Here is a 57,671-nt window from a genome sequence, read left to right as displayed (position 1 = left end):
ACTTTAACAATAACGGGATATCTGAACTGCCCGGAGTTTACCGTGAATTTCCAACAACTAAAGATAATCCGCGAGGCTGCACGTCAGGATTACAACCTGACAGAGGTTGCGAATATGCTTTTTACCTCACAGTCAGGCGTTAGCCGTCATATTCGGGAACTGGAGGATGAACTTGGCATCGAAATATTTGTTCGACGAGGTAAGCGACTGCTGGGCATGACTGAACCGGGCAAAGCATTACTGGTCATTGCAGAACGCATTCTGAATGAAGCCAGTAATGTTCGTCGGCTCGCAGACCTGTTTACCAACGATACGTCTGGCGTTCTCACTATTGCAACGACGCATACTCAGGCACGTTATAGCTTGCCTGAGGTCATTAAAGCTTTTCGCGAACTTTTCCCGGAGGTTCGGCTGGAGCTAATCCAGGGTACACCACAGGAAATTGCGACGTTGTTGCAAAATGGCGAAGCTGATATTGGTATCGCCAGCGAGCGTTTGAGTAATGACCCGCAGCTCGTCGCCTTCCCGTGGTTTCGTTGGCACCATAGTTTGCTTGTTCCACTCGATCATCCCTTGACGCAAATTACACCGTTGACGCTGGAATCAATAGCGAAGTGGCCGTTAATTACTTACCGACAGGGGATTACGGGGCGCTCACGCATTGATGACGCATTTGCCCGCAAAGGTTTGCCGGCAGATATTGTATTAAGTGCACAGGATTCTGATGTCATTAAAACCTATGTTGCTCTTGGGCTTGGGATCGGATTAGTTGCCGAACAATCCAGCGGCGAACAAGAGGAAAAGAATTTAATCCGCCTGGATACGCGGCATCTTTTCGATGCTAATACTGTCTGGTTGGGACTGAAGCGAGGGCAACTTCAGCGTAACTATGTCTGGCGCTTTCTGGAACTTTGTAATGCAGGACTGTCAGTTGAGGATATCAAGCGCCAGGTGATGGAAAACAGTGAAGAGGAAATTGATTATCAGATATAGCAAAAAGCCCGCTATAAAAGCGGGCTTTTCAGAAATTTGGCTCCTCTGACTGGACTCGAACCAGTGACATACGGATTAACAGTCCGCCGTTCTACCGACTGAACTACAGAGGAATCGCTGTTGAGGCACATCTTAACGGCGAAAAATATTTTGTCAAACCCGATTTTTAAATTTCCCAACTGTTTGCCGTTTCTATCAACAGTTTGTTGCATTTGCAGACAATTTGTTGGCGAAAATCTTTGCAGCTTTGCTGATTCTCCCTCATCATTTGAAATGTGGTTTCACTTTCTGCAATTAAGGTCGGCTTTGAATATCTCCTCTGCTTTACGCCAGGTTGTTCACGGCACTCGCTGGCACTCTAAACGCAAGAGCTACAAAGTGTTGTTCTGGCGCGAGATAACCCCGCTTGCTGTTCCTATCTTCATGGAGAACGCCTGTGTCCTGTTGATGGGGGTCCTGAGCACTTTTCTGGTCAGCTGGCTGGGAAAAGATGCGATGGCCGGCGTGGGGTTGGCGGACAGCTTCAATATGGTCATTATGGCTTTTTTTGCAGCTATCGATCTTGGTACTACTGTCGTTGTAGCATTTAGTCTCGGTAAGCGAGATCGACGACGAGCGAGGGTGGCGACGCGGCAGTCATTGGTGATCATGACGTTGTTTGCCGTACTGTTGGCAACGCTAATTCATCATTTTGGCGAACAAATTATTGATTTCGTCGCGGGTGATGCCACGACAGACGTTAAAGCACTGGCGTTGACTTATCTGGAGCTGACCGTATTCAGTTATCCAGCAGCTGCCATCACTCTTATTGGTAGCGGGGCACTTCGTGGTGCAGGGAATACGAAAATACCGCTACTGATTAACGGTAGCCTGAATATTCTTAATATTATTATTAGCGGCATATTGATTTACGGCCTTTTCTCCTGGGCGGGACTGGGATTTGTCGGGGCTGGGTTGGGTTTAACCATTTCTCGTTATATTGGCGCAGTTGCAATTTTGTGGGTGCTGGCGATTGGTTTTAATCCTGCGCTAAGGATTTCGTTAAAGAGCTATTTTAAACCGCTGAATTTTAGCATTATCTGGGAAGTCATGGGGATTGGTATTCCAGCGAGTGTCGAATCAGTGTTATTTACCAGTGGTCGGTTATTAACCCAAATGTTCGTTGCCGGGATGGGGACCAGCGTTATTGCCGGAAATTTTATCGCGTTCTCAATTGCGGCTCTTATCAACTTACCCGGAAGTGCGCTCGGTTCTGCTTCTACGATCATTACAGGCCGAAGGTTGGGGGTAGGGCAGATAGCGCAAGCAGAGATTCAGTTGCGGCATGTGTTCTGGCTGTCCACTCTTGGATTAACGGCCATCGCCTGGCTAACGGCTCCCTTTGCCGGGGTTATGGCATCGTTTTACACCCAGGATCCACAGGTTAAACACGTCGTTGTGATTCTGATTTGGCTAAATGCTTTATTTATGCCTATTTGGTCCGCCTCATGGGTGCTACCCGCTGGATTTAAAGGTGCTCGTGATGCCCGTTACGCCATGTGGGTTTCGATGTTGAGCATGTGGGGTTGTCGGGTTGTAGTCGGTTATGTGCTGGGAATCATGCTTGGCTGGGGTGTGGTTGGTGTCTGGATGGGAATGTTTGCCGACTGGGCTGTGCGGGCCGTGCTGTTTTACTGGCGAATGGTTACTGGACGTTGGCTATGGAAATACCCTCGATCCGAGCCGCAAAAGTGTGAAAAAAAGCCAGTTGTGTCGGAATAAACGACAAAATGCAGATTATTTCAGCAAACGATTTCAAATTTAAAAAACAGGCTTTGACATTGTGGGTGGGCATCGCTAATATTCGCCTCGTTCTCACGATTCCTCTGTAGTTCAGTCGGTAGAACGGCGGACTGTTAATCCGTATGTCACTGGTTCGAGTCCAGTCAGAGGAGCCAAATTTTAGTTTTGAGACATCTCTATGAGTCTCAGGACAGTTAAAAAATAAAAATTATTTTTACCCGGTCACTTTGTAAAAAAGTGGCCGGGTTTTTGATTTCTGTGTTTCGTGCGCTTAATCGAGTCTCACGCTTCAGTGAGCAAATTGCCCCTCCCCAACAGACATCACGATTCACAAGGTCAAAAATTCTGTTCCATGAAGTACCGTACAAAGATAAAGAGAAAAATGCCTTATGCGGGATGTAGCTGTCGCGTCTTTATCGGGAAACTATACGTAATTGCCACTTTGTCTTCGGTAATCAGAAAAAGAAGACCTGCCATTTTAATAAATATTATTTCTCTGGGAACGGGGATTTTTTATAAGCAATATGACGAGTTAAACATTATATTTTTATAAGGATTATATGAGATTAAAGAAATCTGCCATAAAGACAGATTTCTTTAACATATAATTAGAGATTTGCGACGTTATGATAAACTTTTTGTACATCGTCGTCATCTTCAAGGGCATCAACAAGCCCTTCAAAGATTTCTAAATCTTCTGGGGAAAGCTCAACTTCAGATTGAGCAATCATTTCTAATTCTGTTGTTGAGAACTCAGTGATTCCAGCTGCTTTTAGCGCCGCGATTCCTTTATGAAGGTCAGTAGGTTCAGTATAAATAACAATATTACCTTCTTCTTCAGTTACATCACGAACATCAACTTCAGCTTCAAGCAAAATTTCAAAAATATGGTCAGGGTCTGTTCCTTTAAATACAATCACACCCGTATTGTCAAACATATAGCTGACAGAACCTGCCGCTCCGATATTGCCGCCTTTTTTATTGAAAATTGTGCGAACGTTAGCAATCGTACGGTTAACATTTGAAGTTAATGTCTCAGCGATAATCATTGAGCCATTAGGACCAAAGCCTTCATAACGTCCCTGCACGAACGTTTCATCTCCGCCGCCTTTGGCTTTATCAATTGCTTTATCAATAACGTGCTTTGGAACTTGTGCTTGTTTTGCACGTTCAATAACGAATTTTAAAGATGTGTTTAATTCTGGATCGGGTTCACCTTGTTTGGCAGCAGCATAGATTTCTACACCGAATTTTGCATAAATTTTAGACGTTGCACCGTCTTTAGCCGTTTTTTTAGCAACAATATTGGCCCATTTACGTCCCACTGGAATGATCTCCTCGAAAATTTATTTACATTACTGGTAAATCGTTAACATGTGTTAATTCGGCATATTATATCATAACAGGAAAAATCTCGTCTATTAGAAATAAAAATATTCTAAAGCCATAATCTTATATTTAATTTTATAAAAACTAATGTTGTTGGCGGGATTTTTTATAATTGTGTTTTGAAAGCATACTTGCTTTTAATATGTGGAAATCATTAAGACGATAATAAAACTCGCATCTGCCCAAGGAAGCAAACAGCCCGCGTTTATTGCAGGCTATTTGCCAGATGTCTTACTTAATCCTTCACATCTATTTCTGATAAGAAGGTTCATAACTTATTATCGGAACGGCGGCTCATTAAAGGTTCGTAATTTACGTGAATGCAGTCGGTCGCCTTCTGCGCGCAGCAAATCGATCGCCCGAATGCCAATTTGCAGGTGTTCGGAAATAGCGCCTTCATAAAAACGGTTAGCCTGGCCGGGAAGCTTAATCTCACCATGTAACGGTTTATCTGAAACACACAGTAGTGTCCCGTATGGCACGCGGAAACGATATCCTTGCGCGGCAATGGTTGCACTTTCCATATCAATTGCTACGGCCCGGCTTAAGTTAAAACGAAGTGCAGAAGCTGAGTAACGTAACTCCCAGTTCCTGTCATCTGTGGTTACCACCGTGCCAGTACGTAACCGCTGTTTGACTTCTTCACCAGGCCTGCCGCTGACTAACTTGGTAGCGTCATAAAGCGCACGTTGCACTTCAGCAATGCTCGGAATAGGAATATCGGGCGGCAGAACCGCATCAAGAACGTGGTCATCGCGTAAATAAGCGTGTGCAAGGACATAATCTCCAATGGCCTGGCTTTCACGTAATCCGCCACAGTGACCAATCATCAACCAGACATCCGGGCGTAGCACTGCCAGATGATCGCAGATGGTTTTAGCATTGGACGGTCCCACGCCAATATTCACCAGAGTAATACCCTGACCATCAGCGGTAATTAAATGCCATGCTGGCATCTGGTGTTTTTTCCATGCAAGGTCGGAAATGGCTTCTTCTGGCGCTTCGGTTTCGGCAGTGATCCAGTTCCCGCCAGCACAAGAAAGGGCAATGTAGGGACTATCAGGATCGAGGATCTGGCTGCATCCCCAACGAACGAATTCATCCACATAACGTGTGTAGTTGGTAAACAAGACGAACGGTTGAAAATGTTCTACTGGCGTACCGGTATAATGGCGCAACCGTGCGAGGGAAAAATCAACCCGGCGAGCATCAAAATGCGATAGCGGGGAGAATTCCGTTGGATGATAAATGCCGTCTGCAGTTTCATCGCCAATTTGCGCCAGTTCTGTTGTCGGGAAGTAGCGAGTTAACCCAGCGCTCATTGAGCGATCAAGTGTCAATTCAGAGCCATCGATGACATAAGGATAAGGGATTTCATGCTGCGAGGGTTGCACCGAGATATGCGCACCATAATCCTGATACAGCAACGTAAGTTGTTCATTGAGATACGAACGAAAGAGAGTAGGGCGAGTAATCGTGGTGGTGTAGCTGCCTGCGTGGGTAAAACGACCAAATGCGCGCGTTTTGGGGGGATTAGTTGTGCTACCGTCCCAGGTTACGGTCAGTGATGGATAGACAAAAAGACCTTGTTTGCGGGCGTTTTCATCAGGTAATTCGCCACTTGTAATATATTTGCCAATGGCGTTGCGTAAAGCAACTACAGATTGCTCATACAGCGCGTCGAGTTTATCCAGTGCCTGAGCTGGGGTCAGACCGGAGCCCTTATTATTCATGTGTGTCTCCTGTTCCATACAATTACCGCACATCCGATAGTATGTCACAGGAATGTGAAACAAAAGTATAAGGCGAAGATCGGATGATCTTCGCCAGGCTATCACGAGCGTTGATTGTCTTTCATCAATAAAGCGGTCATTGCAGAAATCAGGCATCCAGCCAGCAAATAAATGGCGACGCTATGCCAGTTCCCGGCAAAGTAAGTGATGAGTGCAGCGGCAATAAAAGGTGTAAATCCACCGCCAACCACACTGGCAACCTGATAACCGACTCCAGCACCACTGTAGCGATAACTGGCACCAAACATTTCGGTAAACATCGGTTGTTGCACACACACCACCATGTCATGCGCAATGTTTGCCAGCATTATGGAGAAGAAAACTATCCAGAAAATAGATTGTGCTTCAAGCGCCATAAAGAAAGGAAATGCGCTCAACGTTCCGATCAACGCGCCTGTAATATAAACCCTGCGCCGACCAAAACGATCGGCAAGCCAGGCAAAACAGGGAATTGTCAGGCAGCTTAATCCACCTACCAGCAAACCAATATTAAGGAAAAGTTCGCGCGGTAACCCCATATTCTGGGTTGAATAATTAAGTGCAAAGGCAGTAACAATGTACATCGTCAGCAACTCGCACAGTCGTAGTGCAATAATCTTCAGGAAAGCACCGGGATGTCGTAACAGAGCTTCGATAACCGGGATGCGTTTTTTCGCGGCCGCTTGATTATGTTGCTGTTGTTCAAATTCCGCGGACTCCTCCATGCCATTGCGCACCCACAATGCTCCCAGTACCAGTACGATGCTAAACAGGAAAGGAATGCGCCAGCCCCAGCTTAAAAACTGTTCGTCAGTCGTCATCATACTGATCAATGAAACCAGTCCGGTTGAAAGCAGTAAACCTACACCGTAGCCAACTTGTACACCGCTACTGTAAAAGGCTTTTTTATTTTTCGGCGCACTTTCAACGGAAAGCAACGCTGCGCCTCCCCATTCGCCGCCGACGGCAAATCCCTGAATGGCACGCAGTGTCACCAGCAAAATAGGTGCCCACCACCCAATGGTCGAGAATGAAGGAAGAATACCAATTAAGGCTGTCGCGATGCCCATCATCCAGACGGTCAGCATTAACATGCGCTTACGTCCCAGTCGGTCGCCAAAGTGACCGAAAATGACACCGCCGAGCGGTCGGAAAAGGAAGCCGACACCAAAGGTGGCAAATGCGGCGAGCGTTCCCATCGCCGGGCTTACTTGCGGGAAAAACTCGCGATTAAACACCAGTGCGGCGGTAATGCCATAGAGTAGAAAATCATACCAGTCGACGACGGCACCAGCGAAACTGCCTAACGCAGCTCGTCGGGCGCGACTTAACGAAAGCGTCCCTTCATCGGGACGAGTGGAGATGAGCGTGGAGTCCATAATGATCCTGTTTGTACTGTCTTTTTATAATTAGTATGGAAAAGGTAACTCACATTGCCGTCGATCTATAAACGAACCTTATGAGACTACCTCGACAGAGCGCATCTGCAAATGATTTTATGGCTGATTAGCGGCAACATGAAAAATTCGATGGAAGATGAAAGCGCAGGAGTTGCTGGTGTTGTTTAAGGATTAAGCAGAGGGCCCACAGGTTCGAGATATGAAACATAAAAGTCCGCATATGCACAAAATTGCACCCTGATGATTCTGATAGACTGCATTGCATTATAACCAGTAGGGAGGCGAGGTTAGTTATGTTTTTAGTATCATTGTTGAGACGTATTGCATTTAGTTACTACGATTATAAAACTTATAATTTTAATATTGAAAAAACAGACTTTGTTGTCATACATATTCCCGATCAGATTGGCGATGCTATGGCCATCTTTCCTGTTATTCGGGCGCTTGAATTGCATAAAATTAAGCATCTATTAATTGTTACGTCGACAATTAATTTAGAAGTCTTTAATGCGCTCAAACTTGAACAGACTAAATTAACATTAGTCACAATGACTATGCAGGATCACGCAACATTAAAAGAAATAAAAGATTTAGCGAAGAACATAACACTGCAATATGGTACGCCGGATCTTTGTATAGAGGCGATGCGTAAAAAGAACCTGAAAACGATGATATTTATCAGTCAGTTGAAAGCAAAAACGAATTTCCAGGTCGTCGGTTTAACCATGAAGTGCTATTCCCCTTTGTGTAAGAACGCGTCCCGGATGGATCAGAATCTCCGGGCTCCTGTACCCATGACATGGGCATTTATGATGCGTGAGGCGGGTTTTCCGGCAGTCAGGTCAATATATGAATTGCCATTAAGCGATGATGTACTCGATGAGGTACGCGAGGAAATGCGATCGTTAGGATCTTACATTGCGCTCAATTTAGAAGGTAGCTCGCAGGAACGTACATTTTCATTATCGATTGCAGAAAATCTAATAGCAAAAATTCAAAGTGAAACAGATATTCCAATAGTGATCGTTTATGGACCCAAAGGGGAAGATAAAGCCAGGGCATTAGTGGATTGTTATAATAATGTCTACCGTTTATCCTTATCACCCTCGATTAAACGTTCAGCAGGGCTTTGTTGAATAAATCAGATTTCGGGTAAGTCTCCCCCGTAGCGGGTTGTGTTTTCAGGCAATACGCACGCTTTCAGGCATACCTGCTTTCGTCATTTTGTTCAGCGCTCGTACCAGGGCCATAGCCTCTGCAACCTGACCATCGTAGTCACGCAGTGTCAGTGAACCTCCGAACAGCTGTTTTACCCGGTACATCGCCGTTTCCGCTATCGAGCGACGGTTATAATCTGTTGTCCATTTCCACCGCGCATTACTCCCGGTCAGCCGCTGATTCGCAACAGCACGGTTACGGTCTGCATATTCACCGGGCCAGTAACCCGCGCCTTTTCGGGGCGGGATAAGCGCGCTGATTTTCTTACGCCGCAGTTCATCGTGACAGAGCCGGGTGTCGTAAGCGCCGTCTGCCGATGCTGCCCTGATTTTTCTGTGAGTCTGCCGGATAAGACCCGGGAAGGCTTCTGAGTCCGTCACATTGTTCAGCGACAGGTCTGCACAGATGATTTCATGTGTTTTGCTGTCAACTGCCAGATGCAACTTTCGCCATATACGACGGCGTTCTTTGCCGTGTTTTTTGACTTTCCATTCGCCTTCACCAAAGACCTTCAGCCCGGTGGAATCAATCACCAGATGCGCGATTTCACCTCGGGTGAACGTTTTGAAACTGACATTAACCGACTTTGCGCGCTTGCTGACACTGGTGTAATCCGGGCAGCGCAACGGAACATTCATCAGTGTAAAAATGGAATCAATAAAACCCTGTGCAGCCCGCAGGGTCAACCTGAACACGCGTTTAATGACCAGAACGGTGGTGATGGCGAGATCAGAATAGCGCTGAGGTCTTCCCCGTGATGAAGGCGTTGCCGACTCATACCAGGCCTGAATAGCTTCATCATCCAGCCAGAAAGTTATGGAGCCACGGTTGATGAGGGCTTTATTGTAGGTGGGCCAGTTGGTGATTTTGAACTTTTGCTTTGCCACGGAACGGTCTGCGTTGTCGGGAAGATGCGTGATCTGATCCTTCAACTCAGCAAAAGTTCGATTTATTCAACAAAGCCGTTCAGCAGCAATCATAAAAGATGCTTATATTGCAATAACTCCTGACACCTCAATATTACATATGGCAAGTGCCTATAATACCCCTGTTGTTGCAATTTATGCTGATTACAAAACGCGATGGCCCGCAATGGCCGATGTTTCGGAGTCAGTCGTCGTTGGGCAAAAAATTGACAATATAAGTCTGGATGAATTCGCAAAGGCATTAAAAAGTGTTTTGGCGAGAATTTGAGGCAGTACTTATGCATAGTAATGCCGATCTGTTATGAACGGTGGTGTCATCAATACTCTGAGGCTGGTCAATCATCACAGAAAACCAGCCTTTGGATCAAAGCAATACTCACCGAAAATGATCATAGTCACACCGAACGCGATTCAGGAGGAACTGTTTGGTAAATAGCACCACCGGATCTTGGGGGCGCTGTGATTATTACAGTATTGCTATCACCGTCATTTTTGAATGTCACTTTACCAGTAGCATCAACGCCTACCCAGGAGGCCGAGCTTGAAAACGAATAATCAGCCGCCGTTTTTCCTGGTGCAAAGTTGTCATTATTCAACTGATAATACGCCCCGGTAAATCCCTGCGAAGGGAATGAAGCTGTCGGTAGGTTTGCACTATTCACTGACACTGTACCCGTCATTGGTCTGGTTTCCGCGCTAATGAATTCTATCGTGGTACTCAGACCCGCCTGATGAACACCATTCAATACGGGGATCAGCGTTGCGATACCCTCTCCGCCTCCTGTAACAGTAGCTTTGTAATCACCGTTGATATTTTGACTGTAATCAATTGCGCTAATTTTCATATAGGGCACGTTTGTACCTGATTGCACAAATTCTATCCCTTAAGAAACTTTGATCGGATTGCCTGATATATCGTGCAGAACAAGATGTAGCTCAGCACTATCGGTAAAGTCCCCTTTCAGTGATGACTGGTTGTTCTTAAGGATGGACTGCGAGGCGTCTGCTGGGCCTGCCACTAGCGATATATCTACTGTTTGCATTCCACCTGCGCTTATGACTGCGCTTACAGTGACGCTCCCTGTTATCGCTCATCTCACGTTTGTTGTCGCGATTCCGTTTTGATCGGTCACGGCTGTTAATGACGTTAATGTGGTGGAGCCGCTTTTTAAGGCGAAGTACACAGTGAGACCTTCGATCAGGTTACCACTGCCATCCTCAACCGTTGCCTTTAAGGTACTTAAATCACTGTTGGTGGCGGCGATAGTCGACGGATCAGCGATAAAGCTAGCAACATGTGCGGTGCTTGGGTTGCCAGTAACCTTCACGGTTGTCTGTGTCTGTATTGTGACGCCGTTATGGAACGATGCAGTCACCGTATATGTACCGACTTTATTGCTGGTCAGAACGACTGGAGCCTGATCTGAAGAGTTGGTTCTCACTTTTCCGCCACTTAACGTCGCACCTTCTAGCGTTACGCTAAAGTTGATGACCTGACCCTCCACTGGAGTGCCATTTGCAGAGGTTAGCGTTGCCGTCAGAGTAGCGCCTTTAGGAGCATTGACACCGATAAGCGGACTGGACGTGAGTGTCAGTTTTTCATCAATAGCCTCCAGTTGTTTCTCAAGTGAAGCTCCATTCGCTAGGGATGCTTTTACAGTATACGAGCCGTTTCTTTCAGACGTCATGGTGACCTCGGCTACTCCCTGCGTATTAGTAGAGACCGTGTTCTGGCTGATGATCATTTGCGAGGATGGCGCTGCACTGAATGTCGCGGGTTGATGCGTCACCGGGTTGCCAAACTGGTCGTTAACGTGAGCTTTAACTGCTATGTCTTGTGCGACCATGACCTGACCTTCAGGTATCTCCTGACTGGTAATCGTCGCAGAATTAACATCTACCTTGGCATTCAGTAATCGCGAGATGACTTCAGTAGGTTTATCTGCCAGAGAGGCTGAAACTGTTTTTAGTCCGACCTCGGTGCTTGTCACAAGAATTTCAGCAAAAACCTGATCATCCGTTTCAACGCTGGTGCTGCTTAGCGTGACGGAGGTTCCACGGAAATTAACTTTTATACCTTCTACTGGGTTGCCGTTTCCATCAGTCACTGTTGCTTGTAGCCTGGTCATTCCAATGTTATTGGCGATGAAATTGTCCTCGGTAACGTTAAGATTAACCTGCGCAGTGAGCGTATCCGCAGTAAAGTTCACCACCAACTGCTCACTCTTACCGCCAACCATCGATGCTGTCACGGTATGAGCGCCTGCTTTTGTACCTTTCAGCGTGACTTTCGCTTTGCCATCGGCATCAGTAACCGCTTTGTCGCCATCGCTCAGCGTGAAGTTCGCCTTCACATCTTCCGGTAGAGTAAATGTTACCTCAGTGTTGGCTATCGCATTGCCCTCTGTATCAGCGACGGTGCTGTTAGTGTCGTGAGATCGTTATTGTCGGCAATCACCGGATCCTTCGAGGCTGCCAGCGTGATTTCAGCATTCGTGACGTTCGGCACATAGTTCACTGTTTGTTGCATCGAATCGCCATTTTCGAGGGTTGCCGTCACGGGAGTTCTTCAGGCTGAAATCTTCATCCACGCCCAGCGTGATTCTTGCGGTACCGAAGCGGCTTAACCAGTCTGTCATTACCCCTGAAGCCTGAGAAGAGGCCCATCCACGTGCTATGTTTGCCGCTTGCTCGCTGTTCATATCTTCGGCGAGCAGAGATCCAATTAGCTGTGAAGTACTGGCTATCTGTTGCTCAAGGTTGCCACTGCTGTTACCCGGCGGCGGGGTTAAATTTTTTTCACTAACTTGTGCCTGGACATCCAGTTCATCACCCGGGCGGACATTACGAACAAACGTACGAAACTGGTTGAGTTTGCGTAACAGGGGGGTATCTATAATTTGTTGCACAGGACAAATATATCTGGCTTCTGTACAGAGTCTTAAATTTTGACCATAAATAAAACCGTCACTGTCAAGCATGCATAGTTTATCAAGTAGGTCTCCCACAAACTGCCTGAATTTTATTTTTCCATTAAAAGTTTGTATCTTCTTAAGTATCACAGGAGACTGGAAATAGATCGATAGTAGGATGTTGCCACTCAAGGCATGACGATAAATATCGCTAGGAGTAATTTTTTGTTTTATGGCTTTGGTAGTGATCTCAACTGCTTCCGTTATAGTGACCCATGTTGACATATAATGAGTTATAAGCAATGGCTGATATTTTTTTGACATAATATTATCTCCTTCTACACAACAATTCGTTCCGTTAAGGAAAAAGATTGGTGTCACAAGTATTTATTTATGATTAATCAGAGGGTTTATGACAGAGAAAAGGATGTATATTTCTGAGTAAACATGTACAGGCCTATGGGGTGACTATTTAATGAGTAAATGCCGAATGATTTTCGGGGTGATGATTATAACTTGAGGAAAAATCCCAGCGTGGTTTGAGTAGTGTACCTGAGTGATATTTGTGTTATGTATGCATTGATTGTAGCAGAATAAATATAGTTCAGGCTAGTATAGTTTATGGTAGCTATGAGAATATATAATCTATTTTACCTATAAAATAATTTATATGTATGGGGTTGTTTTTTTAGGTTGTTTGTCTGTGCTTTTATATTCTGGAGATGTGCCTTGTATATAGGATTGTTTGTTGGTTGTATTTTTTAATGTTGCACTGTTGTGAATTTTTATTTTGATATGATTATTTCTTTAGTATAAGGAGAGAAAGGAACGAGAAAGTTAAATCTATTTATCCTAATCGCAATTTCATTGTTTAAATAATCACTATGGATTAATATTTTTGCGACTCTGCTGAGTTACTGGTTTTAACTAGTGGTGTAAAAGGGATACCTTTTCGGTATCCCTTTTACAATAATCAGAAGAAATCAATTCGCGTATTGATACCGACGGTGCGACCCATATTGACCTGCGCGACGGCGCTGCTGCCGTTCATGTAGCCATAGGTACGGTAACGACGGTCGAACAGGTTATCGACATAGACGGAAATGTTCATCCGTTCAGTCGCCTGCCAGCCCAGGCTGCTGTCCAGGGTGGCATAGGTGCCTTGCCGCAACTGGTTGTCGCCATCGAAATAATGCGGCCCGACCAGATTAACCGCCAGTCGGGGCATCAGTGCGCCATAGCGCGTATCAATCACGCCGTTCACGCTGCTTCCCGCGCCATAACGTGGTACGAACGGCACCCGGTTACCGTGATACAACTCACTGTCATTGGTGAATTCGGAACGGATCACGTTGCCATTGATATCCCATGACCAGCCTGGCGCAAACCGCCACTTCGCTTCAAGCTCAACGCCGGTGGCGTCGGCTTTACCCGCATTGCTTAATGTCTGCATCCCGACCGGGCCAGAGTAAAGCTGCATGTCTTTGGTGTGGGTATAAAACGTCGCGGCTTGCAGCGTGACGTCAGCGGTTTCGTAGCGGGTGCCAAGTTCATAGTTGATGGATTTCTCGGCGACGAACGGTTTGGCATCAAGACCCGCAGTAGGCACGATGTTGTACCCGGAAGGTTTATATCCCTGGGCTACACGGGTATACACTCTCCAGTCATCGGTCAGCATATAGCCTGCGGATAGCTGCCCGAGCACCTGATCGTCATTGCTCTTACCCTGGTCGCCAAACGGGTTGCCGAGCATGCTGCCGTGATATTGTGTACTGGATTTATCATGCGAGAAGCGCACGCCGCCGCCGATATCAAAACGATCGGTTAAATGCCAGGTCAGGTCACTGTATGCGGCCAGCGTTTCAGCGGTGGTATAGCCGGTACTGCTTAAATAAGGCATTGTCGGCATGTCGTAGGCTGAATTTAACTTCTCGCGGGTGTTCTGCCGGTACAGCCCAAACACCATATCAACGGTACGCGCATCGCCCAGGGTTGCAGCGCGCAGCTCCTGCACATCCTGATTCCAGCGCTGAGGCATATTGACGATTAACGAACCGGAAGGGAAGGTGCGCGAATAATGCTGCTGCTGCCAGGCGCTGATCAGGTTGAAAACCCAGTCATCGGTGGTGTATTTCCCACTCAGGGTCTGGCTGTCAGTGCAGCGCCGCATGTACGGGTCTGGTGAACCATCGCTGATCGACAGCTTACGGCCCTTAATATCATTCCATCCCACATAGGCGTCCTGGGTGGCGCGGGTACATTCGCGTGAGGCGGCAAAGCCCATTTCCCAGGGCTGATCGTCCGGCGCCAGACGCAGTTTCACATTCCCTATGCTGGCGCGGGTGCCGCCTAAGTCATCGCTTCCCGTCGCGGGGTTAATCATGTCGCCGTCATCAACTTGGCGTAACAGGGTGACGCTGCCGTACAGCAGGCCATCCTGAATGGGGCCGCTCAGGTTGAACTTACTTCGATAACTGTCGCGGCTACTGACGCCGCCTTCAATATAGCCGCGCGGCGTGCTGTCCGGCTGCTGGGTGACGATGTTGATGATCCCGCCCTGAGCGCTTTTGCCATATAACGTTCCCTGTGGGCCTCGCAGCAACTCCACGCTTTGCACATCGGTAAGCGCCTGGATGGTGTTGGTGGAAAGCTGAGGGACGCCATCGACATACAGGGTGACGGCGGGGTTATAGAAGTCCTGCGCTGAAGAGACGCCGCGTAGCGAGATCGTCGAAAAAAGCATGTTGCCGCTATTTTCAATATTGAGCCCGGGCAAGACTCTGGGGAGTTTGTCGCTGGCGGTGACGCCGGCGTCGCTTAATTCCGGCGCGCTGACAACAGTAGATGAGACGTTGTTGGCTGATGCCGAGCGGGAAGATTGTTTACTGGCGGTAACCACCAGCGTGCTTTCGTCTTGCTGTGAAGTCTGGGCATTAGCAATGGCGGGGAGCAATAATCCCCCCAAGGCCAGAGGATAAAGCCGTGTCATTTTCATTGTTGTGAGTCCCTGTAAGACGGCGAAACGCCAAAAATACCGACAATGGTGAATTGAAAATGATAACTATTTCTAATAGTGGTGCTACCCGAAACGGGTTTATTTCAACCTGTTTCGGGTCGGTTTGCGCTTATTGGGCAGAATGGCGATAACGGTCGACGGCGAGAGCCGTCAGGCGTTTTTTGTCTATCTTGCCGACGGCGGTGAGCGGCCAGTGGTCCAGAAACTCGATTTGGTCAGGAATTTTCCACGCGCTGAGCCCCATACGGGTCAGTTGTTGACGCAACTGCTGATAGTCAGTTGGCACCTGCTGCGCGATGATAAACGCGCAAATCCGCTCGCCAAGCAGCGTGTCCGGCGCGGCGACCACCGCGCAATCTTGCACTTCCGCTAAACGCAGCAGTGCCGATTCCACTTCAGCCGCGGCTATTTTTTCTCCGGCGCGGTTGATCTGCTCTTTTATGCGTCCCTCAACGTGCAGGTTCCCCACCTCATCCAGCCTGACATTGTCGCCTGTGCGGTAAAACCCTTGCGCGGTAAAGGCCTGCGCGTTGTGGGCAGGGGCGCGGTAATAGCCCGAAATGGTATAAGGGCCGCGCGTTAACAATTGCCCGGTTTCGCCCGGCGCGACGTCGTTCTCGTCTTGATCAACGATGCGGATTTCATCCAGAGGGGACAACGGGCGCCCCTGGCTGTGGAGAATGGTGGCATGCGGATCGTCCAGCCGGGTAAAACAGAGCAGGCCTTCCGCCATACCGAAAACCTGTTGCAGGGTACAGTCAAAGGTGGCGATAACCTGCTCAGCAAGCGTCGGGTCGAGCCGGGCGCCGCCTGCCTGAATGACGCGCAGCGACGAAAGGTCGCTGTCTTCCCACTCCCTGGCCTGCACCCATAATTGCGCCAGCGCCGGAACCAGGGCGACGTGAGTCACTCTTTCCTGCGCGATTAAAGGCATCACCTCATCACAGCTGGCGCTGTCGGTCAGCACCACTTTTCCGCCGCAGGCAAGCGTTCCCAGAATACCGGGGCAGGCCAGCGGAAAGTTATGCGCCACCGGGAGGACGGCGAGATACACGCTCTGTTGGCTGATGCCGCACAGTTCAGCAGAAGCGCTGAAGTTATAGCTATAGTCGGCATGTCGGCGCGGGATGAGTTTGGGCGTGCCGGTTGTGCCGCCTGAGAGCAACAACAACGCGGTGGCGGAAACATCAGGCTGCGGCCATGCCTGTCGCTCACCGTGAAGGGAGAAGAGCGGCGTAAAATCGTCGCTCACGGTCTCTCCAGCGACCAGAACATGACGCAAGCAGGCGTGTTTGTGCGCCATCTGTCGGGCCAGCTCTGCGAGGTTTTCCCCGTGAATAACGTAAGCGACGGGTTGCGCCAGCTCAATCAGCGCGTCGATATCCAGAGCCCGTTGCGAGGGCATCGCCAGCACGGGGATAACGCCCAGTCTTAACAAGGCGAACAGCAGGGTAACAAACGCGTTGTCGTTGGGAAGCTGCACAATTACATGCTCCCCCGAACGCAAACCCAGTGATGACAGACCTGCGGCAAGTTCGTCAACTTGTGCATCAAGCGCGCTGTAGGTTAACGACCCCTTTGCATCAACGACGGCAATTCGCGAGGCATAACGGGCCGCCCAGTGGCGCAACTGTTCGGCAATGGGTAAGGGATACTGTTCAATCAGAGATTCAAAGGAAGAATTCATGCGTCACCTTTCTGAAGTACTGGGCTGTTTTTGCCACGCGGTCATTGCAGAAAATGCGTGGGGAAAATGGCGGACAATCTGCGTAAAAAAGGACCGGGCTTGTTGAATGGGATAGAAATGATCGCCGTCAATCACCACCGGGCCTGTAACGTGGCTCAGCCACTGACGCCAGGCATCGACCTGCTGCCAGGAGGCTTCGCGATCGTGGCTGCCGCACAATAACAGCGCAGGCGTGCGCAGCGGCGGACAGACGTCGGGCGAGTCGTAGTGATAGCTCTCGGTGGCGTAAAAATCAGCGCGCAGAAGAGGAAGAAACAGCGACATTAATTCCTGGTTTTCCCGCAGTTCAGGAGAACATCCGCCAATGTCTATCAGCTCAGCGATAAAGTCGGCATCATCGCGATGGCTGAGCTGGCGTTCAGAATGCAGATGCGGGGCATGGCACCCGGAAATAATCAGTCCTTGTGGCGCAAGCCCCCGTTGCTCCAGAAGTCGGCAGGTTTCAAACGCCACCTGCGCCCCCATGCTGTGCCCGGCGAGTAAAAGCGGCGTGTCAGGCGATACGGATGCTTCCAGCTCGTTCGCCAGCAGTGCCGCCAGTTGTGTAATGTTTCTGAGCGGTTCCAGATGGCGAAGGCGATCGCGCCCCGGCCAGGTCACCAGAGAAAGCGCGCAATCAGCCAGTTGCTCAGCTTGCCAGTGGCGAAACGCGCTACTGCTGCCGCCAGCGAAAGGGCACATGACCAGATGCGCAGTATTGCCGTTCCGGGCGGGCCACAGCGGGATGCACATTGCAGATTGCGTCACAGCGCCTCCTTATCATCATCGTTGTAGAAACCGGCTAACCGGTCGTGGTGCGGCGGCGTCAGGCGTCTGATCTCCGCATTGCCGGTCTTACGTAAAATCTGCTGCCATAAACGTGATAACGCGATCTGATGTACGCTTTGGCAGGCCGCTGGTGGATGTTCGCCCGCCAGATGGCTGCGCAACTGGTGTAGCAACCAGCTGACGCCCTCCGGCCCGACGGTTTCGCAGCAGTCGCGCCAGCTCAGGGGCGCCGCGCTGCGCGTCAGACCCGGCAGATCGCGCAGGATCTCCGGTCTGCGGTAGAGGCTGTGGGCGTTCTCCTGATGGTCTGCGACAAACAGGCTGGATGACCAGATGACGGGGCCGTAGCTCGCCTCCAGCGAAAGATGACCTTCCGGCCAGCCCAGCAGCAGGCGGTGCATGATAAGGCTATGCATATCTGGATCGTCAGGATCGAGATAGCGCTGAAGCAGCAGGCAGGCTTCTCCCTCCGGCCAGAAGAGTCTCAGACAGTGAAAATCGCTAAAGCTGCCAACCACGTCGCACTCCACGGCGGCGGCATCAACGCCCAGAGCCAGCAACAACAAATCCAGAGTGGAGTAGAGCAACTGTCGGCTGGTGGTGGCGTGGACCACCTGCGGCGTCTTAGCCAGACAGCGACGCAGCTGCTGCGCATCGCGAAGCCATGTGCGTCCCGCGCGCGTATGCGGATAAAACGTGTTTACCCAATAGCAGCAGCCCTGTTCCTGCGCCAGCGTTTGTAAGGAACTGATGTCATCCGGGTGGAGGGGATGCTCCTGAATGACGTGTACGCCGCGCGTCAGAAAGTGTCTGGCAAGCTGCGTACCGGTTCCTCCGGCGACGGTCGAACGCACGACAATACAGGCGATATCCGGCATCCTGGTTATCTGTTCCGGCGAGGTATACAGCGGAATGCCAAACGCATGAGCCAGCTCTCTTGAACGGGCGCTTCCCTGCGCCAGCAGGCCGACCAGTTCCAGCCCCTCCGGGGGCTGCATAAAGGCATTCAGGTACATTTCGCCAAATTTGGCGCCCACAATCAGTACGCGTTGTTTTGGGGAGGCGGACGGCATCATAACGTGTTCTCCGGTTGCGTTGAGGTTGCGCAAAGCCAGCGCGTAATGTGTTGCGCACAAGCCTGAACGTGGGGGGCTTCCATCATGATTTGCCAGTGGCTGGCTTCAATCACAGCGTCGTCGGCGTTGTTTATCCAGCCCTGCCACTCGGTTTCTGCTGGCGTCCAGTGCGCGGGTCTCCCGGCGGCATACACCATGAGACAGGGGACCGGAACGCTTTCGCCCGGCGTATGCTCAGTCAGTAAACGCAGCAGATGCGCGATGTTGTCGAGCCACGTTTCTGCCGCTTGCAGCGTCAGGTTTTGCGACACCATACCGGCCGTTTTAGCGAGGCTGATAAAGTCGGCAAGCTGGCTGTCGGGCGTCTGCTGGTCGAAATGTTCGGGCAGTGCCAGAGGCGTTTGTCCTTCGGCTAACAGGCGCAGCAGGGCCGCCCGGTTTTCGCAACAGAAATCCTGTCGGCACACGGGATCGATTAACACCATCCGAACCTGCTCGCCTTTGGCGTACAGGCGTTGTGCGGCGCCCGCCGCAAGAAACGCGCCATACGACCAACCCGCCAGCACATAAGGGCCGTGAGGCTGCTGACGACGGATGCACCCGACATACTCATCGATCATCTGGTCGAGCGTGGCAAAGCGCTGCGGCGATTTTGCTTGCAGGCCGAAAACGCGCCTGTTCAACGCGCTAGCGAGCGGCAGCCAGGCGCTGATATCGCCGTCTGAAGCGTGGAAGACAAACAGGGTTTCCTCACCGTCGCCCTGGCAAAGGGGTATCGGGTTGTCCTCTCCTGACGTAGCCGCCTGTAGATGGGCGCAGAAGTCGCTCAGCGTCGAATGGCTGAACAGATCCTGAAGGTTAGCCCTGGCAATCCCTCTCCGGTTTAGCTGCGCGACCATCCTTGTCGCCATCAGGCTGTCGCCGCCCAGTTCGAAAAAGTCGTGATGCCTTGCCACGGGGCGAGACAGCAGCGATTGCCAGAGTTCAGCCACCTGTTTTTCCAGTGCCGGATTCCCCCCGGCAACTGGCGTGGGTTTGGCTGGCTCAGTCGGCGCATCAGACGGGGCATGCAGCGGCGTAAATAACGCTTCTCTTTGCCGGATCTGTAAAATGGGCAGACCGGTGCCAAAGCGCTGCTGTAAATAGCGGCTCACGGCTTTTTTATCCGGGCGATTTACGCCAGGCGAACGCGCTACCAGCAGATGCTGGCGCAGCGGCGACGATTCCTGCGCGGGCCACGCCAGCTCGTTTGCAAACCCGGCCTGAACGAGAACCTCCTGCCATGCGGAGCGGGTGAGCATCGGTTTCTCATCCCGGCGGCGGAAATCGCGGTATCCGCTTAATCCCTCAATAAAGCCCACGCTCGCCAGCTGGAATACGCTGTTTCGCTCCGTCGCTTCAACGATCAGCAAACGTCCGCCGGCTTTCAGCAACAGTTTTAATCTGCGCAACGTCTGGACGACATGGCTGGCGTCGTGGAGCACATTGACGGCAACGATCAGGTCGTAACCCGCCTCCGGGTGGGCGGTGAAATCCAGCGGCTGGTTGATGTCGAACAAGGCATAAGACACCTGCGATTCATCATGGAAACGGGCTCTGGCGTCATTGAGGAACTGCGCGGAGACGTCCGTGAAGTGGTACGACTGCCGCGTGTTCCGCGTGGCCTTCAGCACCGGCGCGGTAGTGGCTGCGGTTCCGGCGCCAACCTCCAGAATCCGTTCTGCGCTGCACAAGGCGGCAATCTGCGCGGTATAGCGATTCAGACAGGCGCTGGCGGGGTTGTCGCGATACAGCGCGTCGGTAACGCGATGCTGCTCGTTGAACAGCAATTCCAGCGGAGAACACTGCCCGGAGAAGAGGGCGTCGTGCCGGGCGATGCAGGTTTCCAGATACTGCGCCAGCGCCTGGCTCCATTGGCTTTGCGGGCACGCTTCCTGAGGCTCAGGAATCTCGCTGAGCGGAATGCGGCAGCGCCAGCTTTCACCTTCGCGGATTAACCACTCTCTTTCCGTCAGACACTGTAGCCACTGGCGCAGCAGACGCTGGTGAGACGCTTGCGCGGACAGCGCCTGTACTACTGCGCTAAAGCGATGGGCGATCTCCGGCGTGGTAAACAGGCCGTGACGATTTAGCGTAGCCGCGATCCCCTGTAGCGCACGCGCCTCCAGCCAGCGCCAGGTCGCCTCCAGCTCATCAAGCTGCGCCTGCTCAGGCAACGGCAGCGCCAGTTGGGTAAGTTCGTGCTCATCAGGCATCGCCGCTGATGGCGAAGGATCGTCGGCCATCACGATATCCAGCGTCAACGCGCCCTGTTCGGTTATTTCCGCTCTGGCCTGCCGGATGCCGGGGTATTCGAGCGTCGCCTGCTCAATATCCCGCAGGTCGTAGTCCGCCTGCGCGTTCAGCGGCCAGCGTCGGCGGGGAATGTGCCTGGCGATGCCGCTGGCGAGAGTCTTCAGGCTTTCAGGGGCGGCGATGACGGCTTGCAGGATGGCGCAATAGTCATTAAACATCGCCTCGGCAGCGCCGGGTTCCAGCACGTTGTCCATGCAGTACCAGCTAAACATCAACTCGCCGTCGCTCTCCATGACCTGATGATCCAGCCAGACCTGCGGCGTTTGCGTGAATACATAGCAGGGTTCGCCGAACAGATGGCTCATCGCCTGATCGATAGTCATGCCTTCCAGCGTCATCCCCAGCATACTGGTAAACACTACCGGCATCAGCGGTTGACGTTGTGATCCGCGCAGGCGGCCCAGCTCACGGATCACCTCAACACCGTTCATTTCACTGTGCGCCATGTTTTGCCAGAGGCGCTGTTGGGTCTGTTGCATCTGCTCTTGCAACGTCACCGGCGCTGAGAAGTTAAAATCAACCAGCGTGACGGAGGTAAAATCACCAATCAACTGGTTGATTTGCGGATGGATCGGCTGGCGATTGAAGAACGTCAGGTTCAGCGTAAATGTTGTGGTACGGCTCCAGCGCTCAAGGGTGGCGGCAAACAGCGTGAGCAGCGCGGCAGACGGTGTGACGCCTTGCTGCTGCCAGCGCTGTTTCACGGCCTGCCATTCTGTCTTGCCGATCGTCGATTTGAAGGTGGTGAAGTGTGGCGTTTCCGGGGGCGTCTCAACCACCGGCAGCTCTGGCGCTAAGGGCAGTTGCGGCAGTTTTTCCTGCCAGTAATCCCAGGCATCGTGCCATGCCGATGTCTGTCGGCGCGCCTGTTCAGCCATCACATAATCACGGAAGGTAATAGCGAGCGGCGCCAGCGTTTCACCGCGCCAGACCTGCGCCAGGTCGTCCATCATGACTTTAAAACTCTGCACATCAAACTGCAAAAGGTCGAGGTTCATATGCAGACGGTAATGGCAATCGTCGATTTCGCTGACCACCAGCTCAAAAAGAGGCCACTGGTCGGCAGGCAAAACGCGATAGCTCAGTTCATGCCGCCGTTTTTCCAGTGCGATGCGCTGTTCTTCCGGGGAAAGCGCGCGCAGATCGTCACGCGGGATGTGATACTCCGGCGTTGTCGCCAGGATTCGCTGCTGCCCGTCGGCATCAACCACCATACGCAACATATCGTGGCGTGCGATGAGCTGGTTCCATGCTTTCTCCAGTATGGCGAGATCGAACTCATCGTGGCGTTTATCCCACTCAAACAGGACGTGACAGGCGACGCCGCCATAGCCAATGAGGTGGGTTCGCCCCAGCCAGTAGGCGTGCTGAATGGGCGTCAAAGGGAAGGGCGCATAACGCTCGTCGGCGTCGTGCCGCAATACTTCCGGCTGCGAAGCGGCAGGCGTCGCCTCTGGCTTAGAACAGATAAGCTGCGTGAGTCCATGAGGAGACAGATCCTGCCACGCCCGTTCCGCATTGATGCGTACACCCAGGTAGTGCTGAATATCGCTACTGAGTTCAAGGAAGAGCAGCGAGTCCATGCCGAGTTGCAACAGATCCTGGTTTGGATGCAGTGACGCCGGATCGCTCAGCCTTAGCTGAACCGCAATCCGCTTTTTCAGCCATGCCATCACCGCTGTTTCATCGCTCAGGCTGCCGTTAAAGGCGTTGTCATCAGCAGGAGGAATGACCGGCGTTGCGGCTTTTTCTGTGGCGCTGATGTTAAACAGAGCCTGTTGTAACGGGGGCATTTTGTCGGTAAAAACGCGCATCGCCAGTCGCCACGGGGCGCCGCGCATCACCGCCTGTTCCAGGTGCCAGCAGCCTTCGGCATCGCTTAACGCGCCCATACCTCGGCTGGCGAGCGTCGCCAGCATTTCCGGCGTGGCCGCCCGACCGCTTTCTCCCCATGCGCCCCAGGCGACAGAGAGCGTTTTCGGCGCATCAAGGGTGGAAAACTGCTGGGCCAGCCCGTCCAGGTAGCCGCAGGCCAGCGCATGGGCGCTCTGACCCGGCGCGCCGAGGGTGGCGGCAGCGGAAGAGTAGAGAATAAGATAGCGTCCGTCGTGGTTGCGCAGGGTTTGCAACAGTTGGCTTGCCGCCTGCGCTTTTACCGCGAAAACGGCAGCCAGCTGGTGGTCATCAAGCTCCTGCAAGGGCGCGTCAGCCAATACGCCAGCGGCATGAATCGCTCCGGCAATGCCGCCGTTGGCCGCCAGATCGTCAAGAACCGTGGCCAGTTGCCCGGCATCGCCCACATCACAACGGCAGACGCGCGTCTGCCCGCCCTCCACGTCGCGTAGCCATGACTCATCCACGCGCGGTGCCAGCAGGGCGATGCGTCGCGCCCCTTTTTCTCTGAGCCAGTTCACGGCAAGGCGGCCTAATCCGCCAAACGCTCCGGTCACCAGATGCCAGCGGCTATCGCCGGTAAACACGTTTGCCGGTAATTCAGCGGCGCATCCCGTATTGGGCGTCAGTGAAGGGAGCCAAAGGGTGTCACCCCGTGCGGCGAGCCAGCGCTGTGATAGTGAGACTGCGCTCAACCCTTGATGCAGCGTTTCCCACGGGGTGTTTTCGGCGAGATCGATGGCGGCAAGCAACCGTTCCGGCTGTTCGTTGGCCGCGACGCGAAGCAAGGCCCATAGCGCGTGATGGGATGCAGAGAGTGCTTCATTTTCCTCGACTCGCCACGCGCGGCGAGTAACCACAATCAATCCGGCTGCGCTGGCGGTGAGCGCTGCTATCACTTTCTCCGCTAAGGCCAGCGTATCCTCGCTCTCCTCAACAATCATCAGTCGTGAAGAGGCGTGCGGATCGTGAATGATGCCGTATTGCGCCAGCTCGTCGCTGCGCGCAAGCGTACCGGCGCTGAAGCTAAAGGTAAGCGGATGGTCAATGCTGGCGACGTTGAGGGGCGTCCAGCGCCATTGATAATGCGTTTGCGGCGCAGGAAGAGGCGCGGCGGGCGATAGCGGCAGCCACTCGCCAGCAGGATGACGGGCTTCAACGCGCATCTGACCGCGGGAAAAGGCTTCGTTTTGCCAGCTTAAGCGAACCTTCCCCAGCCACTCCGGGGCGGCGACGGGGGGCGGTTCCACAGGCAGAGCGTCGCCATGACGCTGTGAAAGCAGACGCCATGCCTCCTGCCAGCGGGCGTTAAACCGTTCGGGCTGACCTGCGCAATCAGACCAGTCGGCGAGATAATCACCGTTATCCGTCAGCGCCTGCCCCAACACGGGTTCTGATGGCGCGGTGAATGTTACGGCGCTAACCGCCTGACCGGGCAGCGTGGCGAGAATGATATGTTCGCTCATCCCGGCGGTCGGGCTGCCATCCTGCGGTAGCCACGCCACTTTGCTGAATCCGGCGTGGCGGCACTGTTGTTGCCACTGAGCGGTGGTGAGGAATAACTCACCTTCGCGGGCGTCGAGATCCTGTAGCGGAAGAACCAGCGGGCCGAAAACGAAGTCAAACAGACGCATTGGCTGGGTGATTTCGCGCATCAGCAGGCGCCCGCCCGGCTTGAGCAGGGGGCGCAGATTATCGAGCGTGCGGCCAATATGGCGGGTGGCGTGAATCACGTTCGCTGCCACGATAAGATCGTAAGACTGTGCCTGGAAACCCTGAGACTGCGCCTCTTTTTCGAGATCCAGCTCGCTATACTTCACAAAATCATAGTCGGCGAATTTCTGCTGGGCGCGACGGGTGAACAGCGCCGAGATATCGGTGAAATGGTACTCCAGTGCCGGAACGCCGTTGAGTTCCGGCAGCAGCCACGCGGTGGTGCCGCCGGTTCCGCCGCCAACTTCAAGAATACGCAACGGCTGGCGGGGCTGACGCGTCTGGACAATGCCGCGTAATACCCCGGCGGCGATTTGGTTGAAATAGCGGCCAAAGCTGAATTCCTGATACAGCACTTCCACGCCGTCGGAGGCGCTTTGCGGGAAGATAATCGCCACCGGTTCTTCCGCGCCGCTCATCATTTCATATAACCGATCGCCGGCACGGGCGATGGTGTCGGGAATAGCCTGAAAACCTTCACAATAACCGGCAAGTTCCGTCAGCAGTGATTCCCGCTGTTGATGTTCAATGGGGCGGGCGCGGACGTATCGCCCGTCGGTGCAGCGGTAATCGCCGTCGACCACGCAGTTATTCAGCAGGCGCTGGAGTAGCTGCTGGTAGCGGGGCAGCAGACGTCCACGGCGCATGATGGTCATGGCGTCCACGCCGTTCTCAATGGCATCGCCGGTACAGCGTTGTACCAGTTGATCGACGTAGATGGCGTGCAGTCGCGTGGCGCACTGTTTAAGCGCATCCAGGCGAGGGAGATCGAGCGCTGTCGCGGCGCGACTCGCCACCTCCAGCCCGGCAGACAGCGCTGCGTCGGCAGGCTCGCAGGCCGGGGAGACGCGCTCTTTCCAGTAACGTTCAGTATCAAACGGATAACATGGCGCAGCGATACGTTGTCCATCGCCCGCCAGCAGGTCGGCCCACGGTAGGGCGACGCCGGCAGCGTAAAGCTGGAGCAGGGCCTGATTGAGGACATCGCTCGCCTCTTTGTTACGCCGGGCGCTGGCTATCCAGTATGCGTTATCGCGGTATTCGCGCTGCCCGCAAGCAACCAACTGGGCATCGGGCCCCATCTCCAGAAAAACGCGGGCGCCGAGCTGATGCGCCACCTGAATACTCTGGATAAAACGCACCGGCTGGCGCATGTGTCGGCGCCAGTAATCCGCCTGGTTGAGCGTTGACTCATCAATGACGTCGGCGGTGAGCGTGGAAATAATCGGTATTTGCCCCGGCTCCGCGTGCAGTCCCGCGCAGGCGTCCTGGAACCGATCGAGTATCGGCTCCAGTAAAGCGGAGTGCGCCGCACCGGTTACGCTCAGGCGACGATAGTTAATGTCATGCTGCGAGAGCGTGGCGCAAAATACCGCGAGACGGGCTTCCGGCCCGGAAAATACCGTATGTTGCGTACCGTTGTTGGCGGCGAGATCCAGCTCAAACTGGCGAGCCAGCGGCATCAGCGTGTCTTCGTCTGCAAATACCGCCACCATCGCGCCGCTTGCGCACTGCTGCATTAGCGCGCCGCGCCGACAAACCAGTGGCATGACCTGTTCAATCGTATAGTGTCCGCAGACAACGGCAGCGGCAAATTCACCGACGGAATGCCCAATGGCGAAGTCTGGCTTCAGTCCTTCAGCACGCCAGTGCGCCGCCATCGCGATTTCAAACGCGACAATCGCCGGCTGCGCCCAGGCCATATTGTCCAGCTGCGCCGAATCGGGGTTAAACATCGCTTCGCGCAGTGACGGCGTGAGCATTTCGCTACAGGCGGAAAAACAGCGATCCAGCGTGTCGGCAAACGCCGTTGAGTGCTGGTACATCGTTTGACCCATAGTGCGCCAGTGCGAGCCCTGGCCGGTAAACAGCCACACCTGCTTGCCGCTGGCGCCGTGGCCGCTGTAAACCAGCGCCCCCGATTTCTCACCGGCCCAGGCGCTGAGCGCCTCGGCGGTTTCACGGTTTAATGGCGCCGCCAGGCGGAAGGGGAGATCGAGACGGCGCGCGTGCAGGGCTGTGAAGGCCAGAGAGCTGGCATCCGCATTCTCTCTCAGCGCCCCGGCATAATCCGTCGCCAGCCGCCGCAACGCGCTGTCGCTGGCGGCGCTGAGCAGCAGCGCGGTACTTTTTCTGCCGCTATCCGTATTGGGGAGGCGCGCGTTGAGCGCGTCGGGCAGCGAGGCGACGATCATATGGCAGTTGGTGCCGCCAATACCAAAGGAGGAGACGCCCGCATAGCGCATTTCGTCCTGCCATGCCTGTGCCGACACCGGTATGGTAAAGGGGCTCTCTTCAAGTTTCAGCGCCGGGTTGGGGGTGTGAAAATTCAGTAAGGGAGGAATTTGCCCGCGACTGACTGCCAGAACGGTTTTCAGCAGTCCGGCAATGCCCGCCGCGGTATCCAGATGGCCCATGTTACTTTTCACGGAACCGAGCGCACAGCGCTGATCCTGCGGGCGAGGCGCATAGACGTTGCGTAACGCTTCAATTTCAATCGCGTCGCCCAGCGGTGTGCCGGTGCCGTGGGTTTCAATGTAACCTACCTGCCTGTCGTCGATGGCCGCCAGCATTAACGCCTCTTCGATGACTGCTTGTTGCCCTGCGACGGAAGGGGCGGTATAGCCGACCTTTCTGTTGCCGTCGTTGTTGACCGCGCTGGAGAGGATCACCGAGATAATCGGATCGCCTGACAGCAGCGCGTCTCTCAGGCGACGCAGCACCACGCAGCCGAGACCGTTACCGGCCCAGGTGCCCTCAGCCGAGGCGTCAAAGGGACGACAGTGACCATCAGGAGAGAAAATCATTCCGGGCTGGTAGCGGTAGCCTGCCTGCTGGGGGAAAGAGAGCGCCACGCCGCCGGCAACCGCCATATCGGATTCGCCTGCGCGCAGGCTTTCACAGGCCAGATGCACGGCAACCAGCGAGCTGGAGCAGGCGGTCTGTACCGATAACGCCGGGCCGTGCAGGTTGAGTTTGTACGCGGCGCGGGTGGCAATATAGTCTTTATCATTGCCCATCAGAGATTGCAGACCTTTTACCTGCGCGACTTCTGTCACGTTCAATGCTTCGCGACCGGGGTAGGTACTCATCCGGGAAGAGGCGAAAACGCCGGTCTTATGGGGGACGGCGCCGGGGGCATAACCGGCATGTTCCAGCGCATGCCAGACCGCCTGCAAAAACAGGCGCTGCTGCGGGTCCATCGACTCCGCTTCCTGTCGCGAATAGCCAAACAGGGTGGCGTCGAAGCAGTCGGCGTTGTCTAACACCGTACCGATATTGACATAATGAGGATCGTCAATGATGGCGGCATCCAGACCGACGGCCAGAAGCTCTTCGCGCGTAAAGCGTCGGCTGCATTCACGACCTTCCAGCAGATTTTGCCAGAACGTTTCGCCATCCGGCGATTCAGGAAAATGGCAGGCGTAGCCGATAACCGCGACAGGTTCGCAGTCCGGGTAGTGTTGAGCGATCGATGCATCAATGGAATCTGCTGTCGGCGCAGAAGAGAAGCGCAAGTTATCCATAATCGGTCCCGTTTCCTAAGATTCACAAAGTCAATGGAACGCCATGCGTTCGCGATGGCGTTCCGGGGAAAATCAGTTTGCTTCGCGCTATATCCGCCGCTGACGACGGCGAACAGGGCGAGGTCGTTTTGTTTTCTCCACCGTGGCGACGCCGGCCAGATAATCGGCCAGGGCAGCAGGAGAAGGGTGGGTGAAGAGGTCAAGCAACGTCAGGGTGGAAAATTCGTGACGTTGTAACAAAACGTGCAGTTGCACCAGATTCAGCGACGTTGCGCCCGCCTCAAAGAAGTTTTCTGCGGGCGTGACAGACTCGCCAACCACCTCGCGGAAGGCGTCGCAAATCAGGCTGACGGTGCTCTCGTCCGCCGCAATGTGTGGCTGAGAGTGCTCAGGGCATACGCGCGGTGAGCGCTCTGCGCATTGCCCTGCGTGTTTAACGGGAGGCACCAGCGCGGCGAGCGGCAGTTGCCAGCCGCTTTCATCCTCGGCCATTCGGTTTAGCAATGCGCAATACTGTTCAAACTGGCGCTCCACCTGCCCGGCAGGAAACAGCGCGGCGACAAAATCCCAGTTAAAGCGCAGTTCGCCTTCGGATTCATAAATCTGGTGATCGAGCCAGACCTGCGGCGTCTGGGAGATGCCCCAGACCGGTTTGAGCAGATTACGCCGGGCGAGGAAGTTATCCTGCTCAAAGCCCAGCGCGCTGGTAAAGACGACGGGCATCGGAACGGCTGGCACGTTTTGCCGTTGCGCCAGTTGACGCATCACGCGGATGGCTGACACATCGCGGTGGTTGAGGTTCTGGCTCAGCCGCTGCTGTAGTGACTGCGCGCTGTGCAGCCAGCTTTCGCCGGGATGCCAGCTCAGCAGCATCAGCGAGGTGAAATCGCCCAGAATCTGGTTGATTTGCGGGTGCAGCGGTCGCCTGTCGAAAAGCGTAAGGTTAAGCGTGAACTCAGGCTGTGCACTCCATGCAGAGAGAACCGTTGACCACACCGACAACAGTACGGCCGACGGGGTGAGATGGGCGTCAGCCGCCCGTTTTTTCAGCCGATGCCAGCGCGTGCTGTCCAGTGCGCCGTTCAGGCGGGCGAAGCGCGGTGTTTCAACCTCCTGAGGCAAGCAGCGCAGCGGCAACGCAGGCGCCGGAGGAATATCATCAAGCTGCGCCTGCCACCATGCCAGAGAATCTGGATTGGGCGACTGTAGCGAGGGTTGTTGCAGATAATCCCTGAAGGTGACGGGCAGCGGCGGAAGCAGCTGTTGCGGGTAGCGGTAGCCGTGCTCCAGCTCCGCCAACAGAATCTGCATGCTCAGCCCGTCAAGTAACAGGTTATCCAGACACAGCCACAGGCGGGCGGGCATCCCGTCAACGTAACCGACCTGGAGATCGAATACCGGCCAGACTTCGGGGTTGAGTACCTGATGGGCCAGTTTTTCGCGCACCTGCAACGCCTCTTCAGGCGTATGGAGGATGTGTGCGGGTATTACCCAGCGAGGCGTCTGTTCGAGCACCTGTTGCTGTCCATCACGCACGACGGCGCGTAGCATATCGTGGCGGGCGATTAATCGGTTCCAGACCGTCTCCAACCGGGTGAGATCCAGATCGGCAATTTCAAATTCAACAAAGAAATGTGAGCCGACGCCGCCCAGGGCAAAGCCCGGCTGACGCCCCACTAGGTAAGCCTGCTGCACGTCGGTAAGCGCAAAGGGCTGGTAGCGATCTTCAGGGGAGTGGACGAATGGTTGTTCGACCGGGACGTCGGTTTTCCGCAGCGTGGCGGCAAAATCCGCCAGCCGGGGATGATTAAACAGGTCGCTTAATTGCGCTTCATAACCTGCCTGATGAAGTTGCCCGGTCAGACGGGTCGCCAGCAGGCTATCGCCGCCTTGCTGGAAGAAGTCGGTTTCTCTGGTGACATTGCCAGTTGATAAGAGTTGCTGCCAGAGGGCGGCAACCTGTTTTTCAATGTCGCCCTGGGGTAAATCCGCTTCGGCCGGGTTTTCCGCTTCAGGGGTATGACGACGCTTCAGCGCCTGGTAGTCAATTTTCCCGTTAGCCGTCAGCGGTAAGGCGTCGAGGAAGACGATCCGTTGCGGCACCATCCACCCCGGCAGACGCCCGGCGAGGGCGGCCTGAAGTTGACGGGGATCGCGGCGCACCTGCCTGTCAGGACATTGTACGAGGAAGCGTTGTAACCCCGCGACCTCATCGCCATGCTGACAGTTGAAGCCGGCCGCGCTAAATAATGCCGCCCAGTCGGCGCTGTTATGCAGCAAGGCCTCCGGCTGCCCATTGGTTAACAGGAGCGTGCTGAGTAGGGCGGACGGCGTTAACTGGCGAAACTCCATCACGTAGAGCAGCGCGCCGGGAACGGCAAGCTGTTGTAATGTCGCAAGGAGCCCGGGATCTTCCGGCAGCAGACGATGCAGGGCGTTATTAAGCCAGATAATGTCCGCCGAGTGAGCGTGCGCCGCCAGCGTGTCTGCATTCCAGAGGGACAGACGGGCGCCAGGCCAGGGGGCGAGCCTCTGCCGGGCGCTCAGCAGCATCTCCTGGCTCTGCTCAAGCCCGACATACTCAATCTGTCCGGCGTTGAGCTGTGCTAACAGCGATTCTGCGGCGCGGCCAGTGCGGGTTCCCACCTCAAGCAGGCGCACCGGGCGCTGTAAGCGCTGTGCAAGCTGTTGGCAAATTGTCGCCAGTTCCTGAATATACGGGGCGCTGGCCGGATGGTTAAAGGCCAGGCTTTCCGGCGACCACTGCGCGTCGTTCAGTAACGACAGTTCGTTACGGGCACCGCGAAGAATTTGCGATAACGTTAAATCATGTCCGCTGAAGTGCGGGTGCTCATCCTCGCGTTCTTCACCAGCGCAGACCTGATAACCTTCAGCAGCGGGCTTCAGTCGCCGTTGTGTCACCAGAAATGCTAACCAGCGTTCCACCACGGCCTGCCAGCGCGGCTGGATAGCGAGTGAGTTCATCAGGGGGAGAGGATCGGCGCCAGCGGTGTGACCCGGCTTCAGTTTTAGCAGGCGATGCTGAAGGAAATCGGCTACCTGTTCTGCGGAGATCTCTGGCGAGATGGCGCAACAGGGCAACGTTCCCGCAAGCGTGTGCCACGCCTGCGGCAGTGCCGGGTTCCGATGATCGGTAACGCAAAAAGCCTCGCCCTGAGGAACAACGTATGCCGCCAGCGTTTTTTCTTTTTCGCCGATCGCCAGAACGGTTGCTTGTTTCACCCCCGCCAGCTGGCTGAGCGCGCTTTCGATTTCGCCCAGCTCGATGCGATATCCTCCGACTTTGACCTGCTTGTCGCGACGACCGAGGAACTCGATTGTGCCATCTGGCCAGTAGCAGCCGAGATCGCCGGTGCGATACCAGCGCTCGTCCGGGAGCGTCAAAAATTGCTGCTCGCTACGCAGGGGATCGTTGAAATAGCCTTCCGCGACCCCAATGCCGCCAATCCATAATTCACCCGGCACCCAGTCAGGGCAGTCCCGGCCCTGTTCATCCACCACCCGGTAGCGTTGGTTGGTTAGCGGAAAACCGTAAGGGATGGAGCGCCAGTGGGCGGGGACGTCGTGAATTTCGCAGGCGTTAGACCAGATAGACGCCTCGGTGGCACCGCCCATCGCGATAAATTGTCCTTGTGGCCGGAAGGCCCGATAACGGGCGGGGAGGTCAAGCCCGATCCAGTCGCCGGAAAGCATCACTGCGCGCAGGTTTTCCGGCGTGGCGTCGGCGAAACCTTCACACCAGGTCAGCAGCATATCGAACAGCGCCGGGACGCTGTTCCAGAGCGTGACCTGATGGCGCTGGATCAGCTCACACCATGCGTGAGGATCGCGCCGTTGATTTTCCATCACCATCACCAGCGCGCCGCCCGCGCGCAGTACGCCAAAAATGTCGTAAACCGATAAATCAAAATGTAGGGCGGAGAGGGCCAGCACCCTGTCATGCGGGCCAACCTGATAGCGGGTATTGATATCGCAACAGGTGTTAAGCGCTCCCCGGTGAGAAATGACTACCCCTTTCGGCGTACCGGTAGAGCCGGAGGTGTAGATAATGTAGGCCGGTTGCGTGGGGGCGCGTACTACCGGGTTGGCGATCGGCTCCGCCTCAATGGCCTGCTGCCAGGCAAGGACGGGAATATCGTCTGACCCGGCGCTGGCGTCGTGCTGACAAATGAGCACCAGCCGGACGCTGGCGTCAGCGTAGATTTTCTCGCGCCGTGCGGCAGGCTGATCCAGCGAAACCGGAACGTAAACCGCCCCAGCCAGCAGGACGGCCAGAACCGCAACAAGTTGTCCTGCACCTTTCGACATCGTGATAGCCACATTATCGCCGGGCTGAACCCCGCACTCGATTAACCTGCCCGCGCAACGGCGGGCATAGTCTGTCAGCTCATGATAATTCCACTGATAACGCATGTCCGTTACCGCCAGCGCCTGCGGCTGTTGCAGAGCGATACGGAAAATGCCTTCATGCAGCAAGCCTTCGGGAATGGGGGCGCCGGTGGCGTTGACCCGTTCGCGTATCGCGCGCTGGCTGGCGGGCATCATATCTGCGAACGGCTTTTGCCAGGCGCTTTCGTCATCGCAGAGTTGGTTAATCAACTGGCAGTAGGTATCGAACAATGTTTCGACTAACGCCGGAGGGAACAGCGCGTCGTTGCTGTCCCATTGTAGCCAGACCTCGCCGTGATGCTCGAACGCCAGATGATCTATCCAGACCTGCGGCGTTTGCGAGATGCCCCATTCCGGCTCGCCCAACGGCGATTCTGCGCGGCTGCTGTAGAGGGAACGCCCCAGATTGCTGGTAAATACCACCGGGGCGCCGTGGGGGTAGCGCTGCTGGCGTTTGAGTTCACGGAGTAATTCGACGCCGGACCAGTGGCGATGCTCCCAGTCCTCCGTAAACGTGAGCTGGTTTTTACGCGCCAGGTTGCTGACGGTATCGCCATCGCAGGCGGTATCCAGCAGAAGAATATTGGTGAAGTCGGCAAGCATCGCGCCAACCGCCGGGTGCAGCGGCTGGCGGTCGAATAAGGTGATGTTAAGCAGCAGACGCGTCAGGCCGCCCCAGCGAGCCAGCACGGCAGAAAAACAGGTCGCCAGTGCCATTGTCGGCGTCACGCCATACTCGCCGGCCCGGTTGCTAAAGGCGTGCCAGCGTGTTGCCGGGACAATCATGCGGCGTCGGGTATTACGGACTTCACGTAGCGTGGCGGGTTCGCAGGCCAGCGGCAAGACGGGCGCGGGGGGAAGCGTCGATGCTTTCGCCAGCCAGTAAGCGCGCGCGTCGTCTCTCAGTGGTTGATTGATCTTCTGCTGGTGCAGCAAATACGAGCGGAAATCATAGCGGGTGTCGATAGCCGGCAGCGATTCTCCGGCCAGCAGGGCGTTAAGCTCATCGAAGAAAAGCGTAAAGCTGGAGGCATCCATAATCAGCAGGTCAATATTGACATGGAGGCGGTGGCGATTGTCCGGCAAGAGCGTCAGCTGAAAATCAAACGTTTCGCCGATTTCCACGCGTAAAAGACGGTGGCTCAGGCGCTGGCGCAGTGCGTCCAGATAGGCCTGGCGGCTTTCAGCGTCGTTATGGCGTAAATCATGAACGGTGACGCCGTTCCAGTAAGGTTGCGGTAGCCAGACCTGCTGCCCGTCGGGGCGAAAGGCGATATGCAGCATTGGGTGGCGTTGCAGCAAGGTCGTGATGGCCTGCTCCAGCTGCGACGCCGTCAGACAATGGCCTTCAAACTCCTGATACAGGTGGCAACCCACGCCGCCAAGCGTCTGCCCCGGCATGCGGCCCGTCAGGTAGGCGTGCTGTACTGGCGTCAATGGGAAGGGGGTACTTTCGGTCATGTTCGGCCAGGATGATTCGTCGGGCGGCGTTTCTTCTTCCGCGTTCTCCGGCGACCGGCTGAGCATTAACTGGTTCCATGCCGCCAGCGTGGGGGCGGCATACAGCTCGCGAAGGGTAAGGCGGTAGCCATTTTTACGAAACCAGTGTAACCATCTCATCAATCTTATGGAATCCAGGCCGGCCTGGATCAGGTTGCTCTCTTCATGTAACTGCTGCGGCGTTAAATTCAGTTCCTGTATGAGCCGCTCGCGTAATTGTTGGTAATCAGCCGCGTGGCGGTTGTCCGGTAACAGCGAATCCTGAGATGGTGCGCCAGAAATCATTCTTCCTCCTGATGGCACGTCTTACCGAAAAGCATTACTCATATGAGAATAATAATTATTAACAATTGGATGCTACCCGAAACGGGTTTATTTATGCCCGTTTCGGGTTGGTAACAGGCGGAAAGAACAGAGGCCCTGATGGGGTATCCGGGCCTCTGTCAGGGAGGAGTTTAGGGGGGCGCGACCCCGGTTACATCCCGCGTTTAAAGGTCGAAGGAGTTACGCCAAACTGTTTCTGGAAGGCGGCAGAGAAATGGCTGGCGTTGGCATAGCCCAGATCGGCCGCCACCGTCATGACGGAGGTATTGCCGTTGGCCAGGCGTCTTCTGGCTTCCTGCATTCGTTCAGCCTGAAACAGGCCATAGACGCTGTTGTTGAACAGAACGCGGAAGCCTCGCTTAATTTTGAGAACGCTCAGACCGGACTCTCTGGCCAGCTCCGCGACGCCCGGCGCTTGCGTCAGATCAGCCAGCAGCAGATCCTTCGCCCGCAGCAGTTTCTGGCGTTCCATCGGGGTGAAGTGGCAGGAGAGGCAACTGGCGTCTTCGCGATGTTCATCCAGCACCAGACTGAGCATGACCAGACTTTGCCCCTGCAACCATAGCGTCGACGGCTTTTGTTCATGACTGAAGCCGCTGTGCATGCGCATCAGCGCGTGACGCAAGGCCTGAGCCGTTAAGTGGGTTTCAGCATTACAACGGTGCTGCTGGCAACAGCAGTGGGAGTCGATCTTATTCTTAATGACCGCGCTAATATCCGGCACCCACAGCGCGAGGGTTTCAGGGCTGAAGGAGAGGGTAATGCTCTCGAATCGGCCACAATAGGAGGCGCTGCCGCGACAGTCTGGCGTATGGGTAATGTAATGGCGATTGCGCGCAAGCTCCCAGTCGGTGTGACGCCGGAGTCCCTGAATCGCAAAGCGCGATGTGCCTTCCAGGATGCACGAGAAGTTAATCCTGCCCAGATCGTCGTGTAGCTGCAACGTCTCAGGCCGCGCAAAATGGCCCCTCCAGAGCAAAATATCCATACCTTCCTGCAACGAACAGCGCAGCAGTTCACACTGAGCAGGAATATTGCCATCGTTTGCAGGTTTCCCGACCACCAACTGGTGAATAGAGATTTCAGATTGCGTTTGCGGTGACTCCGTCATGACCTGGTTATCTCCCTGTGGCTTAGACCAATGCGGGTATAAATAGAACCGAATGGGGTAGATGAGTTATTGATAATGGTTATTATTCACATTAATTCTCAGAACGCCACCCTGAATTGTCGTTTTTGGCGTCCGTAAAAATTCATCAGGAAATTCAGTTACTCCCATGTCATCTCAATCATCCAATACTGAATCGCTGTCCCGATTTCCTCTTTGGCAGGTGATTACACCGGTTCGCAGGAAGGTTATTTTAGCTATGGCGCTGGCGGGGCTGGCGGCATTAACCAGCCTGGGGGCGCTCCTTTTTCTGGCGTGGAGCCTGCGTGACATTCGCGCGACGCCTGACGCTATTCCGGCCTGGCCGCTGGGCGGCGTGATCGGCTGCGTGGTCTTAACTTTTGTTCTGCGCTTACAGGCGTTCAACACCTCTCATTACGCGGCTTTTCATCTGGAGAACATTCTGCGCAGCAGGTTAGCCCGTAAAGCATTGCAGCTTCCGCCTGGCGTGTTACAGCAAATGGGCAGCGGGTCAGTGGCGAAAGTGATGCTGGATGACGTGAAGTCGTTACATATTTTTGTGGCCGACAGCACGCCGCTCTATGCCCGCGCGATCATCATGCCGCTGGCGACAATCGTTATCTTGTTCTGGCTGGACTGGCGGCTGGCAATCGCGACGCTGGGGGTACTGGCGTTTGGATCGGTTGTTCTCGTGCTCGCCCGCCAGCGTTCGGAAGATATGGCTCAGCGTTATCATAAGGCGCGCGAGCAGGTTAGCGCGGCGGTTATTGAGTTCGTGCAGGCCATGCCCGTGGTGAGAACGTTTGATAGCGGCAGCACCAGTTTTTTGCGCTATCAACGCGCCCTTGAAGAGTGGGTCGATGTGCTCAAAACCTGGTATCGCAAAGCCGGTTTTTCAGCGCGTTTTTCCTTCTCGATTCTGAATCCTCTCCCGACCCTGTTTGTCCTGATCTGGTCGGGATACGGCCTGTTGCACTATGGCAGTTTCGATTTTATCGCGTGGGTGGCCGTTTTACTGCTGGGCAGCGGAATGGCCGAAGCCGTAATGCCAATGATGATGCTCAATAACCTGGTCGCGCAAACGCGTTTAAGCATTCAGCGTATTTATCAGGTTCTCGCGATGCCGGAGTTATCGCTGCCGCAGTCTGACCAGCAGCCGCAAGAGGCGAGCATTACCTTTGAGCAGGTGAGCTTTCATTATCCGCAAGCGCGTACTGGCGCCGCGTTGCAGGAGGTGAGCTTTCATGTGCCTGCCGGGCAAATTGTGGCGCTGGTCGGGCCAAGCGGCGCCGGAAAAAGCACCGTGGTGCGCTTGCTGCTGCGTTACGCCGACCCGGACAAAGGCCATATCCGTATTGGCGGCGTGGATCTGCGTGATATGCAGACGGACACCCTGATGAAGCAACTCTCGTTTGTGTTTCAGGACAACTTCCTTTTTGCCGACACGATAGCCAATAACATTCGTCTGGGCGCGCCGGATACGCCGCTGGAGGCGGTTATAGCGGCGGCCAGAGTGGCGCAGGCCCATGATTTTATTAGCGCTCTGCCAGAAGGTTACAACACTCGAGTCGGGGAACGTGGGGTATTTCTCTCCGGCGGCCAGCGGCAGCGCATTACTATCGCCCGGGCGCTTTTGCAGGATCGCCCCATCCTGGTGCTCGATGAGGCGACGGCGTTTGCTGACCCGGAAAACGAAGCGGCGCTTATCAAGGCGCTCGCGGCGGCCATGCGTGGCCGGACGGTCATCATGGTCGCGCATCGTCTCTCAATGGTGACTCAGGCCGATGTGATATTGCTGTTTTCCGACGGACAGCTCAGGGAAATGGGGAACCATACGCAACTGTTGGCGCAGGGCGGCCTGTATCAACGGCTCTGGCAACACTATCAGCAGGCGCAGCATTGGGTGCCGGGTGGAACACAGGAAGAGGTGATGGAAAATGAAAGACAATAATCCTGCGGATAACCTGGCCTGGCGCGTCATCTGGCGCCAGCTTATCTCCAGCGTTGGCAGTCAGGCCAGGATGCTGCGACGCAGTATGCTGGCGCTGTTGCTGGCGGCATTCATGCAGGGGATCGCCTTTGCCTGTCTTTATCCGATCATTGATGCGCTGTTACGGGGAGACGCGCCGCAACTTCTTAACTGGGCTATGGCCTTCAGCGTCGCCGCAATTGTGACGCTGGTGCTACGCTGGTATGGCCTGGGCTTTGAATACCGTGGTCATCTGGCGCAGGCTACCCATGAGTTGCGCCTGCGACTTGGCGAGCAGTTACGCCGCGTGCCGCTGGAGAAGCTCCAGCGCGGCAGGGCGGGTGAAATGAACGCCTTGCTGCTGGGCAGCGTGGATGAAAACCTCAATTATGTTATTGCGATAGCCAATATTTTGCTGCTCACCATTGTCACGCCGCTGACGGCGTCGCTGGCGACATTGTGGATAGACTGGCGGCTGGGGCTGGTGATGTTGCTGATCTTCCCTCTGCTGGTGCCGTTTTATTACTGGCGCCGCCCGGCGATGCGGCGACAAATGCAGACGCTGGGGGAAGCGCACCAGCGTCTGAGCGGCGATATCGTTGAATTTGCTCAGGGGATGATGGTATTGCGCACCTGCGGCAGCGATGCCGATAAAAGCCGGGCGCTGCTGGCGCATTTCAATGCGCTGGAAAACTTACAGACCCGCACTCACCGTCAGGGCGCTGGCGCGACGATGCTGATCGCCAGCGTCGTGGAGTTGGGCCTACAGGTGGTGGTGTTATCCGGGATCGTCTGGGTAGTGACGGGCACTCTGAACCTCGCCTTTTTGATTGCCGCCGTCGCGATGATTATGCGCTTCGCAGAACCGATGGCGATGTTTATCAGCTACACCTCGGTTGTGGAACTGATCGCCAGCGCCCTGCAAAGGATTGAGCAGTTTATGGCGATAGCACCGCTTCCCGTCGCAGAGCAAAGCGAGATGCCGGAACGTTACGATATCCGCTTTGACAACGTCAGCTATCGCTACGAAGAAGGTGACGGCCACGCGCTTAATCATGTTTCTTTGACGTTCCCGGCAGCCAGTATGAGCGCGCTGGTGGGTGCCTCCGGCGCAGGCAAAACTACCGTCACCAAACTGTTAATGCGCTATGCCGATCCGCAGCAAGGGCAGATTTCTATTGGCGGCGTCGATATTCGCCGCCTGACGCCGGAACAGCTCAATAGCCTGATTTCTGTTGTTTTCCAGGATGTCTGGCTGTTTGATGACACGCTGCTGGCGAATATCCGTATCGCGCGCCCACAGGCGACGCGGCAGGAGGTAGAAGAGGCCGCCCGCGCGGCGCAGTGCCTTGAGTTTATTTCCCGTCTTCCGCAAGGCTGGCTGACGCCAATGGGAGAGATGGGCGGCCAGCTATCGGGCGGCGAGCGCCAGCGGATTTCCATTGCCAGAGCGTTATTGAAAAACGCGCCGGTCGTTATTCTCGATGAACCGACTGCCGCGCTGGATATTGAAAGCGAGCTGGCGGTGCAAAAAGCGATCGATAACCTGGTTTACAACCGGACGGTGATTATCATCGCTCACCGTTTATCCACCATCGCCGGGGCCGGAAACATTCTGGTGATGGAAGAGGGACAGGTGGTTGAGCAGGGTACTCATGCGCAATTGCTCTCACATCATGGACGTTATCAGGCGCTGTGGCAGGCGCAAATGGCCGCGCGCGTGTGGCGCGACGACGGGGTTTCCGCGTCTGGAGAGTGGGGGCATGAGTGATGTTCAGTCGAATGTGAAACCGCTGACGTTGACGACCGGGCGGGTGATTTTTGCTATTGCCGGCGTCTATGTGACGCAGAGTCTGGTATCGGCGCTGTCTATGCAGTCCTTACCCGCGCTGGTGCGCGCTGCTGGCGGTTCGCTGGCGCTTGCCGGTGCGACAACCCTGTTTATGCTGCCCTGGGCGCTGAAGTTTATTTGGGCGCCGTGGATCGAGCGCTGGCGGCTTCCGCCCGGTAGCCAGGAACGCCGTTCCCGCATGTTAATCCTGCGTGGTCAGGTCGCGCTAGCGGCGATCCTGACTATTGCCGCAGCGATTGGCTGGTTTGGGCGAGAAGGGGGATTCCCCGATACGCAAATCGTCGCGTTATTTGTTCTGTTTATGGTGGCAGGCACGGTCGCCTCCACCATTGATATCGCCAGCGACGGCTTTTGTGTCGATCAACTGACCCGCACGGGTTACGGCTGGGGAAACAGCGTGCAGGTCGGCGGCAGCTATCTGGGAATGATGTGCGGCGGCGGGGTGTTCATGATGCTGTCGGCGGCATCCGGCTGGCCTGTCGCCATGCTGATGATGGCGGTGCTGATTATGGCGCTGTCACTCCCGCTGTGGCGCATTACGGAGCCGACGCGAACAGCGACTATCCCGCATGTTCCGGCGTTAGGTTATGCGCTAAGGAGGAAGCAGGCGCGCCTGGGCTTACTGCTGGTATTGATGCTGAATTCAGGCATGCGGTTTGTGCTGCCTCTTCTGGCACCGCTGTTGTTGGATCATGGGTTGAGCATGTCCGCATTGGGCGCGCTGTTCAGCGGCGGCAATATTGCAGCGGGCATAGCAGGAACGCTGGCCGGCGGATTGCTGATGAAATACACCTCACCCGGCAGAGCGCTGTTGACGGCTTATGGCGTCCAGGGGATCGCGCTGCTGGCGGTGGTGATGACGCTCATGATGGCGCCGGGTCATCTGCTGCTGCAGATTCTCCAGTGTCTGGTCATTGTCCAGTCCATTTCGCTGGCCTGCGCGCTGGTCTGTCTTTACGCCACGCTGATGTCGCTTTCATCGCCTTTGCAGGCCGGTGTCGACTTCACCCTCTTTCAATGTACTGATGCGGCAATCGCCATTCTGGCAGGCGTTATCGGTGGCGTTGTTGCTCAACATTTTGGCTATGCGGCCTGCTTCCTGTTTGCCGGGGCATTCACGTTGCTGGCGGCGTGGGTTGCTTATATCCGGCTGCATTCGGCAAGAGAACTGATGACAAGCGCAATTGATTGATCCGCGAATAACACAGAGAGGTAAGGGATGAAAATCAGTGAATTTCTACATCTGGCGTTACCAGAGGAACAATGGCTACCGACGATTTCTGGCGTTTTACGCCAGTTCGCAGAAGAAGAGTGTTATGTCTATGAGCGTCAACCCTGTTGGTATTTAGGCAAAGGGTGCCAGGCACGGCTGCACATTAATGCCGACGGAACGCAGGCGACATTTATTGATGATGCCGGGGAGCAAAAATGGGCGGTGGATTCCATTGCCGACTGCGCGCGTCGTTTTATGGCGCATCCTCAGGTGAAAGGACGTCGGGTATATGGACAGGTTGGGTTCAACTTTGCGGCGCATGCGCGGGGGATTGCCTTTAACGCCGGGGAGTGGCCGCTGCTGACGTTAACCGTTCCCCGTGAAGAACTTATTTTTGAAAAGGGAAATGTCACCGTTTATGCGGACTCCGCCGACGGGTGCCGACGTTTGTGCGAGTGGGTAAAAGAGGCCGGTACAACGACGCAGAACGCACCACTGGCGGTGGATACCGCCCTCAATGGTGAGGCATATAAACAACAGGTTGCGCGCGCCGTTGCGGAGATCCGCCGTGGCGAGTATGTCAAAGTGATTGTCTCGCGCGCCATTCCCCTGCCATCGCGGATTGATATGCCCGCCACGCTGTTATACGGGCGGCAGGCAAACACGCCTGTGCGCTCGTTTATGTTCCGTCAGGAAGGACGCGAAGCGCTGGGCTTTAGCCCAGAACTGGTGATGTCAGTGACGGGCAATAAAGTGGTCACTGAACCGCTTGCGGGCACCCGCGATCGCATGGGAAACCCGGAGCATAATAAGGCGAAAGAGGCAGAACTGCTGCACGACAGTAAAGAGGTGCTTGAGCATATCCTTTCTGTCAAAGAAGCTATTGCTGAACTGGAGGCCGTTTGCCAGCCGGGCAGCGTGGTGGTTGAAGATTTAATGTCGGTTCGCCAGCGCGGCAGCGTTCAGCATCTGGGGTCTGGCGTGAGCGGTCAGCTTGCGGAAAACAAGGATGCCTGGGATGCGTTTACCGTGCTGTTTCCGTCGATTACCGCCTCAGGTATCCCTAAAAATGCTGCTCTGAACGCGATTATGCAAATTGAGAAGACGCCGCGAGAGCTTTATTCCGGCGCAATCCTGCTGCTGGACGATACGCGCTTTGATGCGGCGCTAGTTCTGCGTTCCGTATTTCAGGATAGCCAGCGCTGCTGGATACAGGCGGGGGCGGGAATCATCGCGCAATCTACGCCGGAACGCGAACTGACAGAAACCCGGGAGAAATTAGCGAGCATTGCGCCCTATTTAATGGTGTAGGAGTAACTGTTTTCTAACCTCACAACCAGACTGTCCAAAGACAATTGAGTCGCTCTTTGATTCCTCTGTGACTCTATTGTCTTCTTTTGGGATAAAATAGGTGTTTTTCGTCATGAAGTTGATAAAAGTCTATATAGAACCACCTCTTGTGGAGGTGGTGGTAATTTGCCAGAGTGTGGGATTCGTTAGTATACTATGGGATAAACTTATTTTTACCAATTGTATAAGGCGGTGCATAAGATTCTCGGCATGCTTCCAGATAATCCGACCACCACTGCATCATCGCTTTGCGGGCTTCCAGGTGCTCTGCCTTATGAATATAAGCCATGCGCACGGTATTGCGCTCCTGATGACTCATCTGGCGTTCTACTGCGTCCTTTGCCCATAAACCCGATTCCATCAGCGCACTGCATGCCATTGCCCGGAAGCCGTGACCGCAGATATCCTTTTTCGTGTCGTAACCCATCACCCGCAGTGCCTTATTGACCGTGTTTTCACACATTGGCTTATACGGGTTATGGTCGCCGGGGAAGATCAGTTCATTATTACCGGTGATATCCTTAATCTGTTTCAGAATGGCGATGGACTGTTCTGAGAGGGGGACGATATGCGGCATTCGCATTTTTGCCCCGCGGCCGGAATAACGCACGCCAATAATGGGTTCTCGCGTCGCGGGTATCGTCCAGACTCGGTTTGTGAAATCAATCTCTGACCAGCGGGCGAAACGCAGTTCACTGGAGCGAATGAACACATGCAGCATCAGCAGAACGGCATGCCGGGTCAGTTCACGGCCCTGATGATATGCCCCAATACGTTCAAGCAGTTCAGGCAGCCGCTCCAGCGGCAGGGCAGGATAGTGCCGTCTGACAGGAGGTGTGGTCACGCCGCCAAGGTTTGCTGCAGGGTTCGTATCGATTAACTCCTGATGGACCGCATGGCGCATTATGTTACTCAGGTGCTGCCGTGTGCGGGACGCAACCTCCAGCAGACCTTTTTCCTCGATCCCTTTCAGCAGGTCAATGAAATGACGGGGTTTAAGTTCTGATACAGGTAGGTTCCCGATGACCGGAAAGATGTGATTGTTCAGGCTGGCAAGCAGACGGTCGGCGGTGTTCTGCGACCATTTCCTGTTACTTTTATGCCACGCCAGCGCCACGTTTTTAAAAACTTTCTCCGGTGTTCGTGAGCCACGTACAGCAGCCCGCTGCTGTACCGGGTTGATATTCAGCGCCAGCATTTTACGGATACCTTCACGTTGCTGTCGCGCATCAGACAGGGAGATGGCTGGATAGGTACCCAGCGCAATGCGGGATTCTTTACCGCTAATACGGTATTTGAGATACCAGTGGCGGGAGCCACCCGGCTTGACCCGCAGATACAGACCGTGAGAATCGGAGACTTTAAAGGGTTTATCAGAAGGCTTGAGGGTGCGGATTTTTGCGCTGGTAAGGGACATATGGGGGTCACTCCATTATCGAACTAACCTGACCCCAGATTTGACCACCAATTTTTCCCGATGCGTAGGGTAAAATCAAAATGCACTGAGAAGAGTTTTCACACTAACCTGTTGAATCAACATCAGATAAAGATTCGCAAGGATGCATGAAAACAGAAAATTGGCTCCTCTGACTGGACTCGAACCAGTGACATACGGATTAACAGTCCGCCGTTCTACCGACTGAACTACAGAGGAATCGTGAGAACGGGGCGCATATTACTTAGCGGTACCTTGTCTGTCAACACTAAATTTCATAAGCCATTTCAATTGGTTAATTAATCTGCAAAGTTGTTAATTAATGAACATTCGTCGCCGAAAACGAGTCTGTATCATTAGCGTGATGCAGTCTCTGCAAAGGATCTTGTTGATAAAATTGACAGAAACGTTGCCACAATGAAGGGAAACGAGGAGCAAAAAGTTCTGGGGCGCTAAAGAAATATTCAGAAAGTACGGCAAAACATTCAGCAGGATCACTGGCAGCATAAGCATCAATGCTCGCCGCATTCTCACCAACTAATTCGATTTCTTCCTGAATGTTGTTCATTGCAGCATGAAGATCGTGTTCCCAGCCAGCAACCTCACGCAACGAAATAAAGGGAACTCCGCTGGCGCGATCGCCGTTACGGGTGTCCAGCTTATGAGCGACTTCATGAATAATCAGGTTAAAACCAGAAGCATCAAAAGAATCTTGTATATCCAACCAGTTCAAAACGATAGGCCCTTGCTGCCAGCTCTGACCTGACTGAACAATACGTTGGTTATGCACCAGACCGATATCGTCTTCCCATTCATCATCGACCACAAATGGCGCAGGATAAATTAAGATTTCATGAAAACCATCCAGCCATTCCAGTCCTAACTCCAGAACGGGCAGGCAAAATAGAAGTGCTATCCGGCAGCTTCTTAATGAATTCAGCTCAAAGCCCTGTAAAGGAACAAGCCGTTTTTGCTGTAAAAAACGTTCGGCAAGAGCGACCAATTTGCTTTGTTCCTGTTCTGTCAGACACGTTAAAAGGGGGATCGATAGTGCTTCCTGCCAGGGAAGGGCAGTTTGATGTGCTGATTCTTGTACTTTCCAGGGCCACTTAATCATCGTTTTGCTCGCAAACTCGTCACTTGAACAAAATTGCACGGACAGGGACTGTTAAAATGCCAAATTTCCTGGCATCATGGCAACCATCTGAACGGAGAGATGCCGGAGCGGCTGAACGGACCGGTCTCGAAAACCGGAGTAGGGGCAACTCTACCGGGGGTTCAAATCCCCCTCTCTCCGCCACTTTATCAATGACTTATCTCCCGACTTCCCGCCTTGCTTTTCCTAAACAGAACAATCGTAGGATATTCTTGAAGGGTTAGATCGTCACTGTTTTCTGTTCGATACTGTGACATTCAGCACTTGATTCGCTATGGGTCTGACAGGAAGGTTTCGAGCGAAAATCTACAGTTATTCAGTCGTTTTCTTATCGGTCACCATTATTCTTTTAGACATTGATCCTATGAAACTGCCGCAAAGTTGCTGGCGGGAACTGAAGTTGCGTAGAGAAGGGGTCAATAATTGAGCCAAAAAAGGAACGCGGCCGTCAGATTAAAGCCGCGGGACAAAGTCCATAATTTCCAAGAGTTGTTGAATTTCCCAGCTTTTTTGAAAGCCTTTGTATCATACTAACAAGTAAAAAAGGTTTAAACACCAAAATTAACCTATATTTCTGGTTAGCTTTACCATGACAGATGACTTGCTCCTGGAGACATTTGCGCTGCCAGTCTGTATGGCTGAGTTGTGTATTTATTGTTCGCCTTTTTCTCAGTTTTTTTCTACAGACATAATAAAAAAGACACGACTCAAGTATGAGCGTGTCTGAGTTTGTCTTACTTATTTGTCTTGGTAAATTATTGTTGTTACTACCAGGCACTGTTCTGTTAAATAACTGAAGTCAGCGCAAAAAAATCAATGAGACATCATCTCCTCGACCACTTCTTCGCTACTCAACTGATAGGGATAATACGTTGGCCAGTTTTCCATTTCATTCAATAAAGATTGCTGGGAATCATTACCCATAAAAATGTGAAAATGAGATGATTTTCGTGGTGCAATTATATGATCGCTAAATTGTATATATTTAGGGGCTTTGCTTTCAGGATCTTTACATTCGAATAAGTAACGAACGCCTTTCTTGCCTGATTTATAGGTGAGTATTTTGTATCCATCGTAATCATATTTACAGGATGTTGTTTCATTATTTCTATGGAATTCGACAATGCCGTCCTCAATGCCAATCATTTCGATATCTGTCGCATAACCTTTGCGATAATAATCTTTAATTTCAGCAAATGTTTTGGTTTTATCTGCATCCGCTTTCTTCTGAAAGACGGGGTCAAGTTTGCCACTTTGCAGTAAAGGGTAAACGGATTGCCAGACTCCATCCCAGTCACTGAGCGTTCGGTTTTGTACATTGGTATCATCAAAAACACCATTAGCAGCTTTTTGTTCGACCTCTGTTAAGGGTTTGCCGTGTGAGTGATGACCATGCGAAAAGGCAGGAGCGCTAACAATAAAGACACCTAAAGCAACAGCCAGTTTATGAAGACGAATCGCCAAAACAATTTCCTCCAGAGTTAATGTACATGATGTGTAATGTTATATTGTAACATATGAAAAAATGCAACAACTCATTAGGAAATGAGAGCATGGTATTCTCAGGTGTATTGAACTATCTTATTGAAATAAAATAAATTATTCTGGTGATGAAAGGTTGATGACAAACGAAACATAACTTGATGCGATCTGTGTGGGCCGGATAGGGCGCTTGAACTGCACCCCAAATGTTGGACATAATCTGACATCTGAAGGTGCAGTTTATGAAACATTCATTTGAAGTAAAACTTGCCGCTGTAAATCATTACCTGGCTGGTCATGCAGGCATCATTTCTACGGCAAAACTCTTTCAACTTTCTCACACCAGCCTCTCACACTGGATTAATCTTTTTCTTCTTCACGGTCCTCGGGCACTGGATTGCAGACACAAGCGTAGCTATTCTCCTGAAGATAAACTTTGCGTGGTTCTTTATGCTCTCGGGCATTCTGAGTCTCTACCCCGGGTAGCAGCCCGGTTTAACATTCCCAGCCACAACACGGTTAAAAACTGGATAAAAGGCTACCGCAAATCTGGTAATGAGGCCTTTATCAGGCGCAGGAAGGAGAAAAGCATGACCCGTTCTGATGATACCCATGAAAACGAGGCAAACATGACGCCGGAAGAGATGAAGAATGAGCTGCGTTATCTTCGCGCAGAAAATGCATATCTGAAAGCCATGCAGGAGCATCTTCTGGAAAAAAAGCGCCAGGAGCTGGAGAAAAAACGAAAGTCATCCAGAGCCTGAGGTACGGACACTGCCAGTCTGACCTGTTAAAGGCCGCAGGGCTGGCCAGAAGCACGCTGTACTACCAGCTGTCACTGCAGAAGGCTAAGGACAAGTATGCTGATGTGAAACAGCTCATAGCCTCCATCTTCCATGAACACCGGGGATGTTATGGGTACCGGCGGATCCATTGTGAGCTTCAGAAAAGAGGTCTTAAGTTCAGTGGCAAAACGGTGCGAAAACTGATGCAACAGCTCGGCCTGAAGTCTCCTGTGCGCCTGAAGAAATACCGGTCTTACCGGGGAAATATGGGACTCGCTGCAGAAAATATCCTTCAGCGACAGTTCAAAGCGGAAGCTCCCTGTGAGAAATGGGTGACAGATATCACCGAATTCAGGGCTGGCGGACAAAAACTGTACCTGTCCCCGATACTTGATTTGTTTAACGGGGAAATCGTGGCGTGGGAAACGGCCTGCAGGCCTACAGAGGAGCTGGTGAAGCGGATGTTAAATAAGGGTCTGGAAAGCCTTGCTGAAGGGGAGAAACCGCTGCTCCACAGTGATCAAGGATGGCATTACCGGATAAAAAGTTATCAGTCCGCCCTGGCGGACAGAGGGTTAGTGCAGAGCATGTCGCGCAAGGGCAACTGCCTTGATAATGCGGTAATGGAGAACTTCTTTGGTCACCTGAAAGAAGAAATGTACTATCGCCGGGACTACAGAAATGTAGAAGAGCTGGAAAATGCCGTTAACGAATACATAACTTACTGGAATCAAAAAAGAATAAAACTCAGTCTTGGGGGACTCAGCCCGGTAGAATACCGGACTGAGTATCAAAAAGCCGGTTAACTGAAACTGTCCAGGTTTTGGGGTTCAGTTCAGCTCGCGCCGCATCCGGCCGGGATAACGCGAAGTTTGTCGGCAATATGAAGTTATAGAGATAATTTGTTGTGGGCCTGCTTGCGTAACCGGTTGAAAAGGGAAAGCAACTTCTTATACCGTAAGGCTAAAAGCAGTACAGCCAGCCCAGCGTAGATGAGTGGCTGCGGTGAAATAATCTTCACTGACCACAGATAATGTATTGGGGTCAGGATCGCGACAAGATAGACGAAGTTATGCAACTGTTGCCAGTGTTTGCCGAGTTTTCGCTGCATCGACTGGGTTGAAGTGAACGCTAAAGCAAGCAAAATAACCCAGCTGATAATTCCTAACGTTAAATAAGGCCGGGTAATTAACTCCTTACCTAATAACGCCAGATTATTCACGCCCAACTCCAGCAATGCGTAACTGGTTAAATGCAGTGTCGCCCAGGCAAAGCACCATAAGCCTAACAGGCGGCGAGTGCGTATCAATAACGGCTGTTTTGCGTAGCGTGCCAGAGGTGTGATTAACAAGGCCGCAAGCAAAAATTTCAGTGCAGTGCGACCGGTAAAATGCTGAATATCTTTCACCGGATCGGCACCTAGTCCACCGTGATTGATCGCCCAGACCAGCCAGAGAAACGGCAACAATCCGGCAAGATGCAGGCAAACTTTCAGCCATATCACCTGTTTTGCTGTCAGGCGCATTTAGAAATTCTCCCGCAAATCCAGGCCACGATACAGCGATGCCACCTGGTCGGCGTAACCATTAAACAGTAGTGTTGGCTGGCGCTGAACATCGAGAATGCCGCCTGAACCAATAAATCGTTCGGTAGCCTGTGACCAGCGCGGGTGATCAACATGCGGATTAACGTTGGCGTAAAAACCGTATTCGTCAGGCGCTGCCAGATTCCAGGTGGTTGGCGGACGCTCGCGGGTCAGCTTAATACTGACGATCGATTTAATCCCTTTAAAGCCATATTTCCACGGCACAATCAGTCGCACCGGCGCGCCATTTTGCGGTGGTAACGCCTTGCCATAAACACCTACGGTCATCAGTGTGAGCGGATGCATTGCTTCGTCGAGACGCAATCCTTCGACATAAGGATATTTCAGCCCGCCGCCGATAAAGCGGTCCTGCTGGCCTGGCATCTGTTCCGGCGCATAAATCGTTTCGAAAGCGACATATTTCGCATTGCTGGTGGGTTCGGCAAGCGCCAGCAATTTGTGTAGCGGAAAACCAATCCACGGCACCACCATCGACCACGCTTCCACGCAGCGCATACGATAAATACGCTCTTCCAGCGGGAAGCGACGGGTTAAATCATCATGATCGAGGGTCAATGGTTTTGCCACTTCGCCGCTGATTTTCAGTGTCCATGGATCGGTTTTCAGGCTACCAGCATTAGCAGCGGGATCGGCTTTATCCAGCCCGAATTCATAGAAGTTGTTATAACCGGAGACTTTATCTGCTGGCGTCAGTGGCAGGTTATTTTGCCAGGCGGCAGGCTTGCTGAACTCCAGCGGTTTTCCGGCGGGGGCGGGCGGACGATCGTTCCCTTTAAACCAGCTAAGCAGATCGGCATGCGCAGCGTGAGGCAAAGAAAATGCAGCTGCGCTGATGCCCAGTGCTTTTAACACCTGCCGACGCTTCATAAAGAATACCGACTCGGCCGTAACATCTGATTCTTTTAAAAATTGATTCTTTTTCATAAGCCATCACACTTTTTTGTCGTTAGCCAACAAGAGCCGTTTACTGTTAATCTGTCAGGGAGTCACCTCCCTAACAGTAGCAGAGATCAGCTTTTACATATTTACGCATTAACTGCCACGATAGGTTGAATACCCATATTGGCTGAGTAACAAAGGCACATGATAATGCTCGTTCACTTTATTAATATGAAATTCAACGGGGATCTCAGGGAAGAAACTTTCAAGATTTTGTTTCTTGAAATAGTCCCCGGTTTTAAATACGACACGGTAATCGCCAGTAGTCGCAGTTTGCTCGGGCCACAGTGCCTTAATTCGTCCATCCTTATCTGTTTTGGCGGTATTAAGTTGTAACCAGCCGTTATCCGCTTTCTTTTCAAGAGTGACTGTCACGTCGGCAGCGGGTTTTCCTGTTTGCTGGTTCAAAATGTGCACGCTAAGAATGTTTTGTTGTGCGGCATAAACCAAAGAAGGTAATGAAAATGCTGCCGTTGCTACCGAGAGTACTAAATAACGCTTTAACATGTTTATATCCTTGTCATGTGAATGAGTTTTGAGGATAGCGAAAAAACGTCCAGGGTAACCTTACAGCAGCATTACAATTTTGTAATGAACCAGGTTGTTTCTATAACATATGATTTATGGCATATTATTTTCATGAAGATTCTACTTATTGAAGATAATCAAAGGACCCAGGAATGGGTAACGCAGGGGCTTTCCGAAGCGGGTTATGTCATTGATGCCGTTTCTGATGGCAGAGATGGGCTTTATCTTGCGCTGAAGGATGATTATGCATTGATCATTCTGGATATTATGCTTCCGGGTATGGATGGCTGGCAGATCTTACAAACGTTAAGAACGGCAAAGCAAACTCCTGTTATTTGCCTTACAGCAAGGGATTCTGTCGATGACAGAGTCAGAGGGCTGGACAGTGGAGCAAATGATTATCTGGTAAAACCTTTTTCATTTTCTGAGTTGCTGGCAAGGGTTCGGGCACAATTAAGGCAACATCACGCTTTGAATTCAACATTAGAAATCAGTGGCTTAAAAATGGACTCTGTCAGTCAAAGTGTGAGCAGGGACAATATCAGTATTACACTGACGCGCAAGGAGTTTCAGTTACTTTGGCTACTGGCCTCCAGAGCTGGCGAGATTATACCCAGAACGGTTATTGCGAGTGAAATTTGGGGAATCAACTTTGATAGTGATACCAATACGGTGGATGTCGCCATTCGCAGGCTCCGCGCAAAAGTTGATGATCCTTTTCCTGAAAAGCTAATCGCCACAATCCGGGGGATGGGCTATTCATTCGTAGCGGTAAAAAAATAATGAAAAGATTATCTATAACCGTCCGTTTAACCTTGCTTTTTATATTTCTGCTGTCTGTTGCTGGCGCTGGAATTGTATGGACTCTCTATAATGGCCTGGCAAGTGAGTTGAAATGGCGCGATGATACAACACTCATTAACCGGACAGCGCAGATCAAGCAGTTGTTAATTGATGGGGTAAATCCAGATACATTACCTGTCTATTTTAACCGGATGATGGATGTTAGTCAGGATATCTTGATCATTCATGGTGATGGCATCAATAAAATTGTTAACCGGACAAATGTCAGTGATGACATGTTAAATAACATACCTGCTAGTGAGACAATCAGCGCAGCAGGCATTTACAGAAGCATTATTAATGATACAGAGATAGATGCTTTACGAATTAACATTGATGAAGTTTCGCCATCATTAACGGTTACTGTGGCTAAATTGGCTTCAGCCAGACATAATATGCTTGAACAGTATAAAATTAATAGCATTATAATTTGCATTGTCGTCATTATATTGTGCTCATTATTAAGTCCGTTGTTAATCAGAACGGGGTTGCGAGAGATCAAAAAGTTGAGTGGCGTAACGGAAGCGCTGAATTATAACGATAGCCGAGTGCCGGTTGAGGTTAACGCATTACCGAGAGAACTAAAACCTCTTGGGCAGGCGTTGAATAAAATGCATCATGCTTTAGTCAAAGATTTTGAGCGCCTTAGTCAATTTGCTGACGATCTCGCTCATGAACTTAGAACGCCAATTAATGCATTACTGGGTCAGAATCAGGTTACGCTCAGTCAAACCAGAAGTATCGCTGAATATCAAAAAACAATTGCCGGAAACATCGAAGAGCTGGAAAATATTTCGCGGTTAACAGAGAATATACTGTTTCTTGCCAGGGCAGACAAAAACAATGTTTTGGTGAAACTGGATTCGCTTTCTCTCAATAAGGAAGTTGAAAATCTTTTGGACTATCTTGAATATCTTTCAGACGAGAAAGAGATTTGCTTTAAGGTCAAGTGCAATCAACAAATCTTTGCGGATAAAATTTTACTGCAACGAATGTTATCGAATCTTATTGTTAACGCCATTCGATATTCACCAGAAAAATCGCGTATTCATATAACCAGTTTTCTTGATGCCAACGGTTCTCTTAATATTGATATCGCCAGTCCTGGAACGAAAATTAATGAGCCTGAAAAACTCTTCCGTAGATTTTGGCGGGGAGATAATTCGCGTCATTCCGTAGGTCAGGGACTTGGCCTTTCTTTAGTCAAAGCGATTGCCGAATTACATGGAGGAAGTGCTACGTATCACTATCTCAGTAAGCATAACGTGTTCCGAATTACGTTACCGCAAAGAAATTAACATCGGGCTTCAGTACGCCATAAGTTAACCGTGAAAAAACGCAGCCACGTCGTGAGTATTAACGTGGCTGCGATTGATTATGCGCTTACATTACAATGTAACAGGGATTAACTCGCGTAAGCTGCCAGCATTTCCTGCGCCGCCAGTTTACCCAACGCATTCGCTGCAAAAGGACTGTCGCCGGTGAGAAGTTTACGGTCCTTATGTACTCGCCCGGTGATGTCGTCATTAATGATGTTCATGCCCATTTTCTTCAACTCTTCGCCGAAGTACCAGGTGAGATGACCCGGCATATAGCCAATATCTGGCGTTTGTTTGTCTGCGGCGTCTGGGAATGCGCAAATAGAATAACCATTCAGTGGGTTATCGCTGTGGCGAAGTGCCAGAAAAGCTGCCGGACCGTGGCAAAGGGAGATAACAAAACGGTCATTTTTGATTGCCCACTGTAAAGCGGCAGCCACGTCCTGGCTTTCTGGTAAACCAATAAGTGCGCCATGCCCACCAGGAACAAAGATTGCTGCATATTCGCTATCAGCGTTGAGGCTGGCGACAACATCCGCGAGTTTCTTCGGATTACGGAATAACGATTTATGCTGTTCAAAGAATGGCATTACTTTTTCATCTTTGTGCGGCATAGCCCAGTATTCAAACTTGGTCATCAGACCGGAAATGGTCGCCACTTCGAATTCGAAACCTGCAGCATGGAGATGATACAACGGCAGCAACGTTTCAATCGGATGGTTACCGGTCGAGAACAGTTTTCCGTTATCGGTCGGCAAATAACGTTCGTCCGCGGCGATCACCAGAATTTTATGTTTACCGCGATACGGTTTTGGATAGTCCACGCCATCAAGATCAGAGACGGGACTCGTATATTGGCTAAGCGAATATTCTGAAGGGAAGAACGCATTATCTTCAGCAATATCGACCTGCGGGTTTTTACTTGTTTGAACAGTCATAGTGTATTCCTTATTGTTGCTTAGTTAGGGTAGTCACTATATTTGCGACTGAGCTGGTCGCTATTTTTAACCAGGCTGAAAAATTGAGTCAATATATCGAAAGCGGTAGTTGGCGGGCATAAGTATGTAATGATGATGCTGCACTGGTGTTGAATATTATTCACGCCAAACTTTCCTTATTGAGTAACGTCGTCGCAAGTGGCCTCAATGATTTTAGACCATTATCAGAGGTTTGGGGGCGATGGGGAGAGATTTAGTGCTGTGGAATGTTGTGGTACTGATGAATATTTATATCCCGGATTGGTAGGGAAAAAGTTTTTTTCATGCACTATTTTTGCAAATATTTCTATATGGGAAGCGGTTTTGTTGCGGATTAATTCATAAAGAAATGCATTTGGGTGTTGGCTGGAAGAGACGCTGGTAGATTTTATTGAGCCAGGAGGGGCGGGGTAATGTGCTGTATCGATATGCTTTGGCAATTGCGTGTGCCGCAGATGGAGATGAAATGCCAATAAAAAAGCCTGAGTTCGATGAGGGACGAACTCAGGCTGGTGTTATGTTTTACAGTAACACGCCTCGGCGCGTTGGCTGATTAGAACTGGTAGACGATACCAACTGCAAACTGGTCATCAGCTGCTGCGCCAGTAATGGCGGCGTCATCTTTATCCAGCATGTTGAATTTGTATGCAGTATAAACGTTCATGTTCTTATTGAAGTAGTACCAGGTACCAACTTCAATGTAGTTCACACGGTCAGCGTCAACATATCTATGTCCAGGTACACCTTTGATATCTTTACCTTTAGAGTACACATAACCTAAGGACGGACGCAGACCAAAGTCGAATTGGTACTGAACAACCGCTTCAAAGTTCTGGGTTTCATTGATAAGTTGATCACGCATTATTGTATTGCCTTCTTGATCGGCAACACCTGTATCAATAGAACCCGGAGTCATATTACGAGTTTCACCGTACATTACAGCTGCGTAGACATTGTTCGCGTCATACTTTGCAGCCAATGACCACAGTTCAGCATTTGAACCGTTTCCATCGGCAACTTGATCGTTGGTGCGATCAGATTTGCTATATGCACCAACGATACCAAAACCATTGATGTTATAGTCTACAGACAACGCATAGCCGTCACCATTTTGTTTCTTAGTGCTACGGTTGCTGTTTTTGCCTTGGTACTGAATCGCAAAATCAAGACCATCAACCAGGCCAAAGAAATCAGAGTTACGGTAGGTTGCAACACCGTTGGTACGACCGTTCATGAAGTTGTCAGCGGAAGCCCAGGAATCGCCACCCCATTCAACTAACATATCGGTATAAGCTGCGGCATCATAAGCAACACCGTAGTTACGGCCATAGTCAAATGATCCTAACTCGTTATATTTCAAACCGGCGAAGGTTAAACGGGTTTTTTCTTGGTTTTCACCTTCAGGCTTGCTGGCGTCGAGGTTGTATTCAAACTGACCGAAACCAGTCAGTTCGCTGGTGATTTGGGTTTCACCTTTAACACCGAAACGAGCATAGGAGGTATCTTCGTTTTCGCTGTTATTATCATCAGTATTTGACCAGATGCGTTCGCCAACCATCTTGCCGTAAAAATCAACTTTATTGCCATTTTTATTATAAATTTCAGCCGCATTTGCTGCGCCAGCAACTAATAACGCCGGGACCAGCATTGCCAGAACTTTTCTTTTCATTATGTATTCCCTTGTGATTATAATCTTCATGAATATATCAATAAGTGCTGTTATCCAAAAAAAGCACATTTGGATACTATTCTATGAAGTTCATTTTATTTTAAAGATTACATGTAACAAATGTATTTAAAAGATTTCAAAATGTTTCTAATCTATTTAATATAATTCATAGTTATGAATTCTGAATATAAATATTCACGAATATTATGGATATATATCAATATGTTATGAGTTGATCGAAAAAATAGGGAGTATCAATGATTGTTGCGCTAAACGGCTGGTGTGATCTCGCGCACATTAATGAAGGCATAAAAAAAAGCCGGCATCATGCCGGCCCAAAAAATATAAACAAGACGATAAAAGGCTAATAACGGAGGCATGATGACACAGAAAAATAAAAAGGTATAATTGTAATCAGTACCAATATATTGATTGAATGAATTAATAAAGCCGAAATCAAAGATAAATAACATCGTTCAAATCGATTTTTCCTGTATTCACCGCCGTTGCGCAAAATTTATCTATTTGTTCAAAAAATGATTGAGTCTTGACTGGCTCATCCAATGTGGAAAAATGTGACTTTTATCACATAATAGTTCTAAGTCTGAATTTTCCGGGTTATCTCAAAATGGAATACGGTTCGACAAAGATGGAAGAGAGACTCTCTCGCAGCCCTGGCGGCAAATTGGCTTTGTGGGCTTTCTATACATGGTGTGGCTATTTCGTCTGGGCAATGGCGCGATACATCTGGGTGATGAGCCGGATCCCCGATGCCCCCGTGTCGGGATTTGAAAGTGATTTAGGATCTACCGCGGGGAAGTGGTTAGGAGCATTGGTCGGATTTCTGTTTATGGCCCTGGTTGGTGCCTTGTTAGGCGGCATTGCATGGTACACCCGACCTCGTCCCGCACGTTGCAGACGCTATGAATAAAAACTGCTAAGGTTGCGACTCTTTGGCAACGGAGCGCGTATGGAGTTACAACACTGGCAGGCACAGTTCGATAACTGGTTGAAAAACCATCATCAACATCAGGACGCGGCGCATGACTTGTGTCATTTTCGCCGTGTCTGGGCTACGGCACAGAAACTGGCGGCAGATGACGATGTCGATATGCTGGTGATTTTAACCGCCTGTTATTTTCACGATATCGTGACCCTGGCGAAAAATCATCCGCAACGGCAGCGTTCTTCAATCCTGGCGGCAGAAGAGACGCGTCGCCTGCTCCGTGAAGAGTTCGCGCAATTTCCGGCGGAGAAAATTGAGGCCGTTTGTCATGCCATTGCCGCTCACAGTTTCAGCGCGCAAATCGCCCCCTTAACAACGGAAGCTAAAATCGTCCAGGATGCGGATCGGCTGGAAGCCCTGGGGGCGATTGGCCTGGCGCGCGTATTTGCCGTTTCAGGGGCATTGGGCTTGGCGCTGTTTGATGGCGAAGATCCGTTCGCACAGCATCGCCCGCTTGATGATAAACGCTACGCGCTGGATCATTTCCAGACAAAGTTACTGAAATTACCGCAAACCATGCAAACCGCAAGAGGCAAGCAGCTGGCACAGCACAACGCGCAATTTTTAGTCGAGTTTATGGCGAAGCTCGGTGCCGAACTGGCGGGGGAGAATGAAGGTATCGATCACAAGGTGATAGATGCGTTTTCACCCGCTGGCTGAGCGCGTGGCCCTAAACGGCAGTAATTATGTTAACCTGTCGGCCATCTCAGATGGCCGGTTAAATCTATGCAGGAAAATATATCAGTAACCGATTCATACAGCACCGGGAATGCCGCACAGGCAATGCTGGAGAAACTGCTGCAAATTTATGATGTTAAAACGCTGGTGGCGCAGCTTAATGGTGTGGGTGAGAATCACTGGAGCGCGGCAATTTTAAAACGTGCGCTGGCGAATGACTCGGCATGGCACCGTTTAAGTGAGAAAGAGTTTGCCCATCTGCAAACGTTGTTACCCAAACCACCGGAACATCATCCGCATTATGCGTTTCGCTTTATCGATCTATTTGCCGGAATTGGCGGCATCCGTCGCGGTTTTGAATCGATTGGCGGACAGTGCGTGTTTACCAGCGAATGGAACAAACATGCTGTACGCACTTATAAAGCCAACCATTATTGCGACCCGGCGACGCATCATTTTAATGAAGATATCCGCGACATCACCCTCAGTCATCAAGAAGGCGTGAGTGATGAGGCGGCGGCGGAACATATTCGTCAACACATTCCTGAACACGATGTTTTACTGGCCGGTTTCCCTTGTCAGCCATTTTCGCTGGCTGGCGTATCGAAAAAGAACTCGCTCGGGCGGGCGCACGGTTTTGCCTGCGATACCCAGGGTACGCTGTTCTTTGATGTGGTGCGCATTATCGACGCGCGTCGTCCGGCGATGTTTGTGCTCGAAAATGTCAAAAACCTGAAGAGTCACGATAAGGGAAAAACGTTCCGCATCATCATGCAGACGCTGGACGAACTGGGCTATGACGTTGCCGACGCAGCAGATAACGGGCCGGACGATCCGAAAATCATCGACGGTAAACATTTCCTGCCGCAGCACCGTGAACGCATCGTGCTGGTGGGTTTTCGTCGCGATCTGAATCTGAAAGCCGATTTTACTCTGCGTGATATCAGCGAATGTTTCCCTGCACAGCGAGTGACGCTGGCGCAGCTGCTGGACCCGATGGTTGAGGCGAAATAT

Annotated in this window: 32 protein-coding genes, 4 tRNA genes and 3 pseudogenes (1 of these 39 cut by a window edge); 16 read left to right on the top strand and 23 right to left on the bottom strand. The window is 52.2% G+C overall.

All coding sequences use genetic code 11. The features are described from left to right. Positions 1-42: 42 nt before the first annotated feature. Positions 43-993 (top strand): HTH-type transcriptional regulator Cbl, encoded by a 951-nt coding sequence (gene cbl / locus G434_RS18845; protein WP_001011024.1) that lies wholly within the window; start codon positions 43-45, stop codon positions 991-993. A gap of 37 nt (positions 994-1,030) precedes the next feature. Here cbl and G434_RS18850 read toward each other — a convergent pair. Beyond that, a tRNA-Asn gene (locus tag G434_RS18850) sits at positions 1,031-1,106 on the bottom strand. 160 nt (positions 1,107-1,266) lie between these two features. Here G434_RS18850 and yeeO point away from each other — a divergent pair. Then, on the top strand, positions 1,267-2,754 hold the full coding sequence (gene yeeO / locus G434_RS18855; RefSeq protein ID WP_023142341.1) for a toxic metabolite efflux MATE transporter YeeO: 1,488 nt from the start codon (positions 1,267-1,269) through the stop codon (positions 2,752-2,754). A 100-nt stretch (positions 2,755-2,854) separates the two neighbouring features. Beyond that, a tRNA-Asn gene (locus G434_RS18860) sits at positions 2,855-2,930 on the top strand. A gap of 453 nt (positions 2,931-3,383) precedes the next feature. Here the strand turns inward: G434_RS18860 and G434_RS18865 are convergent. The 3 genes from G434_RS18865 to shiA form a co-directional block, all read right to left on the bottom strand. Beyond that, a complete protein-coding gene (locus tag G434_RS18865; protein ID WP_000532923.1) occupies positions 3,384-4,100 on the bottom strand; it encodes a YebC/PmpR family DNA-binding transcriptional regulator in 717 nt (238 codons plus the stop codon). A 342-nt stretch (positions 4,101-4,442) separates the two neighbouring features. Next, the gene (gene amn / locus G434_RS18870) at positions 4,443-5,897 is read right to left on the bottom strand and encodes an AMP nucleosidase (RefSeq protein WP_001060231.1); all 1,455 of its coding nucleotides are present in this window, start codon (positions 5,895-5,897) and stop codon (positions 4,443-4,445) included. Between the two features lie 101 nt (positions 5,898-5,998). Next, positions 5,999-7,315 (bottom strand): shikimate transporter, encoded by a 1,317-nt coding sequence (gene shiA / locus G434_RS18875; RefSeq protein ID WP_000378563.1) that lies wholly within the window; start codon positions 7,313-7,315, stop codon positions 5,999-6,001. 314 nt (positions 7,316-7,629) lie between these two features. On the opposite strand from shiA, the pseudogene G434_RS18880 reads away from it, so the two are divergent. Then, positions 7,630-8,466, top strand: a pseudogene (locus tag G434_RS18880) (glycosyltransferase family 9 protein); the annotation flags it as partial. A 51-nt stretch (positions 8,467-8,517) separates the two neighbouring features. On the opposite strand, the gene G434_RS18885 reads toward G434_RS18880, so the two are convergent. Next, positions 8,518-9,486, bottom strand: coding sequence for an IS5 family transposase (locus G434_RS18885; RefSeq protein ID WP_073970534.1), 969 nt, complete (start codon positions 9,484-9,486; stop codon positions 8,518-8,520). 31 nt (positions 9,487-9,517) lie between these two features. Between G434_RS18885 and G434_RS29670 the strand changes: the two are divergent. Beyond that, positions 9,518-9,748: pseudogene (locus G434_RS29670) on the top strand (glycosyltransferase family 9 protein); the annotation flags it as partial. 160 nt (positions 9,749-9,908) lie between these two features. On the opposite strand, the pseudogene G434_RS30455 reads toward G434_RS29670, so the two are convergent. The 9 genes and pseudogenes from G434_RS30455 to ybtA form a co-directional block, all read right to left on the bottom strand. After that, positions 9,909-12,040, bottom strand: a pseudogene (locus G434_RS30455) (Ig-like domain-containing protein); the annotation flags it as partial. Further along, positions 11,967-12,716 carry an inverse autotransporter beta domain-containing protein gene (locus tag G434_RS18900; RefSeq protein ID WP_000039780.1) on the bottom strand — a complete coding sequence of 250 codons (750 nt, stop codon included), beginning with the start codon at positions 12,714-12,716 and terminating at the stop codon, positions 11,967-11,969. The pseudogene G434_RS30455 and the gene G434_RS18900, both read right to left, overlap by 74 nt. A gap of 649 nt (positions 12,717-13,365) precedes the next feature. Continuing rightward, positions 13,366-15,387 (bottom strand): siderophore yersiniabactin receptor FyuA, encoded by a 2,022-nt coding sequence (fyuA, locus tag G434_RS18905; RefSeq protein WP_000784549.1) that lies wholly within the window; start codon positions 15,385-15,387, stop codon positions 13,366-13,368. A gap of 130 nt (positions 15,388-15,517) precedes the next feature. Continuing rightward, a complete protein-coding gene (ybtE, locus tag G434_RS18910) occupies positions 15,518-17,095 on the bottom strand; it encodes a yersiniabactin biosynthesis salycil-AMP ligase YbtE (protein ID WP_001088830.1) in 1,578 nt (525 codons plus the stop codon). A gap of 3 nt (positions 17,096-17,098) precedes the next feature. Beyond that, positions 17,099-17,902, bottom strand: coding sequence for a yersiniabactin biosynthesis thioesterase YbtT (ybtT, locus tag G434_RS18915; RefSeq protein WP_000194278.1), 804 nt, complete (start codon positions 17,900-17,902; stop codon positions 17,099-17,101). Further along, the gene (gene ybtU / locus G434_RS18920) at positions 17,899-18,999 is read right to left on the bottom strand and encodes a yersiniabactin biosynthesis oxidoreductase YbtU (protein WP_000982870.1); all 1,101 of its coding nucleotides are present in this window, start codon (positions 18,997-18,999) and stop codon (positions 17,899-17,901) included. The genes ybtT and ybtU overlap by 4 nt, the downstream gene beginning before the upstream one ends. Continuing rightward, entirely contained in the window at positions 18,996-28,487 is a 9,492-nt protein-coding gene (gene irp1, locus G434_RS18925; protein WP_000369500.1) for a yersiniabactin polyketide synthase HMWP1, read from the bottom strand. The genes ybtU and irp1 overlap by 4 nt, the downstream gene beginning before the upstream one ends. A gap of 87 nt (positions 28,488-28,574) precedes the next feature. Further along, positions 28,575-34,682, bottom strand: a complete 6,108-nt coding sequence (gene irp2, locus G434_RS18930; RefSeq protein ID WP_000623045.1) for a yersiniabactin non-ribosomal peptide synthetase HMWP2 — start codon at positions 34,680-34,682, stop codon at positions 28,575-28,577. 190 nt (positions 34,683-34,872) lie between these two features. Then, positions 34,873-35,832, bottom strand: coding sequence for a yersiniabactin transcriptional regulator YbtA (gene ybtA / locus G434_RS18935; RefSeq protein ID WP_000140402.1), 960 nt, complete (start codon positions 35,830-35,832; stop codon positions 34,873-34,875). 256 nt (positions 35,833-36,088) lie between these two features. Between ybtA and ybtP the strand changes: the two genes are divergently transcribed. The 4 genes from ybtP to ybtS are packed head-to-tail and all read left to right on the top strand — an operon-like array spanning position 36,089 to position 42,195. Next, positions 36,089-37,801 (top strand): yersiniabactin ABC transporter ATP-binding/permease protein YbtP, encoded by a 1,713-nt coding sequence (gene ybtP, locus G434_RS18940; RefSeq protein WP_001296192.1) that lies wholly within the window; start codon positions 36,089-36,091, stop codon positions 37,799-37,801. Further along, positions 37,788-39,590, top strand: coding sequence for a yersiniabactin ABC transporter ATP-binding/permease protein YbtQ (gene ybtQ / locus G434_RS18945; RefSeq protein ID WP_000654452.1), 1,803 nt, complete (start codon positions 37,788-37,790; stop codon positions 39,588-39,590). The genes ybtP and ybtQ overlap by 14 nt, the downstream gene beginning before the upstream one ends. Continuing rightward, entirely contained in the window at positions 39,583-40,863 is a 1,281-nt protein-coding gene (gene ybtX / locus G434_RS18950) for a yersiniabactin-associated zinc MFS transporter YbtX (RefSeq protein ID WP_001286284.1), read from the top strand. Before ybtQ ends, ybtX begins: the two co-directional genes overlap by 8 nt. Before the next feature lie 27 nt (positions 40,864-40,890). Next, on the top strand, positions 40,891-42,195 hold the full coding sequence (gene ybtS, locus G434_RS18955) for a yersiniabactin biosynthesis salicylate synthase Irp9/YbtS (protein WP_000703040.1): 1,305 nt from the start codon (positions 40,891-40,893) through the stop codon (positions 42,193-42,195). Between the two features lie 193 nt (positions 42,196-42,388). On the opposite strand, the gene G434_RS18960 is transcribed toward ybtS, so the two are convergent. The 3 genes from G434_RS18960 to mtfA all read right to left on the bottom strand — a co-directional run bounded on the left by G434_RS18960 (position 42,389) and on the right by mtfA (position 44,786). Further along, positions 42,389-43,651, bottom strand: coding sequence for a tyrosine-type recombinase/integrase (locus G434_RS18960; protein WP_000060157.1), 1,263 nt, complete (start codon positions 43,649-43,651; stop codon positions 42,389-42,391). Positions 43,652-43,812: 161 nt separating this feature from the next. Further along, a tRNA-Asn gene (locus G434_RS18965) sits at positions 43,813-43,888 on the bottom strand. A gap of 100 nt (positions 43,889-43,988) precedes the next feature. After that, positions 43,989-44,786 carry a DgsA anti-repressor MtfA gene (gene mtfA, locus G434_RS18970; protein WP_001311896.1) on the bottom strand — a complete coding sequence of 266 codons (798 nt, stop codon included), beginning with the start codon at positions 44,784-44,786 and terminating at the stop codon, positions 43,989-43,991. 93 nt (positions 44,787-44,879) lie between these two features. Between mtfA and G434_RS18975 the strand changes: the two genes are divergently transcribed. After that, positions 44,880-44,969 (top strand) — tRNA-Ser (locus tag G434_RS18975). Positions 44,970-45,638: 669 nt separating this feature from the next. On the opposite strand, the gene zinT is transcribed toward G434_RS18975, so the two are convergent. Further along, on the bottom strand, positions 45,639-46,289 hold the full coding sequence (zinT, locus tag G434_RS18980; RefSeq protein ID WP_001007778.1) for a metal-binding protein ZinT: 651 nt from the start codon (positions 46,287-46,289) through the stop codon (positions 45,639-45,641). Between the two features lie 260 nt (positions 46,290-46,549). Here zinT and G434_RS29665 point away from each other — a divergent pair. After that, a protein-coding gene (locus tag G434_RS29665) for an IS3-like element IS1397 family transposase (protein ID WP_099156434.1) occupies positions 46,550-47,898 on the top strand; the annotation gives its coding sequence in 2 pieces (ribosomal slippage) (positions 46,550-47,030 and positions 47,030-47,898; 1,350 coding nt in all). Between the two features lie 83 nt (positions 47,899-47,981). On the opposite strand, the gene msrQ is transcribed toward G434_RS29665, so the two are convergent. From msrQ to hiuH, 3 genes are all read right to left on the bottom strand, one after another. Continuing rightward, positions 47,982-48,617 carry a protein-methionine-sulfoxide reductase heme-binding subunit MsrQ gene (gene msrQ, locus G434_RS18995; RefSeq protein ID WP_001240063.1) on the bottom strand — a complete coding sequence of 212 codons (636 nt, stop codon included), beginning with the start codon at positions 48,615-48,617 and terminating at the stop codon, positions 47,982-47,984. Continuing rightward, on the bottom strand, positions 48,618-49,622 hold the full coding sequence (gene msrP / locus G434_RS19000) for a protein-methionine-sulfoxide reductase catalytic subunit MsrP (RefSeq protein ID WP_000740067.1): 1,005 nt from the start codon (positions 49,620-49,622) through the stop codon (positions 48,618-48,620). Between the two features lie 108 nt (positions 49,623-49,730). Beyond that, a complete protein-coding gene (gene hiuH / locus G434_RS19005) occupies positions 49,731-50,144 on the bottom strand; it encodes a hydroxyisourate hydrolase (protein ID WP_000920127.1) in 414 nt (137 codons plus the stop codon). Positions 50,145-50,276: 132 nt separating this feature from the next. Here hiuH and hprR point away from each other — a divergent pair, with 132 nt between their 5' ends. Together hprR and hprS are read left to right on the top strand one after the other, a co-directional pair. After that, entirely contained in the window at positions 50,277-50,948 is a 672-nt protein-coding gene (hprR, locus tag G434_RS19010) for a response regulator transcription factor HprR (RefSeq protein ID WP_001347103.1), read from the top strand. Then, positions 50,948-52,306 carry a two-component system sensor histidine kinase HprS gene (gene hprS / locus G434_RS19015; RefSeq protein ID WP_000826711.1) on the top strand — a complete coding sequence of 453 codons (1,359 nt, stop codon included), beginning with the start codon at positions 50,948-50,950 and terminating at the stop codon, positions 52,304-52,306. The genes hprR and hprS overlap by 1 nt, the downstream gene beginning before the upstream one ends. Before the next feature lie 107 nt (positions 52,307-52,413). Here the strand turns inward: hprS and hchA are convergent, their stop codons facing one another. Both hchA and G434_RS19025 read right to left on the bottom strand, forming a co-directional pair. Next, entirely contained in the window at positions 52,414-53,265 is an 852-nt protein-coding gene (gene hchA / locus G434_RS19020) for a glyoxalase III HchA (protein WP_000218217.1), read from the bottom strand. Positions 53,266-53,857: 592 nt separating this feature from the next. Further along, positions 53,858-54,973, bottom strand: coding sequence for a porin (locus G434_RS19025; RefSeq protein ID WP_000824383.1), 1,116 nt, complete (start codon positions 54,971-54,973; stop codon positions 53,858-53,860). A 649-nt stretch (positions 54,974-55,622) separates the two neighbouring features. On the opposite strand from G434_RS19025, the gene drpB reads away from it, so the two are divergent. The 3 genes from drpB to dcm form a co-directional block, all read left to right on the top strand. After that, positions 55,623-55,904 (top strand): cell division protein DrpB, encoded by a 282-nt coding sequence (gene drpB / locus G434_RS0124925; RefSeq protein WP_001441990.1) that lies wholly within the window; start codon positions 55,623-55,625, stop codon positions 55,902-55,904. A gap of 39 nt (positions 55,905-55,943) precedes the next feature. Further along, on the top strand, positions 55,944-56,639 hold the full coding sequence (locus tag G434_RS19030; RefSeq protein WP_001296176.1) for a phosphohydrolase: 696 nt from the start codon (positions 55,944-55,946) through the stop codon (positions 56,637-56,639). A gap of 66 nt (positions 56,640-56,705) precedes the next feature. Next, a protein-coding gene (dcm, locus tag G434_RS19035; protein ID WP_001157265.1) for a DNA-cytosine methyltransferase crosses the window boundary here: on the top strand, positions 56,706-57,671 show its 5' portion. The gene runs 453 nt beyond the window's last position; 966 of the gene's 1,419 nt are visible here — the first part of the coding sequence; it begins with the start codon at positions 56,706-56,708; its stop codon lies beyond the right edge, outside the window.

Origin of the sequence: Escherichia sp. KTE172 (assembly GCF_000408845.1) — a bacterium.
Classification (GTDB): Bacteria; Pseudomonadota; Gammaproteobacteria; order Enterobacterales; family Enterobacteriaceae; genus Escherichia; species Escherichia coli.
This window is presented reverse-complemented; position numbering and strand designations above follow the sequence as displayed.

What these genes read in the sequence shown, in the direction of transcription:
- yeeO (WP_023142341.1), top strand. Translation starts at nt 1,267, where the DNA reads ATGTGGTTTCACTTTCTGCAATTAAGGTCGGCTTTGAATATCTCCTCT.
- amn (WP_001060231.1), bottom strand. Translation starts at nt 5,897, where the DNA reads ATGAATAATAAGGGCTCCGGTCTGACCCCAGCTCAGGCACTGGATAAA.
- shiA (WP_000378563.1), bottom strand. Translation starts at nt 7,315, where the DNA reads ATGGACTCCACGCTCATCTCCACTCGTCCCGATGAAGGGACGCTTTCG.
- G434_RS18900 (WP_000039780.1), bottom strand. Translation starts at nt 12,716, where the DNA reads ATGTCAAAAAAATATCAGCCATTGCTTATAACTCATTATATGTCAACA.
- fyuA (WP_000784549.1), bottom strand. Translation starts at nt 15,387, where the DNA reads ATGAAAATGACACGGCTTTATCCTCTGGCCTTGGGGGGATTATTGCTC.
- ybtE (WP_001088830.1), bottom strand. Translation starts at nt 17,095, where the DNA reads ATGAATTCTTCCTTTGAATCTCTGATTGAACAGTATCCCTTACCCATT.
- ybtU (WP_000982870.1), bottom strand. Translation starts at nt 18,999, where the DNA reads ATGATGCCGTCCGCCTCCCCAAAACAACGCGTACTGATTGTGGGCGCC.
- irp1 (WP_000369500.1), bottom strand. Translation starts at nt 28,487, where the DNA reads ATGGATAACTTGCGCTTCTCTTCTGCGCCGACAGCAGATTCCATTGAT.
- irp2 (WP_000623045.1), bottom strand. Translation starts at nt 34,682, where the DNA reads ATGATTTCTGGCGCACCATCTCAGGATTCGCTGTTACCGGACAACCGC.
- ybtA (WP_000140402.1), bottom strand. Translation starts at nt 35,832, where the DNA reads ATGACGGAGTCACCGCAAACGCAATCTGAAATCTCTATTCACCAGTTG.
- ybtP (WP_001296192.1), top strand. Translation starts at nt 36,089, where the DNA reads ATGGCGCTGGCGGGGCTGGCGGCATTAACCAGCCTGGGGGCGCTCCTT.
- ybtQ (WP_000654452.1), top strand. Translation starts at nt 37,788, where the DNA reads ATGAAAGACAATAATCCTGCGGATAACCTGGCCTGGCGCGTCATCTGG.
- ybtX (WP_001286284.1), top strand. Translation starts at nt 39,583, where the DNA reads ATGAGTGATGTTCAGTCGAATGTGAAACCGCTGACGTTGACGACCGGG.
- ybtS (WP_000703040.1), top strand. Translation starts at nt 40,891, where the DNA reads ATGAAAATCAGTGAATTTCTACATCTGGCGTTACCAGAGGAACAATGG.
- G434_RS18960 (WP_000060157.1), bottom strand. Translation starts at nt 43,651, where the DNA reads ATGTCCCTTACCAGCGCAAAAATCCGCACCCTCAAGCCTTCTGATAAA.
- mtfA (WP_001311896.1), bottom strand. Translation starts at nt 44,786, where the DNA reads ATGATTAAGTGGCCCTGGAAAGTACAAGAATCAGCACATCAAACTGCC.
- msrQ (WP_001240063.1), bottom strand. Translation starts at nt 48,617, where the DNA reads ATGCGCCTGACAGCAAAACAGGTGATATGGCTGAAAGTTTGCCTGCAT.
- msrP (WP_000740067.1), bottom strand. Translation starts at nt 49,622, where the DNA reads ATGAAAAAGAATCAATTTTTAAAAGAATCAGATGTTACGGCCGAGTCG.
- hiuH (WP_000920127.1), bottom strand. Translation starts at nt 50,144, where the DNA reads ATGTTAAAGCGTTATTTAGTACTCTCGGTAGCAACGGCAGCATTTTCA.
- hprR (WP_001347103.1), top strand. Translation starts at nt 50,277, where the DNA reads ATGAAGATTCTACTTATTGAAGATAATCAAAGGACCCAGGAATGGGTA.
- hprS (WP_000826711.1), top strand. Translation starts at nt 50,948, where the DNA reads ATGAAAAGATTATCTATAACCGTCCGTTTAACCTTGCTTTTTATATTT.
- hchA (WP_000218217.1), bottom strand. Translation starts at nt 53,265, where the DNA reads ATGACTGTTCAAACAAGTAAAAACCCGCAGGTCGATATTGCTGAAGAT.
- G434_RS19025 (WP_000824383.1), bottom strand. Translation starts at nt 54,973, where the DNA reads ATGAAAAGAAAAGTTCTGGCAATGCTGGTCCCGGCGTTATTAGTTGCT.
- drpB (WP_001441990.1), top strand. Translation starts at nt 55,623, where the DNA reads ATGGAAGAGAGACTCTCTCGCAGCCCTGGCGGCAAATTGGCTTTGTGG.
- G434_RS19030 (WP_001296176.1), top strand. Translation starts at nt 55,944, where the DNA reads ATGGAGTTACAACACTGGCAGGCACAGTTCGATAACTGGTTGAAAAAC.